57 protein-coding genes (1 of these 57 cut by a window edge) are annotated in these 55,309 nt (G+C 69.6%); 13 read left to right on the top strand and 44 right to left on the bottom strand.

The features are described 5' to 3' along the window. From ABVF28_RS12880 to ABVF28_RS12865, 4 genes are all read right to left on the bottom strand, one after another. Positions 1 to 841 carry the 5' portion of an ABC transporter substrate-binding protein gene (locus tag ABVF28_RS12880; protein ID WP_104311599.1) on the bottom strand. The gene continues 50 nt to the left of window position 1, outside the view, so only the first 841 of its 891 coding nucleotides appear in the window; it begins with the start codon at positions 839 to 841; its stop codon lies off the left edge, out of view. A gap of 171 nt (positions 842 to 1,012) precedes the next feature. Then, on the bottom strand, positions 1,013 to 1,606 hold the full coding sequence (locus ABVF28_RS12875) for a helix-turn-helix transcriptional regulator (protein ID WP_104252584.1): 594 nt from the start codon (positions 1,604 to 1,606) through the stop codon (positions 1,013 to 1,015). Further along, complete coding sequence (locus tag ABVF28_RS12870; RefSeq protein ID WP_371030762.1) at positions 1,603 to 3,279, bottom strand: thiamine pyrophosphate-binding protein; 1,677 nt, start codon at positions 3,277 to 3,279, stop codon at positions 1,603 to 1,605. The genes ABVF28_RS12875 and ABVF28_RS12870 overlap by 4 nt, the downstream gene beginning before the upstream one ends. A gap of 3 nt (positions 3,280 to 3,282) precedes the next feature. Further along, positions 3,283 to 4,296 carry a dimethylarginine dimethylaminohydrolase family protein gene (locus ABVF28_RS12865; RefSeq protein WP_371030761.1) on the bottom strand — a complete coding sequence of 338 codons (1,014 nt, stop codon included), beginning with the start codon at positions 4,294 to 4,296 and terminating at the stop codon, positions 3,283 to 3,285. 172 nt (positions 4,297 to 4,468) lie between these two features. Here ABVF28_RS12865 and ABVF28_RS12860 point away from each other — a divergent pair, with 172 nt between their 5' ends. Beyond that, positions 4,469 to 4,924: an SRPBCC family protein gene (locus ABVF28_RS12860; protein WP_371030760.1), complete on the top strand. Its 456-nt coding sequence runs from the start codon at positions 4,469 to 4,471 to the stop codon at positions 4,922 to 4,924. Between the two features lie 9 nt (positions 4,925 to 4,933). Here the strand turns inward: ABVF28_RS12860 and ABVF28_RS12855 are convergent, their stop codons facing one another. The 8 genes from ABVF28_RS12855 to fdhD all read right to left on the bottom strand — a co-directional run bounded on the left by ABVF28_RS12855 (position 4,934) and on the right by fdhD (position 11,865). Next, positions 4,934 to 5,401 (bottom strand): SRPBCC domain-containing protein, encoded by a 468-nt coding sequence (locus ABVF28_RS12855; RefSeq protein ID WP_104311595.1) that lies wholly within the window; start codon positions 5,399 to 5,401, stop codon positions 4,934 to 4,936. Between the two features lie 158 nt (positions 5,402 to 5,559). After that, a complete protein-coding gene (locus ABVF28_RS12850; protein WP_211890701.1) occupies positions 5,560 to 7,074 on the bottom strand; it encodes an MDR family MFS transporter in 1,515 nt (504 codons plus the stop codon). A gap of 95 nt (positions 7,075 to 7,169) precedes the next feature. Next, positions 7,170 to 8,327, bottom strand: a complete 1,158-nt coding sequence (locus tag ABVF28_RS12845; RefSeq protein ID WP_371030759.1) for an ABC transporter ATP-binding protein — start codon at positions 8,325 to 8,327, stop codon at positions 7,170 to 7,172. Next, on the bottom strand, positions 8,324 to 9,184 hold the full coding sequence (locus ABVF28_RS12840; protein WP_211890703.1) for an ABC transporter permease: 861 nt from the start codon (positions 9,182 to 9,184) through the stop codon (positions 8,324 to 8,326). Before ABVF28_RS12840 ends, ABVF28_RS12845 begins: the two co-directional genes overlap by 4 nt. Positions 9,185 to 9,189: 5 nt before the next feature. Next, positions 9,190 to 10,026 carry a molybdate ABC transporter substrate-binding protein gene (gene modA, locus ABVF28_RS12835; protein WP_371030758.1) on the bottom strand — a complete coding sequence of 279 codons (837 nt, stop codon included), beginning with the start codon at positions 10,024 to 10,026 and terminating at the stop codon, positions 9,190 to 9,192. Continuing rightward, complete coding sequence (locus tag ABVF28_RS12830) at positions 10,019 to 10,432, bottom strand: molybdopterin-binding protein (RefSeq protein ID WP_104311590.1); 414 nt, start codon at positions 10,430 to 10,432, stop codon at positions 10,019 to 10,021. The genes modA and ABVF28_RS12830 overlap by 8 nt, the downstream gene beginning before the upstream one ends. Before the next feature lie 99 nt (positions 10,433 to 10,531). Beyond that, entirely contained in the window at positions 10,532 to 11,014 is a 483-nt protein-coding gene (locus tag ABVF28_RS12825) for a hypothetical protein (protein WP_104311589.1), read from the bottom strand. Continuing rightward, the gene (gene fdhD, locus ABVF28_RS12820; RefSeq protein WP_371030757.1) at positions 11,011 to 11,865 is read right to left on the bottom strand and encodes a formate dehydrogenase accessory sulfurtransferase FdhD; all 855 of its coding nucleotides are present in this window, start codon (positions 11,863 to 11,865) and stop codon (positions 11,011 to 11,013) included. Before fdhD ends, ABVF28_RS12825 begins: the two co-directional genes overlap by 4 nt. Before the next feature lie 96 nt (positions 11,866 to 11,961). Between fdhD and ABVF28_RS12815 the strand changes: the two genes are divergently transcribed. Genes ABVF28_RS12815 through ABVF28_RS12795 form a run of 5 tightly spaced genes read left to right on the top strand, consistent with a single transcriptional unit; the run spans position 11,962 to position 16,127 of the window. Continuing rightward, positions 11,962 to 13,176 carry a ThiF family adenylyltransferase gene (locus ABVF28_RS12815; protein WP_371030756.1) on the top strand — a complete coding sequence of 405 codons (1,215 nt, stop codon included), beginning with the start codon at positions 11,962 to 11,964 and terminating at the stop codon, positions 13,174 to 13,176. After that, positions 13,173 to 14,432: a gephyrin-like molybdotransferase Glp gene (gene glp / locus ABVF28_RS12810; RefSeq protein ID WP_371030755.1), complete on the top strand. Its 1,260-nt coding sequence runs from the start codon at positions 13,173 to 13,175 to the stop codon at positions 14,430 to 14,432. The genes ABVF28_RS12815 and glp overlap by 4 nt, the downstream gene beginning before the upstream one ends. 2 nt (positions 14,433 to 14,434) lie before the next feature. Next, on the top strand, positions 14,435 to 14,908 hold the full coding sequence (gene moaC / locus ABVF28_RS12805; RefSeq protein WP_179557008.1) for a cyclic pyranopterin monophosphate synthase MoaC: 474 nt from the start codon (positions 14,435 to 14,437) through the stop codon (positions 14,906 to 14,908). After that, a complete protein-coding gene (locus ABVF28_RS12800; protein ID WP_371030754.1) occupies positions 14,890 to 15,882 on the top strand; it encodes an NTP transferase domain-containing protein in 993 nt (330 codons plus the stop codon). Before moaC ends, ABVF28_RS12800 begins: the two co-directional genes overlap by 19 nt. After that, positions 15,879 to 16,127 (top strand): MoaD/ThiS family protein, encoded by a 249-nt coding sequence (locus tag ABVF28_RS12795; RefSeq protein ID WP_371030753.1) that lies wholly within the window; start codon positions 15,879 to 15,881, stop codon positions 16,125 to 16,127. Before ABVF28_RS12800 ends, ABVF28_RS12795 begins: the two co-directional genes overlap by 4 nt. 50 nt (positions 16,128 to 16,177) lie before the next feature. Here the strand turns inward: ABVF28_RS12795 and moaA are convergent, their stop codons facing one another. Genes moaA through ABVF28_RS12775 form a run of 4 tightly spaced genes read right to left on the bottom strand, consistent with a single transcriptional unit; the run spans position 16,178 to position 18,707 of the window. After that, positions 16,178 to 17,305, bottom strand: coding sequence for a GTP 3',8-cyclase MoaA (gene moaA, locus ABVF28_RS12790; RefSeq protein ID WP_371030752.1), 1,128 nt, complete (start codon positions 17,303 to 17,305; stop codon positions 16,178 to 16,180). Then, on the bottom strand, positions 17,302 to 17,724 hold the full coding sequence (locus ABVF28_RS12785) for a molybdenum cofactor biosynthesis protein MoaE (protein ID WP_179557010.1): 423 nt from the start codon (positions 17,722 to 17,724) through the stop codon (positions 17,302 to 17,304). Before ABVF28_RS12785 ends, moaA begins: the two co-directional genes overlap by 4 nt. Next, positions 17,721 to 18,263, bottom strand: a complete 543-nt coding sequence (locus tag ABVF28_RS12780; protein ID WP_211890708.1) for a molybdenum cofactor biosynthesis protein B — start codon at positions 18,261 to 18,263, stop codon at positions 17,721 to 17,723. The genes ABVF28_RS12785 and ABVF28_RS12780 overlap by 4 nt, the downstream gene beginning before the upstream one ends. A 39-nt stretch (positions 18,264 to 18,302) precedes the next feature. Further along, positions 18,303 to 18,707, bottom strand: a complete 405-nt coding sequence (locus ABVF28_RS12775) for a DUF1304 domain-containing protein (protein ID WP_371030751.1) — start codon at positions 18,705 to 18,707, stop codon at positions 18,303 to 18,305. Between the two features lie 55 nt (positions 18,708 to 18,762). Here ABVF28_RS12775 and ABVF28_RS12770 point away from each other — a divergent pair, with 55 nt between their 5' ends. The 3 genes from ABVF28_RS12770 (at position 18,763) to ABVF28_RS12760 (ending at position 20,280) form a co-directional block, all read left to right on the top strand. Further along, a complete protein-coding gene (locus ABVF28_RS12770; RefSeq protein WP_371030750.1) occupies positions 18,763 to 19,323 on the top strand; it encodes a TetR/AcrR family transcriptional regulator in 561 nt (186 codons plus the stop codon). A gap of 106 nt (positions 19,324 to 19,429) precedes the next feature. Further along, entirely contained in the window at positions 19,430 to 19,798 is a 369-nt protein-coding gene (locus ABVF28_RS12765; RefSeq protein ID WP_371030749.1) for an ArsR/SmtB family transcription factor, read from the top strand. After that, positions 19,795 to 20,280, top strand: a complete 486-nt coding sequence (locus ABVF28_RS12760) for an SRPBCC family protein (RefSeq protein ID WP_371030748.1) — start codon at positions 19,795 to 19,797, stop codon at positions 20,278 to 20,280. Before ABVF28_RS12765 ends, ABVF28_RS12760 begins: the two co-directional genes overlap by 4 nt. A gap of 182 nt (positions 20,281 to 20,462) precedes the next feature. On the opposite strand, the gene ABVF28_RS12755 is transcribed toward ABVF28_RS12760, so the two are convergent. From ABVF28_RS12755 to ABVF28_RS12740, 4 genes are all read right to left on the bottom strand, one after another. Further along, positions 20,463 to 21,752 (bottom strand): glycosyltransferase, encoded by a 1,290-nt coding sequence (locus ABVF28_RS12755; protein ID WP_371030747.1) that lies wholly within the window; start codon positions 21,750 to 21,752, stop codon positions 20,463 to 20,465. Continuing rightward, positions 21,749 to 24,031, bottom strand: coding sequence for a glycoside hydrolase domain-containing protein (locus ABVF28_RS12750; protein WP_371030746.1), 2,283 nt, complete (start codon positions 24,029 to 24,031; stop codon positions 21,749 to 21,751). The genes ABVF28_RS12755 and ABVF28_RS12750 overlap by 4 nt, the downstream gene beginning before the upstream one ends. A 113-nt stretch (positions 24,032 to 24,144) precedes the next feature. After that, the gene (locus ABVF28_RS12745; protein WP_371030745.1) at positions 24,145 to 25,044 is read right to left on the bottom strand and encodes an oxygenase MpaB family protein; all 900 of its coding nucleotides are present in this window, start codon (positions 25,042 to 25,044) and stop codon (positions 24,145 to 24,147) included. Beyond that, the gene (locus ABVF28_RS12740; protein ID WP_104252558.1) at positions 25,028 to 25,435 is read right to left on the bottom strand and encodes a MarR family winged helix-turn-helix transcriptional regulator; all 408 of its coding nucleotides are present in this window, start codon (positions 25,433 to 25,435) and stop codon (positions 25,028 to 25,030) included. The genes ABVF28_RS12745 and ABVF28_RS12740 overlap by 17 nt, the downstream gene beginning before the upstream one ends. An 89-nt stretch (positions 25,436 to 25,524) precedes the next feature. Here ABVF28_RS12740 and ABVF28_RS12735 point away from each other — a divergent pair, with 89 nt between their 5' ends. Continuing rightward, entirely contained in the window at positions 25,525 to 26,451 is a 927-nt protein-coding gene (locus ABVF28_RS12735) for an SDR family NAD(P)-dependent oxidoreductase (protein ID WP_371030744.1), read from the top strand. A 12-nt stretch (positions 26,452 to 26,463) separates the two neighbouring features. On the opposite strand, the gene ABVF28_RS12730 is transcribed toward ABVF28_RS12735, so the two are convergent. Then, on the bottom strand, positions 26,464 to 27,177 hold the full coding sequence (locus ABVF28_RS12730; protein ID WP_371030743.1) for an RraA family protein: 714 nt from the start codon (positions 27,175 to 27,177) through the stop codon (positions 26,464 to 26,466). Between the two features lie 107 nt (positions 27,178 to 27,284). On the opposite strand from ABVF28_RS12730, the gene ABVF28_RS12725 reads away from it, so the two are divergent. Further along, a complete protein-coding gene (locus tag ABVF28_RS12725) occupies positions 27,285 to 28,751 on the top strand; it encodes an alanine--tRNA ligase-related protein (protein WP_371030742.1) in 1,467 nt (488 codons plus the stop codon). Beyond that, on the top strand, positions 28,748 to 29,419 hold the full coding sequence (locus tag ABVF28_RS12720; RefSeq protein ID WP_371030741.1) for a hypothetical protein: 672 nt from the start codon (positions 28,748 to 28,750) through the stop codon (positions 29,417 to 29,419). The genes ABVF28_RS12725 and ABVF28_RS12720 overlap by 4 nt, the downstream gene beginning before the upstream one ends. Before the next feature lie 57 nt (positions 29,420 to 29,476). On the opposite strand, the gene ABVF28_RS12715 is transcribed toward ABVF28_RS12720, so the two are convergent. The 6 genes from ABVF28_RS12715 to ABVF28_RS12690 form a co-directional block, all read right to left on the bottom strand. Next, a complete protein-coding gene (locus tag ABVF28_RS12715; RefSeq protein ID WP_371030740.1) occupies positions 29,477 to 30,139 on the bottom strand; it encodes a PadR family transcriptional regulator in 663 nt (220 codons plus the stop codon). Positions 30,140 to 30,257: 118 nt separating this feature from the next. Then, a complete protein-coding gene (locus tag ABVF28_RS12710; protein ID WP_104312635.1) occupies positions 30,258 to 30,683 on the bottom strand; it encodes an NUDIX domain-containing protein in 426 nt (141 codons plus the stop codon). Positions 30,684 to 30,753: 70 nt separating this feature from the next. Beyond that, on the bottom strand, positions 30,754 to 32,244 hold the full coding sequence (locus ABVF28_RS12705) for a S1C family serine protease (RefSeq protein ID WP_371030739.1): 1,491 nt from the start codon (positions 32,242 to 32,244) through the stop codon (positions 30,754 to 30,756). A gap of 69 nt (positions 32,245 to 32,313) precedes the next feature. Beyond that, positions 32,314 to 32,610 carry a hypothetical protein gene (locus ABVF28_RS12700; protein WP_371030738.1) on the bottom strand — a complete coding sequence of 99 codons (297 nt, stop codon included), beginning with the start codon at positions 32,608 to 32,610 and terminating at the stop codon, positions 32,314 to 32,316. Beyond that, on the bottom strand, positions 32,607 to 33,182 hold the full coding sequence (locus ABVF28_RS12695) for a hypothetical protein (RefSeq protein WP_371030737.1): 576 nt from the start codon (positions 33,180 to 33,182) through the stop codon (positions 32,607 to 32,609). Before ABVF28_RS12695 ends, ABVF28_RS12700 begins: the two co-directional genes overlap by 4 nt. Continuing rightward, a complete protein-coding gene (locus ABVF28_RS12690) occupies positions 33,179 to 33,727 on the bottom strand; it encodes an RNA polymerase sigma factor (RefSeq protein ID WP_371030736.1) in 549 nt (182 codons plus the stop codon). Before ABVF28_RS12690 ends, ABVF28_RS12695 begins: the two co-directional genes overlap by 4 nt. 230 nt (positions 33,728 to 33,957) lie before the next feature. Here ABVF28_RS12690 and ABVF28_RS12685 point away from each other — a divergent pair, with 230 nt between their 5' ends. Further along, the gene (locus tag ABVF28_RS12685) at positions 33,958 to 35,457 is read left to right on the top strand and encodes an APC family permease (protein ID WP_104312638.1); all 1,500 of its coding nucleotides are present in this window, start codon (positions 33,958 to 33,960) and stop codon (positions 35,455 to 35,457) included. A gap of 96 nt (positions 35,458 to 35,553) precedes the next feature. Here the strand turns inward: ABVF28_RS12685 and ABVF28_RS12680 are convergent, their stop codons facing one another. The 17 genes from ABVF28_RS12680 to ABVF28_RS12600 form a co-directional block, all read right to left on the bottom strand. Next, a complete protein-coding gene (locus tag ABVF28_RS12680) occupies positions 35,554 to 37,005 on the bottom strand; it encodes a glyceraldehyde-3-phosphate dehydrogenase (RefSeq protein WP_371030735.1) in 1,452 nt (483 codons plus the stop codon). Positions 37,006 to 37,236: 231 nt separating this feature from the next. Then, a complete protein-coding gene (gene der / locus ABVF28_RS12675) occupies positions 37,237 to 38,784 on the bottom strand; it encodes a ribosome biogenesis GTPase Der (protein WP_104252546.1) in 1,548 nt (515 codons plus the stop codon). Continuing rightward, positions 38,781 to 39,572, bottom strand: coding sequence for a d(CMP) kinase (locus tag ABVF28_RS12670; RefSeq protein ID WP_371030734.1), 792 nt, complete (start codon positions 39,570 to 39,572; stop codon positions 38,781 to 38,783). Before ABVF28_RS12670 ends, der begins: the two co-directional genes overlap by 4 nt. Then, a complete protein-coding gene (locus ABVF28_RS12665) occupies positions 39,569 to 40,663 on the bottom strand; it encodes a prephenate dehydrogenase (RefSeq protein ID WP_179557022.1) in 1,095 nt (364 codons plus the stop codon). Before ABVF28_RS12665 ends, ABVF28_RS12670 begins: the two co-directional genes overlap by 4 nt. Beyond that, on the bottom strand, positions 40,660 to 41,565 hold the full coding sequence (locus ABVF28_RS12660) for a pseudouridine synthase (protein WP_179557190.1): 906 nt from the start codon (positions 41,563 to 41,565) through the stop codon (positions 40,660 to 40,662). Before ABVF28_RS12660 ends, ABVF28_RS12665 begins: the two co-directional genes overlap by 4 nt. A gap of 103 nt (positions 41,566 to 41,668) precedes the next feature. Continuing rightward, complete coding sequence (gene scpB / locus ABVF28_RS12655) at positions 41,669 to 42,265, bottom strand: SMC-Scp complex subunit ScpB (protein WP_179557023.1); 597 nt, start codon at positions 42,263 to 42,265, stop codon at positions 41,669 to 41,671. Next, positions 42,258 to 43,127, bottom strand: a complete 870-nt coding sequence (locus tag ABVF28_RS12650; RefSeq protein WP_371030733.1) for a ScpA family protein — start codon at positions 43,125 to 43,127, stop codon at positions 42,258 to 42,260. The genes scpB and ABVF28_RS12650 overlap by 8 nt, the downstream gene beginning before the upstream one ends. Beyond that, positions 43,111 to 43,983, bottom strand: coding sequence for a ParA family protein (locus ABVF28_RS12645; RefSeq protein ID WP_371030732.1), 873 nt, complete (start codon positions 43,981 to 43,983; stop codon positions 43,111 to 43,113). The genes ABVF28_RS12650 and ABVF28_RS12645 overlap by 17 nt, the downstream gene beginning before the upstream one ends. 23 nt (positions 43,984 to 44,006) lie before the next feature. Then, on the bottom strand, positions 44,007 to 44,942 hold the full coding sequence (gene xerD / locus ABVF28_RS12640; RefSeq protein ID WP_371030731.1) for a site-specific tyrosine recombinase XerD: 936 nt from the start codon (positions 44,940 to 44,942) through the stop codon (positions 44,007 to 44,009). Between the two features lie 10 nt (positions 44,943 to 44,952). After that, on the bottom strand, positions 44,953 to 45,597 hold the full coding sequence (locus tag ABVF28_RS12635; protein ID WP_104312645.1) for an NUDIX hydrolase: 645 nt from the start codon (positions 45,595 to 45,597) through the stop codon (positions 44,953 to 44,955). After that, positions 45,594 to 47,315, bottom strand: a complete 1,722-nt coding sequence (locus ABVF28_RS12630; RefSeq protein ID WP_244295986.1) for a CTP synthase — start codon at positions 47,313 to 47,315, stop codon at positions 45,594 to 45,596. The genes ABVF28_RS12635 and ABVF28_RS12630 overlap by 4 nt, the downstream gene beginning before the upstream one ends. A gap of 11 nt (positions 47,316 to 47,326) precedes the next feature. Continuing rightward, the gene (gene recN, locus ABVF28_RS12625; RefSeq protein ID WP_371030730.1) at positions 47,327 to 49,096 is read right to left on the bottom strand and encodes a DNA repair protein RecN; all 1,770 of its coding nucleotides are present in this window, start codon (positions 49,094 to 49,096) and stop codon (positions 47,327 to 47,329) included. Continuing rightward, entirely contained in the window at positions 49,093 to 50,016 is a 924-nt protein-coding gene (locus ABVF28_RS12620) for an NAD kinase (protein WP_104312646.1), read from the bottom strand. Before ABVF28_RS12620 ends, recN begins: the two co-directional genes overlap by 4 nt. Beyond that, positions 50,013 to 50,894 (bottom strand): TlyA family RNA methyltransferase, encoded by an 882-nt coding sequence (locus ABVF28_RS12615; RefSeq protein ID WP_104312647.1) that lies wholly within the window; start codon positions 50,892 to 50,894, stop codon positions 50,013 to 50,015. Before ABVF28_RS12615 ends, ABVF28_RS12620 begins: the two co-directional genes overlap by 4 nt. Further along, positions 50,891 to 51,106, bottom strand: coding sequence for a hypothetical protein (locus ABVF28_RS12610; RefSeq protein WP_371030729.1), 216 nt, complete (start codon positions 51,104 to 51,106; stop codon positions 50,891 to 50,893). The genes ABVF28_RS12615 and ABVF28_RS12610 overlap by 4 nt, the downstream gene beginning before the upstream one ends. After that, on the bottom strand, positions 51,103 to 52,140 hold the full coding sequence (locus ABVF28_RS12605) for an HAD-IIA family hydrolase (protein WP_104312649.1): 1,038 nt from the start codon (positions 52,138 to 52,140) through the stop codon (positions 51,103 to 51,105). The genes ABVF28_RS12610 and ABVF28_RS12605 overlap by 4 nt, the downstream gene beginning before the upstream one ends. A gap of 171 nt (positions 52,141 to 52,311) precedes the next feature. Beyond that, positions 52,312 to 54,999, bottom strand: coding sequence for a primosomal protein (locus tag ABVF28_RS12600; RefSeq protein WP_371030728.1), 2,688 nt, complete (start codon positions 54,997 to 54,999; stop codon positions 52,312 to 52,314). Between the last annotated feature and the right edge of the window lie 310 nt (positions 55,000 to 55,309).

Raw genomic sequence — 55,309 nt, 5'->3', positions numbered from 1 at the left:
CGTGGGCGGCGAGGATGTCGGTGTACGTGCCGTCGGCGACCAGGGACTGCAGTGCGGCCTGGATGGCTGCGCTCAGCTCGTTGTCCTTCGCGACTGCCATGCCGAGGGGCTCAGGCTGGAAGGGCTCCTCGTTGGCGAGCTCGAAGCCGCCGGCCTGCTCGACGTTGTAGCTCGCGACCGGGTACTGGCTGACCGACGCTGCCGCGCGGCCGGACTGCACCTGGATGAGGGCGTCGTTGTCGGTGGCCTGCGCCGAGATCTCGATGGGGCTGGAGGCGCAGATGTCGCTGTTGAAGGCTTCGAGGATGCCCTGCTGCGCGGAGTCGCGGAGCACGGAGACCGCCTTGCCGCAGAGGTCTGCCTCTGCGGTGATGCCCTCGGGGTTGCCTTCTGCGACGACGATGCCCTGGCCCGCGTTGAAGTAGTCGACGAAGTCGTAGTTCTCCTGGCGCTCCGGGGTGTCGGTCATGGCTGCCACGACGACGTCGTAGCGGGCCGTGTCGAGCGATGGGAGGAGCGTGTCGAAGGCGACGTTCTCGATCTGCACCTCGAGGCCGAGCTTCTGGCCGACTGCCTTGATGAGGTCCATGTCGAGGCCGATGACGGTCGCGCCGTCAGCGTCGAGGTACTCGTAGGGCGGGTAGTACGCCTCGGTGCCGACCGTGAGGGTGCCGGCGTCGGCGATCTCCTGCGGGAGGAGCGCGACTGCGGCCTCGTCCACGGCGACCTCGGAGACGTCCGCCTCCGGTGCATCGCCTGACGAGCATCCTGCGAGCAGTGCGGTGAGGGCGACGAACGAAGCGCCAGCCAGGCCCGCCTTCATGAGCTTCTTGGATGCCATGTGAATTTCTCCTTCTCTCGATCACCAGCGGTGATCATCTGTAGGCAACATGCGTAATCTAGGAGGCAACTTGCCGCTGGATGGGCCAAGTCACGCAGGGTTTACAAGGGCGTTACGTGCCGAGCGAACGCTCGGTCCGCCAGGGAACCGACAGTACTGCGTGGATGGAGCTCAGGTGGTGCCTCCCCACGCTGCGGGAGCGAGCACCCAGAGGAGCTCGACCCCCTCAGTCGAGTCGCGTGTGTGCCACGTGTGCGGTTCGCGCCCGTCGAGGGTGATCGAGTCTCCGGACTCGAGCTCCCACGTCTCGGAGGCGAGGACCACGGTGATCGATCCGCGCAGGACGTGCAGGAAGTCGACCTCGCAGTTCACGGAGTAGAGCTCCGCTCCCCCGGTGCCCGACATGCCGGCGTCGACTCGCGAGCGCACCACCTGGAAGCGCGGATCGTTGCGGGGGCTGAGGAGCCGCTCGTACACGTTCGTGCCGCCGAGGTTGATCTGCGGCGCGTCCTCGAAGCGCACGAGCTGCGCATCAGGCGCGCTGAACAGCTCGCCGACCTCGATGTTGAGCACGTCGCAGAGCAGCACGAGCGTCGACACGCTCGGCGACGTCTGGTCGCGTTCGACGCGGCTCAGGAAGCTCTTGCTGAGCCCCGTCGCGCTGGCGAGCTGCTCGATCGTCATCTGCCGCAGCTGGCGCACCGATCGGAGCCTGCCGCCGATGGCGGCCGGCTCGTTTCGAGGCACGACGGGCAGCGCTCTCATCGGTGCACCGCGGGCCGATGCGTGTGGGTCGCCTCGAACAGCTCGAGGGTGGCGGGCAGCACGAGCACTCGTGGGCCGGGGGTGCGGATGCTGTCGGCGAGCTCCTCGGCGAGCGTCTCCATCTCCACGGCCCGCGACTCGACGCCGAAGGCTCGGGCGACGGCGAGGTAGTCCGGCCCGGTGAGCTCGGTGGCCGTCGCTCGCCCGTACGCCTCGTTCATGTAGCCGCGCAGCACGCCGTAGCCGCCGTCGTCGACGACGAGCCAGGTGACGCTGAGCTGCGACTGCGCGAGCGTCGACAGCTCGGCGACGCCGTACAGGCCTCCGCCGTCTCCAGAGATCGCGACGACGGGCGCCCCGTTGGGGTTCTCGCGCGAGCGCGAGGCGAAGGACGCGCCGATGGCACCAGGCAGGCCGAAGCCGAGGCCGCCGCACTGCCCGTTCTCGTACACGCCGCCGCGAGCATCCCACGCCGACCATGCCCAGTAGGCGCTGATCGTCATGTCCCAGAAGGTCGCGACGTCGTCCGGGATGGCCGAGCGGAGCGTATCCAGCAGCTCGCGCTCCGTGGCGAGCGGCTGCGCATCCAGCCGCGTGCGGACGGTGGCGAGCAGCTCCTCGATGGCGGGGCGCGCATCCGCTCGCTCGCCGACACCCATCGTGCGGAGGCGGTCGAGGATGCCCTGCAGCGCCAAGCCTGCATCCGAGCGCAGCGTGATCGTGCCGTCGTGGTTGGCGCCGAGCACCCGCGCGTCGGCGTCGATGTGGATGACGGTGCCCTTGGGCGCCAGGCGGAAGTAGTTCGAGGAGAGCTCGCTGAGGCCCGTGCCGATCACCAGCAGCACATCGGCAGCCTCGAGGAACTCGGTGGTCGCGATGTCCTCGATCCAGCCCTCGGCCGACAGCGGGTGCACCCACGGGAACGCGCTGCGCCCGCCGTACGTGGTGACGACCGGTGCCTGCAGCTGCTCCGCGAGCTGCTCGAGCAGCTCCCCCGCGCCGGAGCGGACGACGCCGCCGCCCGCGTAGACGCGGGGTGAGCTCGACGCGGCCAGCAGCTTCGCGACGGAAGCGAGCTGCGTGTCCGATGCCTCCGGCGCGAGCGCGTAGGCCTCGGCCGCGATGCCGCCGAGCTGCCCGTCGACGAGCTCGATGCTCGCCTGCTGCACGTCATGCGGCACCTCCACGTAGACGGGACCGGCCGGCGCGCTCTGCGCGGTGCGCCACGCGTCGACGAGCATCGGCACGATCTGGTCGACCGAGCGGATGCTCCAGGTGGCTTTCGCGATGCCGCGGAAGTGCGCCTCCTGGTCGCGCAGCTCGTGCAGGTAGCCGTGCGCCTGGCCGCCGATCCCCGGGGTCGGGACCTGCGCGGAGATGAGGAGCACGGGCGAGCTCGCCGTTGCCGCTTCCTGCATGCCAGGCAGCGCGGTGAGCGCACCCGGCCCGGCGGAGAGGAGCAGCGGGGTCACGGTCCCGGACACGCGGGCGTGCCCGTCGGCCATGAACGCGGCGTTGTTCTCGACGCGCGCGCCGAGGTAGTCGAGCGAGCTGTCGCCGAGCGCGTCGAACATGGGCAGCGCGTGCTGCCCCGGGAGCCCGACGACCCGTTCGGCGCCGAGCGCCTCGAGCGTTCGGATGACGAGTTCTCCGCCGGTGACGTTCTCTGACATCGCTTACCAGTCCCTCTGCAGTTCCATCGTCGAGCAGTGCAGCCCGCCGCCGTTCTTGTTGATCTCCCGGTACGTGACGGGGATGATCTCGACCCCGTACTTCGAGTTGAGGAGCTCGGCCGTGCGCGGCAGGTGCGACGGGAAGAGCAGCTTGCGGCGGTCGAGGGTGAGCAGGTTGCACGCCCAGTCCTCCTGCGGCGCGACATCCACCGTCTCGATGCCCAGCTTCCAGAGCGCGTCGAGGAAGTCGTACGGCGCGATGCGCGAGTTCACGAGCGCGAGGTCGTCGTCGAGCATGGCGCAGCACAGGTCGAGGTGGATCTGGTAGCCGGGCATCTGCGAGTGGATGAGCTGGATGCCCTGCTCTTCGAGGATGTTGCGCAGCTGGCGGTAGCCTTCGACGTTGCAGCGCACCGACGTGCCGAAGAACGCGAGGTCGGGGCGCACCTTGATGAAGCTGCCGCCCTCGACGAGGCCGGTGCCGGTGATGGTGCCGAGGATCGGCATGCCCTGGGCCGCGACCGTCTGCGTGATGGACTGCTCCTCGCCGCGGCGCATGCGCGGGGCGAGTCGTCCGATGATCGCGCCGCCCGGGATGGTGACGAGGGGGTCGCGCGTGAACACCGACTTGGTGAAGCTGGACGCGAGGTCGGGGGCCATGACGACCTCGACGTCGTTGTCCTCGAGCACCGTGACGAAGCTGTCGAACTCGGAGTGCAGCTTCTCGAGGTCGGGGAACTCGCGACCGGACCAGTACCAGCGGCGGTCCGGGTCGACGTAGGCGCCGATCTCCGGCATCCAGGTCGACTCTCCGGCCTTCTCGACGGCTTCGAGGCCCGCGCTCGGGCGGCGCATCATGATCGTGCGGAGCCGTCCGACCTCATCCTGCGCGCCCCATTTGCGACCCCAGTATGCGGGCAGCTCTGAGTCGGCGAGGAAGCCCGGCTCTGCTTCTGGGCCGAGGAGGCGGTGGAAGGCGCCGTCTGACATCTCGAGGGTGGGGTCGACGTCGGTCATGTGAAAACCTTTCGTGGTCGCGTCGTTGCGACTCCAAGAGTTTCGCTCACGACATCATGCGTTGTCTAGTGCGAAACTACGACCGCTGTTTTCCGAGCGCGTCACGCCCATGTTTCCGGCCCGTAACTTCTGCTGAGTCCACGCATAGCCACGTTTCTGCAACTATGCACGCATGACCACGTACGAAGTGCAGCGCGAGGCCGTGGTCCCCGCGGACATCGAGCGTGTGCACGCGCTCATCGACTCCTTCCACAACTGGAGCGCATGGTCGCCCTGGGAGGACGTCGACCCGACGATGCGACGCGAGCACTCCGGACCGCAGGCTGGGCCCAGCGCCCACTACGCGTGGGAGGGCAACCGCAAAGCCGGCAAGGGCTCGATGACGATCGTCGCCTCCGCGCCGCAGCGGATCGACCTCGTCATCGACTTCGACAAGCCCTTCAAGGCGCACAACCCGACGTCGTTCATCCTCGAGCCCGTCGACGGCGGCACGCATGTTCGATGGCTCATGACGGGCGAGCACAGTGGCCTCGCGGCCATCGTCTTCCGGTTCATGTCGATGGACAAGCTCATCGGCCCCGACTTCGAGCGCGGCCTCACGCGACTCGAGGCGGCGGCCACTGCCTGACGCGTCCGCCTAGGGCAGCGGCAGGTCCTCCGCTGGCGCCTCGCCGAGTGCCTCGCGCAGCAGCGGCAGCGCCGCGGTCCACGCCATCGTCTCGATCTCCGCCGACGTCGAGTCGGCGGCAAGACCCTCGAGACCCTCGAAGCCCGAGTGGCGCACCGTCAGCGCGGAGCCGCCGTCGGCCGGTTCGATCGTGAACTCCACGACCGTGCTGTTCTGCGGCTGCGGGTCCTCCTCCGGCACGGCCGCGAGCCGGTAGCCGAAGCGGCGCGGCGACTCCACGAGCATCACCTCGCCGCGGAACGTCCCGTGCTCGGGCCAGTGGACCGCGAGCACGCCGCCAGGCTCGGCCTCGATCGTGGCGCCGCCGAACGCGTACCAGCTGGCGAACGACTCCTGCTCCGTGAGCATGCTCCAGAGCCGCTCCGGCGCGGCCTCGAAGGTGACGGACTTCTCGACGATCTCTGGGGCTTCAGCCATGGTCGCTCCTCAGCGCGGTGGATGCTCGACGCCCCATCTTCGCAAACCTCGCCGGGAGGCGCGCCCGAGCGGGCACGCAGAAGGGCCCGGCACCAGATGCGATCTGATGTCGGGCCCTTCTGCTGCGACGCGCTGAGCTCAGCGATCGCCGGATGCGCCTAGTGCATGGCCGGCGCTTCGGCGCCTTCACGCTTCGGTGTCGCCTTCACGAAGAACGCGCCGACGATGGTGACGATCGAGATGCATGCGCCAACGAGGAACGCGGCGTGGATGCCCTGCGCCTCCGCCGCGATCGGACCGAAGCCCTCACCTGCGGCAGCGACCGTCGAGTTCGCCATGACCACGACGAACATCGCCGTTCCTGCGGCTCCCGCGAGCTGCTGGGCCGTCGAGACGACCGCCGAGCCGTGGGAGTACCGCGAGCGGGGCAGGTCGCCGAGCGCGCTTGTCATGAGCGGCGTGAACATGAGCGCCAGGCCCACCGAGAGCGTGACGTGTGCGGCGATGACCATCCACTGCTCGGAGTTCTCGGTGAGCATCGTCATACCCCAGATGGCGGCGCTGACGATGATGGAACCGGGGATGATGAGCGGCTTCGTGCCGAGCTTATCGAAGAGACGGCCGACGAACGGCGCGAGCAGCCCCATCGTGAGACCACCAGGCAGCAGGGTCAGGCCGGCGCGGAGCGTGTCGTAGCCGAGCACCTCCTGCATGTAGATGGGCAGCAGGATGATCGTGCCGAAGAGCGACATGAAGCTCACGGCGAGCAGGACGAGCGACACTGTGAACTGGCGGCTCGTGAAGACGCGGAGGTCGAGCAGAGCCGAGTCGGTCTTCTGGCGGGAGATCTGACGCCAGATGAACGCGGCGAGCGCGAGCACGCCGACGAGGATCGGCACGAAGGCCGGCATGACGGCGGTTGCCGAGCTCTCGCCGAGGCCCGAGAACCCGTAGACGAGGCCACCGAACGCGAACGCGGAGAGGATGACGGAGAGCACGTCGATCTTCGCCTGGCGCGGCTCGGTGACGTTCTTGATGAACAGCGCGCCGAGCACAAGCGCGACGAGGGCGATGGGCAGGACGAAGCCGAACATCCAGCGCCATTCGAAGACCTGCAGGATGAGGCCGGAGACGGTCGGCCCGATGGCCGGGGCGACGGAGATGACGATGGAGATGTTGCCCATCGTGCGCCCGCGGCGCTCCGGCGGCACCATGTTGAGCACCGTCGTCATGAGCAGCGGCATCATGATGGCCGTGCCGGAGGCCTGCACGATGCGGCCGAGCAGCAGGATCTCGAAGCCCGGGGCCAGGAAGCAGAGCAGCGTTCCGAGCGAGAAGAGGATCATCGCGGCCATGAACACCTGGCGCACGTGGAAGCGCTGCAGCAGGAAGCCCGTGATCGGGATGACGACGGCCATGACGAGCATGAACGCCGTCGTGAGCCACTGACCAGTCGCCAGCGGGATGCCGAGGTCCTGGTTCAGGGCGGGCAGCGCCACACCCATGATCGTCTCGTTCAGGATGACGACGAACGCCGAGACGAGGAGGAGCGGGATGACGAAGCGAGTGCGCGGGTCGGTGCCCTGCTCGCTCGCGGATACGGCTGAGCCCGCGGATGCGGACTCGGCTGGGGTCGGTTCGGCGTCGCGTGTCGCGGTGCGCGAGTCGGTCACAGTACTCCTTGGGAGGTTCAGATCTTGGCGTGCGGGCACGCCCGCACGTTCGCTCTTAACGCTGAAAGCGCGCGCGGCATTCCCCGGCGCGTCGCTCAGCGGGTCGCGGCGAAGGCGACGTGAGCGGGTGGAAGGTGGACGATCACCGACTGGCGTTCTCGCAGTCCCCCTGGAATGCGCGAGCCGGTGTCGAGCGGAAGCCGCGCCGTGAGGCGGGGCGTCGTCTGCTCTTCGCCAAGAAGGAGTGTAGCCGTCACGGAGCCGAGGTCGCGCTCGAGGCGCAGGACTTCAGCGTGCCAGGTGTTCGGGGCGAGCGGCCGGGCCTGGGCGACAGGCCCCAGAGCATCGTCCGCACCGGGGAGGACGAGCTCAAGACGGTCAGTGCGGATGCTCGCGAACAGCGGCTCGCCCGGTCCGGCCCGCCCGTCAGACTCCCCTGGCGCGCCCGCCTGGCCGACGAGGTGGCCACGGATCTCACCGAGATCGCTGTGCGTCGCGAGCCCCGGCTCCCGCAACTCCACCTCGAACCCGGTTCGCCCGACAAGCGCCGCGACGTATGCGGTCGCCGGCCCCGCGGCGATGGCTTCCGGTGTGCTGAGCTGCGTGATCGCGCCTCCTTCGACGATCGCGATCCTGTCGGCCAGCGCAGCAGCATCCGCCGGGTCGTGCGTGACGACGAGGGCCGCACCCTCGAAATCCGCGAGCACGCGGCGCAGCTCGGCACGAACTTCCGAACGAGACTCCACGTCGAGGGCGGAGAGGGGCTCGTCGAGCAGCAGGACACGAGGCGAGGTCGCCAGCGCCCGGGCGAGCGCAACCTTCTGCGCCTGCCCTCCCGAGAGCTGGGCAGGGCGACGGGACGCGAGGTCGTGGATGCCGAGGCGCTCCAGCCATTCGGCGGCGACTCGGCGCGCCTCCCCGCGGCCGATTCCCCGAGCGCGCAGCCCGAAGGCGACGTTGTCGAGCGCGCTGAGGTGGCCGAAGAGGACGTAATCCTGGAAGACGACGCCGAGCTGTCGCTCCCTCGCGCCGAGCCGGACGCCTCCCGGCGCCTCCTCCGCGAGACGGCCCCCAAGCTCCAATGTTCCCCGTTCGAGTGCCGCGAGGCCGGCGATCGCGCGCAGGAGCGTCGACTTGCCTGCCCCGTTCGGGCCGAGCACGGCGAGCACCTCGCCCGGCCGCACCTCGAGCTCGTAGCTCGCGCGGAAGCCGCCGACGGCGACGCTCGCGCGGATGGCCAGCCCCGCGCTCATCCGCGCCGCCCCGAGCCCCTCGCGCGCACCGACCCCGAGGCGCCGAGCACCGCTGGAGTCCCTGCGACGCCGGACACCCAGCGACCCCGCAACGCGAAGAGCACGACGACCGAGACGAGCAGCAGCAGGAGCGCGAGGGCGATCGCCGCATCCGGATCCGACTGCATGGCGAGGTAGGTGGAGATCGGCATCGTCCGAGTGACCCCGGGGAGGCTGCCCGCGAGGGTGATGGTCGCGCCGAACTCGCCGAGGGCGCGGGCGAAGGCGAGCACCGCACCGGCCCCGATCGCAGGCCCGACCATCGGCAGCGTGACCCGCGAGAAGGTGAACCAGCGGGTCGCGCCGAGCGTCGCCGCCGCGTCCTCGACCCGGCGGTCCGCCCCGAGCAGCGCCCCCTCGACAGCGATGACGAGGAACGGCAAGGCCACGAACGTCTGGGCGACGACAACCGCGGCGCTCGTGAACGGAAGGCTGAACCCGGTGAGCTGGGCGATCGGGGCGCCGAGCAGGCCGGAGCGGCCGAAGAGGAGCAGCAGTGCGAGGCCACCGACGACCGGCGGGAGCACAAGCGGCACAAGCACCAGTACCCGGACCACGCGATAGAGGCGCTGACCTGGCAGCTCCGCGAGCGAGACGAGCCACCACGCGAGCGGCACCCCGATGACCAGGCAGACGGCCGTCGCCACGACGGCGCAGGAGAGCGAGAGCCACAGGGCCTGGCCGACGACCGGCTGGGCGACGATCTCCGGGAACTCAGCCCACGGCACGCGGAGGACGAGGGCCAGGATGGGCAGCGCGAGCAGCGCCAGAGCCACGAGCGCGAAGGGCGTCAGCGCCGCAGGCGGGCGGCGGCTCATCCCGGTCATGTCAGGCTGAGGAAGCCGGCTTCCTCGAAGACCTCGACGCCGCGGGCCGTCAGGATGAACTCGGTGAACGCGGCCGCCGCCTCAGGGTTCGGCGCCGCCTTGAGCGGGACGATGCCGTAGTTGTTGACAGCGTCGAGCGCTTCAGGGAACTCGATCGGGTCGACCTCGAGAGCCGCCGACTTCGCGTCGGTCGCGTAGACGAGGCCGGCGTCGACCTCCCCGAGACTCACCTTCGTGAGCACTGTCTTGACGTCGCTCTCGAGGGTGTCCGGCTTCGGCACGATGTCGGTCTGCTCGAAGATCTTCGCCGCGGCGGCGCCGCATGGCACCTCTTCGTCGCAGAGCGCGATCTTGAGCTTGGGGTCGGCGAAATCCTTCAGCCCCGTGATGCCAGCCGGGTTTCCTTCCGGGGTCACGATGACCAGCGCGTTGCGGGTGAACGTCGCCGGTGTCCACTCGACAAGCCCCGCATCCACGACCGTCCTCATCGTCGTGTCGTTCGCGGATGCGAAGACGTCGACGGGCGCCCCGCCCGTCACGATCTGCTCGGCCAGCGTCGAGCTGCCACCGAAGTTGAGCGTCACCGTGACGCCGGGGTGGTCGGCCTCGAACTCCTCCGCCAGCTGCGTGAACGTCTCGGTGAGCGAGGCGGCCGCGTAGACGGTGACGGTGCCGGTCGGGCCTGTCTCGGTGGGCGATGGCATGGGGTCGGCGCTGCCGGAAGGTGTCGCCGGACCGCCTGCGGGCGCGCAGCCCGCCAGGGCAGCCAGCAGAAGCACGCCAGCGGAGGCGGCGAGCGCGCGCACCATCCCGAGTCTCCGCGTCTTACGCACTGTGCACTCCTTCGATTCCCACGTTGGTGGCCTTCACGCTCGCCACGACAAGGCTTCCGACCACGAGGCCGAGCTCGTCGACGGCCTCGCGCGAGACCAGTGAGACGATTCTGAACGGCCCCGCCTGGACGTCGACCTGGGCCATGACGGTGTCGAGCGTCAGCTTCGTGACGATGCCGCGCATCCGGTTGCGAGCGGATGCGGGTGGCAGCTCCACGAGGTCACCGCGCGCGTCGCTCTCCGCGAGCTCCTTCGCGAGGGAGGCGAGCTGCACGCCGGAGACCGTCTTCGCGCCAGCCTCGCCCTCGAGGTCGAGGCGGCCGCTCGCGCCCCAGCGTCGCAGGGTGTCATCGCTGACTCCGAGGAGCGAGGCTGCCTCGCTGACGCGGTATCGCTGTTCTGGCACGGGGGCATCTTCTCACGGTGAACCGCAGATGCGTCCGTCGAGTCCGCTTTCGACCCGCAGGTGCGCTCAGGATCGTCGGCTGAGCGCGAGCTCGCGGCGCTACCGGAGGATCTCGACGAGCAGCACCCACGCGTTGAGGGTCGCCCCGGCGAAGGTGAGGAGGAACCCCGCGGCCACCCAGGAGAGCGCCTCCCACGTGCCGAACGCGAGGACTCCGCCGATGAGCATCGGCAGGAGCTGCAGGACGGTGAACGCCACACGGAGGATGTGCTCGCGCAGGTGCCCGTTCGGATTCCTGAACCCGATGACGCTCGTGCGCCAGTACAGCGCCGCCACGACCAGCGTGACGGCGAGTGTCACACCGCCGAACGCCATGTTGCTGATGCCGGGGATGAGGCCGGCCGCTCCGACGATGACGATGAGCAGCAGGGACGCGATGGTCGCGCCTGCCCTCGACGGCATGCTCTTGATCTTGATGATCATCGCGACGTTCACCGACATCGCCACGATGATGAGCCCGGCCAGAGCTGCGCCAGCGCCGACCGTGGCGACGAAGAAGCTCTCCCAGGCGTCGACGCTCATGCCTTGACCTCTTCCGTGGGCAGGATGCGGTCGGGGCGCGAGTAGATGGCCATCGACTCCCCGCGGAGGAAGCCGATCAGCGTCATGCCGCTGGCTTCGGCGAGCTCGGCGGCGAGCGATGACGGCGCGGAGACGGCGGCGAGGATGGGGATGCCCGCCATCTTGGCCTTCTGCACGAGCTCGAAGCTCGATCGCCCTGAGACCTGCAGCACCGTTCCAGTGAGGGGCAGCCGGTCGTTCTGCACGGCCCAGCCGACGACCTTGTCGACGGCGTTGTGGCGGCCGACGTCCTCGCGCAGCACGAGCAGCCTGCCGGTGGCGGCGTCGAAGAGCGCGGCGGCGTGCAGGCCGCCCGTCTTCTCGAACACCGCCTGCTGCTCGCGGAGCTTGTCGGGGAACGTCACGAGCAGCCCCGCATCAAGCGTCACCGGGTCGCTCGCCACCTCGTAGCTGGAGGTCAGCTCGACGGCGTCGATGCTCGCCTTGCCGCAGAGCCCACACGAGCTGGTCGTGTAGAAGTTGCGCGCGAGGTCGGGGTCAGGCTGCGGGGTGTCCGCCGACAGGAGCACGTCGAGCACGTTGTAGGTGTTGAGCCCGTCGGCAGTGCCATCGGCGCCCGCGCAGTACATCGCCGACCGGAACTGATCGCCTCGGGCGATGACCCCCTCCGAGACGAGGAAACCCGCCGCGAGCTCGAAGTCGTTGCCAGGCGTGCGCATGGTGATCGCGAGCTGCTGGCCTCCGACGCGGATCTCGAGGGGCTCTTCGGCCGCGAGGAAGTCGGCCTTCCGGCTCGGGGGCTTCCCGAGACTCAGCCGCGTGACGCTTCGCCGCACCGTGATCCGACCCACGCGCCCATGCTAGCCGCCCCCGCGCATCCGCACGCGGACCTGCACCGGAACGACGCCGGTCCCGGGCGGCTCGGGATGCGGCGGTAGGGTGACGCCATGCGTCTCGCCCCGCTTGTCGACCCCTCCCCTGAACTCGGTGGTGACGAGCTCGCCCGCACGGCACGCCAGCGCCGCCTGCCGGAGCTCGGCGAGATCGGCCAGCGTCGCCTCGCGGCGAGCAGGGTCGCCGTGCTCGGCGCCGGCGGCCTCGGAGCCCCCGCCCTGCAGTACCTGGCGGCCGCCGGGGTCGGCACGATCGGCATCATCGACGCGGATGCGGTCGAGCCGAGCAACCTGCACCGGCAGGTCATCCACGGCATCGGCGACGTCGGCGCTCGCAAGACCGCGAGCGCTGCCCGCAGCCTCCGCGAGCTCGCGCCGGACGTCACCGTCATCGAACATGACGAGCGGCTCGACGAGTCCAACGCGACGCGTATCCTCGGCGGCTACGACCTGGTGCTCGACGGGGCAGACAACTTCGGGACCCGCTACGCCGTCGCCGACGCCTGCGAGCATCTCGGCCTCCCCCTCGTTTGGGGGTCCGTGCTTCGCTTCGACGCGCAGCTCAGCGTGTTCTGGTCGGCGCCGCCTGCCCCCGCCGTCGGCGTCACGCTGCGGGACGTCTTCCCGGAGCCGCCGCCAGCCGGGTCCGTGCCGTCCTGCGCCGAGGCCGGCGTGCTCGGCGCTCTCTGCGGCATCGTCGGCTCGATGATGGCGGTCGAGGCGATCAAGCTCGTTACAGGCATCGGCGAGGTGCTGCTCGGCAGGCTCGTCGTGGTCGAGGCGCTCACGATGCGCGTCTCCGAGCTGCCGCTGCGCGCGGTCCCCCAGCAGCTCCCCGCACAGCCCTCGGCGCGGACCGCTGCCCGGGATCAGCCGGCGGCGTCCCCACCAGGACAGCCGAGCCCGCTCGATTTCGACCCGACCCGGGACGCGCGCGGCCACTTCGTCGACGTGCGAGAGCCGGACGAGTACGCGGTCGACGCGATCCCCGGTGCCCATTCCCTCCCGCTCAGCGAGCTGATCCACCTCGAGCGAGAGCCAGAGGCTCTGACCGCTCGCCTGCGCCACCTCCTGCGTGAAGATGAGGCCGAGGTCCCCACACCGCTCAACCTCTACTGCGTCTCCGCGACGCGGGCACGACGTGCCGCGCTGCTGCTCGCCCCGCACGGCTACGAGGTGCGCGTCGTCCAGCCGTCGGCCCTCAGCCTGCTCCGGGCCCCAACCGGACTGCCGGACGCCGACGCAGCTCAGGCCGGGACGCTCGCATGATCGAGGTCGAGACCCAGCTGGCTCGCGTGCTCGCGGAGACACGGCCCCTGTCGAGCGAGACCGTTGCGCTCGCGGCAGCCCACGGGCGCGTCATCGCCGAGACCGTCGCCTCGAGGTACGCGCTGCCGCCGTGGACGAACTCCGCAATGGACGGCTACGCGGTGCGCTCCGCCGACGTGGCCACCGCGAGCGCGGACACCCCCGTCACCCTCGAGGTCGTCGCTGATCTGCCCGCCGGCGCGTCGGCGGACCCAGCCCTCTCGCCGGGGCAGGCCGCACGCATCATGACCGGTGCACCCGTCCCGGCGGACGCCGATGCGATCGTACCCGTCGAGGCGACGGACGGAGGCGAGCGGCGAGTGAGCGTCACCGCCCCCGCCGCCCCCGGCGTGCACATCCGCTCGGCTGGGGAGGACCGCCAGCCGGGTGATGCGCTCGTCTCGGCCGGGTCACGCGCCGGAGCCGAGGTGCTCTCCGCGCTGGCATCCGCCGGCTACGGCAGCATCGCCGTGGCTCGACGCCCTCGAGTCGCCGTCATCGCCACGGGCAGCGAGCTCGTCGCCCCTGGCGAGCCGCTCGACCGCGGCCAGATCCCTGATTCCAACTCGCTGCTCATCTCCTCGCTCGCCATCGAGCACGGGGCGGAGCTCGTCGAGGTCGTCAGGGTCTCCGACGACATCGCCGACCTCGACACGGCGCTTCGGCGGCTCGCCGGCCGGTGCGACGTCATCGTGCTCACGGGTGGTGTGAGCATGGGCGCCTACGACCCCGTCAAGGAGCTCCTCTCTCCCGGCGGCCAGGTGAGCTTCGAGAAGGTCGCCATGCAGCCGGGCAAGCCGCAGGGCTTCGGCCGCCTCGGTGACCCCTGGGTCGGAGCGGGCGAGCCCGGCCCCCTCGTGTTCGGCCTCCCCGGCAACCCCGTGAGCGCCTGGGTCTCATTTCTCGTGTTCGTGCGGCCGTGTCTGCGCGCGCTGCAAGGCGCATCCCTCGTCGAGGATCCGCGGCTGAGCGCGCGAGCCGAGACCGGATGGCGCACCCCGCCGGGGCGCCGCCAGTACCTGCCCGCACGCATTCGCCTTACCGATGCGGGAGTCCTGGTCTCCCCGGCAGCCGCCCGGGGGTCCGGCTCACACCTCGTGGGCAGCCTCGCCGATGCGAACGGCTACGCCATCGTCGATGCGAGCGTCGAGCGGGTGCAGGAGGGTGATCTGGTGCACGTCGTTCGGCTGATGTCGGACGTCGGTGCAAGACTCTGAGCATGACGAACTTCACGCACCTCGACGCAGCCGGCCACGCACGCATGGTCGACGTCACCGAGAAGCAGCCGACCGTGCGCGCCGCGACGGCGTCCGGCATGGTCTTCTGCGGCGAGCAGGTGCTGGAGGCGCTCACGAGCGACGCCGTGCCGAAGGGTGACGCGTTCGCGGTGGCGCGCATCGCCGGCATCCAGGGTGCGAAGAAGTGCGCCGAGCTCCTCCCGCTCGCCCACATCATCGGCGTCCACGGCGCGGCGGTCGACCTCGAGCTGCGCGACGACGGCGTGCTCATCACGGCGACCGTGCGCACGGCCGATCGCACGGGCGTCGAGATGGAGGCCTTCACCGCCGTCTCGGTTGCGGCGCTCGCGCTGGTCGACATGGTGAAGGGCATCGACAAGTCGGTGACGATCGGCGACATCAAGCTCATCGCGAAGACCGGCGGGAAGTCCGGGCCGTGGAAGCGCGAGCAGTAGGGCAGTCGCCCGGCGCGCCCACGGCGTCTGTCGGGTTCGACGCCGTCATCCTGGCCGGTGGCCGCGGCTCGCGCCTGGGAGGTGTGAGCAAGGGCGAGCTCGAGATCGGCGGTCGTCGCCTCGTCGACATCGCCGTTGTCGCCGCGAGGGATGCCGGGGCGAGACGGATCGTCGTCGTCGGTCCGGTTGCCGTGGCTTCACCTGCCGTGGTCGTGCGCGAGGAGCACCCGTTCGGCGGGCCGGCGGCTGGGCTGGCGGCGGCTCTCCCGAGCGTCGAGTCGCCGCGTGTCCTGCTGCTCGCCTGCGACATCCCGCGCGCCGCCGAGCTCGTCGCGCTGCTGGTCGGGCGCCTCGAGTCGCAGCCGGCCGAGCTGTGCGAGGCGGACAACGCCTCCGGCCCGGACGGCGCTGTGATCGTCGACTCGGATGGGCGCGTGCAGTGGCTCGCTGGGCTCTACCGCGCCGAGGCGGTGAAGCAGGCGCTCGCGAACTCTCCGGGATCGGGCGCGCACGGTCTCCCTCTCCGCCGGGTCCTCGAGCACCTCGAGCTCGCGCGAGTGCTCGACGAGACCGGCGCCGCCGCAGACATCGATACCCCCGAGCAGCTGGAGGCGGCACGCGCGCTGGCCGCCGCCTCCGCATCCCAAGGCCTGCCGACAGACCAGCCGACAACGAGGAAGGAACCGTCAGCGATGACCGAGAAACCCAAGCATCTGCCCCCTGAGGCGCTCGACGCGTGGCTTGCCGAAGCCAAACGCGTGCTCGAGCTCGACGACGACATCGGCGTCGCCGTCGTGCTCGATGTCGCCAGGGACGTCGCCCACAACGTCGCTCGGCCCGCGGCGCCACTCACGACGTTCGCGCTCGGGCTCGCGCTAGGGCGGCAGAGCTCTGCCGCAGACTCCCCCGAGGTGTTCGCGCGCCTCGCCGAGCTCGTCACCGAACGGGCTCTCGCCTGGGAGCATCAGGCATGAGCGCGGCGTCGCGAGTGCGCGTCTTCGCCGGCGCCGCCGAGGCCGTGGGCGGCAGCGAGTTCGCGGTCGAGATCGACTCGATCGGCGCGCTGTTGACGGCGCTCAACCCGTCGGCTGACGCTCACATCGCCGAAGTCCTCGCGCGCTGCTCCTTCCTCGTGGACGGGGTGCGAACCTCCGACGCCGGCGCGACCATCGCGCCCGGAGCATCCGTCGACGTGCTCCCGCCCTTCGCTGGCGGCTGATCGCTGCCGACCGCCAGGCGCGGCGCGAACGGCCGACTGCGCGTCGCCCGCTAGCCGCCGATCGCGTTCATGCCGCGGGCAGGCTGCAGGAAGCTGGGGTCGTTGATGGCGTGCCCGGGCAGCTTGTTGTGGATGCACGAACGCAGCATCGCGTCGACCGCCAGTTCCGAGTCGGTCCAGTTCCCAGCCGCGTGGCGTGCTCGCGCGGCATCGTCGGCGTCGAGCGCGAAGCTCGGGTCCGCGCGGAGGATCGGCATGAGGTCGTACTCGCTCGTCGAGAACAGGCAGTTGCGGAGCTGCCCGTCAGCCGTGAGCCGCAGGCGGTCGCAGTTCCCGCAGAACGGCGCGGTGACGGAGGCGATGACACCGACCGTGTGCGGCCCGCCGTCGATGGTCCACCGTTCGGCCGGCGCACCGCCGCGTCCGGGGACCGGGGTGAGCTCGAATCTCGCGCCGAGGGCCTCGAGGATCTCCTCCCGGGTCACCATCTGCATGCGATCCCAGGTGTGGCCGGCGTCGAGCGGCATCTGCTCGATGAAGCGCATCTGCGCGTCGTGCTCCATGGCGAACTCCACGAGCTCCACGATCTCGTCATCGTTCACGCCGCGCATGGCGACGGCGTTGAGCTTGAGCGGGCGCAGCGACGACGCCTGCGCGGCGCGGATGCCGGCGAGCACCTCGTCGAGCTTGTCGCGCCGGGTGAGGGACGTGAAGCGGTCGCGTCGCAGGGTGTCGATGGACACGTTGAGACGGTCGAGACCCGCGTCGATGAGCTGCGGCAGCATCCGCGGCAGGAGGATGCCGTTGGTGGTCATCGCCACTTGCACGCGTCCGTTCGGCCCCTCGATCGCGGAGATGCGCCGCACGATGTCGGCGGCGTCGCGGCGAAGGAGCGGCTCCCCGCCGGTCAGTCGAAACGTCGTGATTCCGGATGCGGCGGCGAGCTGCGCGATGCGCACGATCTGGTCGGTCGTGAGGATGCTGTCCTTCTCGAGGAACTCGTTGCCTTCCGCCGGCATGCAGTACGTGCAGCGCAGGGAGCACTTGTCGGTCAGCGAGATGCGGAGGTCGCGGTGCACGCGCCCGTGCGTGTCGACAAGCGGGGCCCCGGGCGCAGCTGCGAGCTGCGGCTCCACGAGCCGTGGCCTGCGCGAGATCGTGACGGGCACTGCGCTCATGGCAGGCCGACCCAGGATGCGGCGCCGTCAGCCTCGTGCTGGTGCTTCCAGATCGGCACCTCGGACTTCACGTCTTCGACGAGGGCGCGGCTCACGTCGTAGGCCTCGCCGCGGTGGGCGCTCGAGACGCAGGCGATGAGTGCGATGTCGCCGACCTTCAGGTGCCCGATCCGGTGACTCACGGCGATTCGGACGCCGTCTTGAGCATGGGCCGTGACGAGCCCCTCGAGCACGCGCTCGGCGTCTGGGTGCGCGGTGTAGTCGAGCGAGACGACGCGGCCGGCGGCCTCCGGGTCGTGGTCTCGGATCTGCCCGACGAAGGTCACGACGGCGCCCGCTCGGGGGTCGTCGACGGCGGCGAGATGCTCGGCGAGCAGGAGCTCGTCGGTGGTCACGCGGGCGAGGGGGGTGCCGGTCACGAAGGGTGGTCTCCGCCACGCAGCTGGTCGAGGATGTGCGGGATGAGGGGCGCCAGCAGCGCCACGCCGTCGCGGGCCGCGCCAGGTGAGCCCGCGAGGTTCACGACGAGGCTCGGCGCTCCGCGGCCAGGCCGGTCGATGATGCCGGCGAGGCCCCGCGAGAGGACCGCGGTCGGCACCCGGTCGCGGGCTGTGGCCCTGAGCGCTTCAGCGATGCCGGGAAGCTCACGTGTGATCAGCGGCCAGGTGGCCTCCGGCGTCTCGTCGCGCGGCGAGAGCCCGGTGCCCCCGAGCGTGACGATGAGCTGCGCGCCAGCATCCGCTGCGTGCGCGATGGCATCGCGCACGACGGTCGCACCGTCCGGGACGACCGAGAGTGCGACGGAGGTGTAGCCGTGCCTCGCGAGTGCGTCGACCGCCGCAGGACCGGAGAGGTCCTCGCGCTCGCCCCGAGCCGAGCGATCGGAGACCGTGATGACGGCGATCGTCGCCTGCTGCTCTTCGTTCGATGCTTGCCGCTCGAGGGACGCTTCCTGCATGGGTCGAGCGTACCTGCTCGGCTCTCGGGGAAGCCCTGCTCAGGCCGCGAGCGCGCCGGTCGCTGCGGCGATGCCGAGGAGCACCACGGCGAGGAGGGGGAAGCTCCCCTGGATGCTGCCCGCGCGCAGCTTCGTGCGGTCGCTCGTGACGAGCACCAGGGCGGCGAGCAGCATGGACCCTGCGCCGGCGAAGATCAGCGTTGGCCCGATCGCTGGGTGACCTGCGACCGTGAGCACGACCCCCAGGCCGGCCATGATCGCGAGGAACAGGTTGTAGAAGCCCTGGTTGAAGGCCAGCGACTTCGTGGTCTCGGCGACCTCGAGCGACGGGATGCCGAACGTTCTCCGAGTCGATTCGGCCGTCCATCGGAGGGATTCGAGGATGAAGATGTAGACGTGCACGAGGGCCGCGAGAGCGGCGAGGACGAGGGCGGCGACAAGCACGAGATGCTCCTAGATCGGTGTATTCTGAAACGAACGTTACAGTATCGGGGGCCAGATGGCACGCACGAAGAACTTCGAGCAGGATGACGCGGTTCGAGGGGCGCGCACGCTCTTCTGGCGCCAAGGCTACGACTCTGCATCCACGAGCGACATCGAGGCCGCGACGGGCTTGAGTCGGTCGAGCATCTACAACACCTTCGGCAGCAAGCGAGGACTCTTCGACGCCGCCGTGCAGAGCTACCTCGACGACGTCGTGCATCCCTTGCTCGCACCGCTGCTCGCCGAGCCCGTCTCCGCGTCCGCCCTCGATGACTACCTTGCGAGACTCTCGGCAGCCGTCGCCGCACAGGGTCGACGAGACGACGTGCGCGGCTGCCTCCTCCTCGCCACCGCCGCGAGCTCACTTGCACGTGACCCAGCGGTTCGCGACACCATCACCGACTATCGCGCGACACTCGAGCGGGCGATCCTCCGCGGCACCGCCGCACTCGGCCACCCCCGCGAGACCGGCGCCCTGGTGACGTCAGCGGTCGTCGGGGCGCTGACCATCGCGCGCGTCGACACTCGCGCGGCGACGGATGCACTCGAGGCCGCCCGCGCCGCCGTCCGCACCTGATCCAGTGACCTCTCTGAGATTCATCAACTCAGTGGTTGACATGCGTTCAACTCGGTCGCAGACTTGGGCCATCAACCATCTGGTTGACAAAACACCCCGAGGAGCCATGGACCACGACGCGCTCTCCCCCGTCTTCGCCGCACTCGCCGACCCGACTCGACGAGACCTCATCGCCAGGCTCGCCGATGGCGACGCGACGGTCGGCGAGCTCGCCGCCCCCTACGACGTCTCCGTGCAGGCCATCTCGAAGCATCTCCGCGTTCTCGAGGATTCCGGACTGGTCTCCCGCACGAGCGACGCGGTCCGCGCTCCCCGCCACCTCGAAGCCGAGGTCCTCAGCCTGATGACCACATGGATAGAGCGCTACCAGGCGACCGCCGAGGCCAGATTCCGCCGACTCGACGCGCTCCTCGGGTCCCAGACCGACCAGACCCCACCCACAGCAGCAGCACCCGAGAAAGGAACACCATCATGAGCACCACCTCAGCCAAGGACACCGTCGTCACCGTCGGCGAGGACCTCCCGAACATCACCGTCGTCCGCGAGTTCGACGCCACACCCGAGCGCGTCTTCTTCGCGTTCATCGACCCCGACCTCTTCACCAAATGGGTGGGGCCGCACGACGTCTCCACCAACATCGACCACTGGAACGCCGTCACGGGAGGCGCCTACCGCTGGGTGAACCTGCAGGGCGGCGAGGAGATCGCGAGGTTCTTCGGCTCGTTCCACGAGGTCCGCGAGAACGAGCGCATCGTGCAGACGCAGACCTTCGAGATGATCCCGGACGGCGTCCTGCTCGAGACCATCACCTTCGAGGCACTCGAGGGCGGCCGCACGAGGGTCACGAGCACGAGCCTGCTCGAGTCCTTCCAGATGCGCGACGGCCTGGTCGCGAGCGGCATGGAGCACGGCGTGCGGGACGGCTACGAGAAGCTCGACGCGCTCCTCGCCGCGTAGCGCGACGCGCACATCCCGCCGCGCCGCGCCCCAGCACAAGGCAGGCACCCACGAGCCTGTCCAACTTCAGTGCGATATCCGCTCCGATCGCCCCCAAGAGCGCCGGGATGACCGAAATCGCACTGAAGTTGGACAGCTCACGTCGGCGGACAAGCGGACGAGCGCGCCCCGGCCCTGTCGCCTCAGGCCGCGAGCGCCGCCCGGGGCAGCCGATCGAAGAGCTTGTCGAAGACGGCCAGCCGGTCGAACTGCAGTGCGTAGTCCCTCGCCTGGACGGCGAGCAGTCGGCGTTCGGCGGCGCTCGTCTCGAGCACGGCCGTGTTCAGCGCCTCGGCGATCGACGACGGACTGTTGACGGGCACGATGAGGGCGTGGTCGCCGACAGCCTCCCCCACCCCTCCCGTGACGGTCGTGATGACGGGGCCTCCACCTGCGAGCATCTTCTCCGCGAGCGCGATCCCGAAGGTCTCGATGAACTCCGGGCGCGGCTTCGTCGGCAGCACGAACGCGGCGCAGCCCGCCATGAGGAAGGGCTTCTCCGCGTCGCCGACGTCTTCGAGGAAGTGGATGCGGTGGGCGAGCGGCGACGCGGCCCCGATGGCCTTGAGCTCCTCGGCTTGCGGCCCGCGCCCGGCGATGACGAGCTGGATGTCGGGGTCGTCGGCGACGCGGGACTGCTCGAAGCCCGCGATGAGGTCCTCGACGCCCTTCGCCTCGGTGAGGCGCGACAGGAACATGACGTAGCCGTCGCGCTTCAGCCCGCGCGCCTCGACGGCGGCGGTGATGTCGGTGTCCGCGAGGCCGACGTAGGCGCTCGAGTCGATGGCCGGGTAGGAGATCTCGATGCGGTCTTCGCACTGGGGCGCGTAGCGGGTGCCGTGCTGCGCGTCCACCTTCGCCGCCTCCCCCACGATGAGGTCGCGCGTGTACTCGGAGACGGCGACGCAGACGTCCTGCGACAGGTAGGCGGAGAGGATGTGGGCGGCGGCCCCGAGGCGGCCTTCCTCGACGGCGTGCTTGACGACGTTGGTGACGTCGGATCCGACCGCCTCGGCGATCGTCGTCACGTTGACGGGGAGGCCCGTCGAGCGTGCGACGGTGAGCGCCTCGGCCACGGCGAGCGTGTGCGGGCTGAGGTACAGCGACATGCACACGGTCGGGACTCCGTCGGTGAAGAGCTCGACTAGGCGCCCGATGAGGCCGGCGAGGTAGCGACCGTCGGGCACCTTGTAGTCGCCGACGGGTGCTGGTCGGTCGACGAAGATGCCGTCGCTGTATGGCATGACGGTCTCGAGCGGCTTGAGCGGCAGCCCTGCCGCCTGGAGGCGCTCGATGGGCCAGGTGACGATGCGGACTTCGTCGAAGCCGCGCAGGCGTGCGGCTTCCGCGAGGTTGCGGGCTTCCACGGAGTGCCCGCAGATGACCGGATCGGCGCGGACGACGATCACGAGGCGGTTCTGGATCTTGTTCATGAGGGCCCTCCCGGGGTTGGTGTCGACGGCAGGCCGTCGGCGGTGGGTGGTGGTGGGGGTGAGGTGATGGGGGCGGATGCTGGGGCTGGGAACGAGGTGGGGAGGTCCTGCTCACGGGTTCCCCAGTCGCTCGGCTCGGGTCCGAGCTCGAGGTGGAGCTCCTGCGCGGCCATGAGCTCGCTCGGCGAGAGCCAGCTGCGAGCGAGTGGGCGCCCGTCGAGGTGGGCGCTCTGCACGTACTGCACTGGTCCGCCGTGGGTGGGCTCGCGGAAGCCTGTTGTGGTGATGCGGAAGCGCTCGCCGTAGACCGCGAGCGAGGACTCCGCGAAGGCTGGGGCGTTGACGAGGAAGCTCGCCTGGCCTGCGACGGGGAACAGCCCGAGCGAGGCCCAGACGTACCAGGAGCTGAGGCCGCCGGAGTCGTCGTTGCCGGGCAGGCCGCCCCGTCCCGTCGCATACTGCTGGGTGATGACGGCGTGCACGATCTCGGCGGTGCGGTCCGGTCGCCCCGCGTAGTGGTAGGCCCAGGGGGCCTCCATGTCCGGCTCGTTGTTGAGGCCCTCGAAGCGGCCGAGTGCGTAGCCGGCGGCGAGCTCCTCGATGCCAGGCGAGCGGCCCGGCTGCTTCACGGGCGGCGCGCCGTAGCCGAAGAACTCGTCGAGCTGGGCCACGAAGCCCTCCGGCCCGCCGCTCAGCTGCATCCGCCCCGCCATGTCGTGGAGGATGCGGAACGAGTAGTTGTGCTTGGAGCCCTCGTAGAAGTTCGAGTCGACGAGCAGGCCCGTCTCGGGGTCGAACGCCCCCTTCCACTGCCCTGCGCGCTTCTCGAGCTGCTGCACGAGCTGCAGGTCGCCGACGCGGGCGGCGACGCGGGCCGTGCACCAGTAGCCGAACGCGAGGTCGAGCGTGTGGGTGATGGGGTGGGCGACGCCGCGCAGCAGGAACTCCTCGCCGTAGGTGCGCCGCAGGTCGTCGGCCATGTGCACGAGCGCCCAGTCCCAGTCTATGCCGGGCAGTCCGAGCTGGCAGAGGTCGGCGAGGAAGGTGTGCGCGAGCGCGCTGCCCTGCCTTGAGAAGCGGTCGCTGCCCTTGGCCATGCGGTAGCCGATGGGGAAGTTGCCTTCCTCCTCGCAGATGGTGAGGAGCGCGTTAGCGAGTTCGACGGCCTTGTCGGGGCGCAGCGCGGTGAGCAGGGGCAGCTGGGTGCGGTAGATGTCCCACATCGTCGAGAGGTCGAAGACGAAGGGCCCGTCGCTCGGCCAGAAGGGGCTCTCGTTGAGCGCGAACGATGGTTTCACGAACGAGTGGTAGAGGGCGGTCGAGAAGACCGTCTCGCGCTCGGTGGAGCCAGTGTCGACGTCGATCTCGTCGAGCAGGCTCTGCCAGTCGCGCTCGGTCGCGGCGAGGCGGTCGGCGAACCTGGCCTCCCCGTCGCCGCAGTCGTCTCTGAGGTTCTGCTCGGCCTGCTCGACGCCGCGGAGCGAGAAGCCGATGCGCACCTCGATGACCTGTCCTTCCTCGCTGGGACCCGCCCACATGAGGCCGAAGGGGCGCAGCGTGGTGGGGCGGATGTGGTCGAAGTCGAGGCGAGTGCCGCCCGGCATGAGGCGACGGTCGTGCCAGAGCAGCTGCCGCCACTGAGGCGTGTCGCACTCGATGTGCACGGCCAGCGGAGCGCCTTCGGCCACGATCTCGCCCGTCGCGACGCCCGGCCTGACCGTCTCGAGGTGGGCCCGCAGCGGCACCGTGGCTCCGTAGGGAATGGCGAGGCCGCCCAGGGAGAAGTCGATCACGACTCGCGCGCTCGCGTGCTTGGGGAACGTGTACCGGTGCACCGCGCTCTTGGGGCCGACGGTGATCTCGGCGCGGATCCCGTTGCCGAGCGTCGCCGCGTAGTAGCCGGGCGAGGCGTCCTCGTCGTCGAGCGACCAGGTGCGGCCGAGCACGTCGAGCGGCTCGGTCATCGGCGTCACGCGGAAGTAGTTGTAGTACTTGCGGATCGCGCCCGTGCCCGACTGCTGGAAGTGGGTGAAGCCAGAGGCGAGCGACCGGTCGTAGATCGTCTCCGGCACGCCCTCGAGGCTCAGGTCGTAGCGGCCGTAGCCCGTCGGGTACGCGCCCGAGTAGGCGCAGGCCGACACCATGCCGAGCGGATAGGTGGCACCGGGATGCGTGTTGCCGATCTGCGGCTTTGGCCACCACCAGGTCGCGGCGAGGCCCGTCTGCGGCGGCAGCGCGGTGGGCTCTGTGCCGATGAACGGGTCTACTCGGGTGGTCATGCTGTGAGCCTGAAGGGGCCCTGCTACGGGCGTGTGGACGCCAGGTTACGTTCGCGCGTCGGGAGACTGTGCACGCCCTGGGCCGAGGCGACGCCTGACGGTTCCGAGACTGGTCAGACGAGCGGCCGGCCGCGTCGGATGCGCCGGCGCACGTCAGCGAGGAGGAGCCGGTAGACGAGGCTGGACGCGGCGAGCGGCAGCGCTCGCTCGATGCGCACGAGCCGCGCCCGCTGGCGCACGAACCACGCCTCGTCCGCGGCAGTCCACCGCACCCGCAGCGCGCGGCGGAACTCGGGCGGCAGGAAGCCGATGGTGAGCCGCTGATGCCAGGCCCGCATCCGCTCGGGCAGCACCCCAGCCGCGAACCCGAGCCGTGCGACGTCGAGCAGGTAGGTGCGCACCTCGTCGTCGACGCGGAGCTTCGCGACCTCCGCGTTCCAGTACGCGTCGAACGCGACCAGGTTGCCGGGCCAGGCACTCGGCGGCATCTGCAGGGTCGTGCCGAACACCCGCCCCTCGAGGAGGAAGCGCTCCGCGGTCGCGGTCGGCTGCGGCCCCTCGACGAGGTCGAGCACGTCGCGCGAGCCGACGAACAGGCACGCGGCCACCCACTTCTGCAGGTCGACCCAGAGCGCCGAGTACTCCTCGGTCGCGCGAGGGTCGCGGTCGGAGCGGACCTGCGCGTGCTGGCGCGTGACCGCCCTGCGGTACGCGCGGCGTTCATCCGGCGTGCCGAGCACGGCCACCGCGAGGTAGCTCAGCGTTGTCCTGGTGCGCTTGATCGGATGCACGTCGAGCCGACCGCTGCGCACCCGGCTGTGCGCGACGCCCTGCCCCACGGCAGGGTTGGAGAGCTGCATGATGACGTTCGCGGCCCCCATGGTCAGGGCCAGCAGTCGCGAACTGCGCGGGAGCTCGATGCAGACGAGGTCGTCGACGGACGCCGCCGTCCACCGCTCAGATGGGGCCGCACCCTCCGCTGCTCGAGCCCCGGTGTCAGAGGCCGTGCGCACTCAAGCTCTTCGCGATCGCCTTCAGTTCGGTGCTCGAGCAGCCAGCGAGTGGCGAGGCGCGCTTGAGGGCCGCGATCGCGAGCTTGCGAACGCGCTTGCCCTCGGCCGTCAGCGTGACCACCCGTGAGCGCCGGTCGTGCTCGCTCTCACGCCGCTCGACCAGGCCGCGGTCGACGAGCCGATCCGAGACGAAGGTCAGGTTCGACGCGTTGCAGTGCAGCTTCGTCGCGAGCTCTTTCATGGCGGGCGGCTCACGGTCGGGGTCGATCGCCCAGAGCGCCTGCGCGGTCGCGAAGGTCAATCCGAGCGCTTCGAGCTCCCGCTCAGCAGCCACATTGGTGCTCTGCGCGGTTTCGTAGACGGCACGCATCGCCCGTTCCAGCGAATCCATATTCAGTACCTTACGCCACGGAAATATTTCAGCAATCGAAGCGTTGTACTCTGAGTCTCGAAACGTTCGAGGCTTGAAGGAGTGTGACGATGAAGACCTTCGCCATCACCGGTGCCACGCAGGGCGTGGGCTACTTCGCCGCGGAAGAGCTCGCCCGCCGCGGCCACCACGTCGTCCTGCTGGGGCGCAGTGTCGAGAAGCTGAACAGAGCCCTCATCTCCATCACCGAGCAGGTGCCGGATGCGAGCACGAGCCGCATCCTCCTCGACCTGACCTCCAGCGAGTCCATCGCCAGCGCGGCCGCGTCCCTGAGCGCCCGCGAGCGCCTCGACGGCGTGCTGCTGAACGCCGCGCACGTCTCCCCCGGCGCGCACCGCGAGCAGGACTCCGAGGGTCGTGAGCTCACGATGTCGACGAACCACCTCGGGCACTTCGAACTGACCGCGCAGCTCATGGACGCGCTCGTGGCCACGAAGCCCGCCCTCGACGGGGAGACGCCGGCGAAGAGCCGCGTCGTCGCGGTCGGCAGCCTCGCGACGCGCATCTACCCCTTCGACCTCGAAGACTGGCAGAGCACCCACCTGTACGAGCCGAAGCGCGCCTACGCCGCGTCGAAGCACGCCCTCGAGATGTTCACGTTCGAACTCGACCGACGGCTGCAGGCCGCCGGGGCACCCGCGGAAGCGCTCGTCGTCGACCCGGGCATCCCCGTCAACGGCGCGACGCCGCCACGCACAGGCGTCAGCGAGCCAACCGCGTGGCAGCGCTTCGCATCCCGCCTCGCCGGCCCGTTCGCCCATGGCAAGCACCGTGCGGCGGCCATTGCCGTGCACGCGCTCACGAGCGACGCCGTCGCCGGCGGCGACTACCTCGGCCCGGCACGCACCCTGCGCGGCACCCCCGTGAAGCTCGACAAGCCGGCGACGCAGCGCGACCGGGAGCGAGCGGCGCGCCTCTGGCACCTCAGCGAGGCATCGACCTCCGCGACGTTTCGCCTGAGCGAGACGGTCAGCTGAGGCGCGGCCGCGTCACACCTCGACCGCGCCCCCGACCCGGCTCAGGTGCTCGCGCAGCGTGAGCGCGGGCTCGGCGCGGCGGGCCTGCACGTAGGCGGAGAAGCGCACCTGGTCCCGGAGGCTCGTGCCGAGGCGGATGCGCGATGCCTGCGCGCGCTCGACGTCGCGGATCTGCAGGGCGTGCATGAGCACCTCGTTGGCACGATCCTCCGGCACGAAGAGCAGACCGTCCTCGTCGCCGAAGACGGTGTCGCGCGTGCGGATGGTGTGCTCTCCGAACTCGGCCGACGCGAACGTGTTGCGTCGCCGCTCGTCCAGCCGTCGGGGCCCAGCAGGCAGCGCGCCGAGACTGAAGACCGGGAGACGGATGCCGCGGATGTCGCGGGTGTCCCGGTGGAGCCCCCAGATGGCGATGCCGGCGAGACCAGCCGCCTTGGCCTCGAGGACGACAAGATCGCCCACGCAGCTCTCGTCAGAGCGTCCCTGGTTGTCGACGATGAGCACGTCCCCGGGATGCGCCCGCTCGATGACCTCGAGGAACACGTCGACGCTGCCGAAATGACGCACGGGCAGGCACCGACCAGCCACTCTCGTCGCCCGACCGGAAACGGCCGTCAGCCCCGCCGGGCCGCAACGCACCTCAACCCCGGCTCGGACGCATCCGTCGGCGATGTGCGCCGTCGAAAGCCCCGTCGCATCGGTCCACAATTGCGCGATCTCCTGCACAGACGACTCCCCTGAACCTCACTCGAGCACTCGTCTCCGAGTGCCTGAACGCCCCCACGTTCGGCGAGGTCACGATACGGCATGCGCAGGTGTGAAACACTCTGCACATGGACGCGCACGAGATTCGCAATGCCTACCTCGACTACCAGGAGCGACTCGGGCACGTCAGGATCGACCGAGCCCCGCTCATCCCCCGCGGAGACGGCTCGACGCTCTTCACGGGAAGCGGCATGCAGGCCCTCCTCCCCTACCTCCTCGGCGAGGACCACCCGGACGGCACACGCCTCACGGACAGCCAGCCCTGCGTCCGCGCGCAGGACATCGACGACGTGGGCGACAACCGCCACACGACCTTCTTCGAGATGCTCGGCAACTGGAGTCTCGGCGATTACTTCAAGGCAGAGCAGATCCCTGCTTTCCTCTCGTTCCTCGTCGACACGGTGGGCCTCGACCCGAACCGCCTGTACGTGACGGCCTTCATCGGCGACGAGGCTGCCGGCATCCCGCGCGACGACGAGGCGGCCAGCATCTGGCAGAAGGCCTTCGCGGAGCGCGGCATCGAAGCTGGCATCGTCGAGATGGGCAGCCAGGCCGACGGCGACGCACGCGGCGTGCAGCCCGGCGAGCGCATCTTCTTCTACGACGGCAGCGAGAACTGGTGGTCGCGCGGCGGATCGCTGCAGGCGACGCCCATCGGAGACCCCTGCGGACCAGACAGCGAGGTGTTCTACGACTTCGGACCCGAGCACCACGACCCGTCCTACGGTGCGGCGCACCCCGCGAGCGACAGCGGCCAGTTCATGGAGATCGGCAACCAGGTCTTCATGCAGTACCGGCGACAGGAGGACGGATCGTTCGTCGAGCTGGAGCGACGCAACGTCGACTTCGGCGGCGGCCTCGAGCGCATCGCGGCGGCGGCCATCCACTCCCCGGACGTGTTCCGCATCTCGCTCCTGCACCCCATCGTCGAGCAGATCGAGCAGCTGAGCGGCGGGAGCTACGAAGCGCACACGCTGTCGATGCGCATCATCGCCGACCATCTCCGCGGCGCCACCTTCCTCGCCGTCGACGGTGTCGTGCCCTCGAACAAGGAGCAGGGCTACGTCATGCGGCGCCTCGTGCGCCGCGCGATCCGCGAGGCGCTCATCCTGGGCATCTCGGAGAACTTCTTCGCCGAGCTCGTACCGACGATCGCCGACCTCTATGTCGACGACTACCCGGAGGTGCGCGAGCGCCGCGACCAGGTCGTCGCGGTGCTCGTCAAGGAGGAGCGCTCGTTCCGCCGCACCCTCAAGGGTGGCCTCAAGGCGCTCGCCGCCTACAAGGGCTCGACCCTCACCGGTGCTGATGTGTTCCTGCTCTCCGACACCCACGGATTCCCCCGCGAGCTGAGCGTCGAGGAGGCGAAGCGCCAGGGCATCGAGGTCGACCCCGCTTGGGAGGCGGAGTTCCTCGCAGCGCTGGAGGAGCAGCGTGCTCGCTCGCGTGGCGCGACGAAGCTGGGCACCGCTGGCCTTCCGCACCAGGAGGCACAGGCTCAGCAGGAGTCGCAGGCCCCCAAGGGCCAGGGATGATGTTCCGCTGGCGCCGGAAGTCTCGAACCTCCTCGACAAGTCAGCAGACGAAGCCGAAGAAGAAGGCCGGGCTGCCGCCCGTCATCTTCCCGGAGCTCTCCGAGGCGATCGACGACGGGCTGCTGCTCGCGCTGCGCATCGTCAGGCTCGACGTGAAGAACGCCATCATCAAGCGCACGGTCGGCGAGAAGGTGCCGTTCGCCGCAGCCGACTATCGCGAGGCCGCGAACGCGTCCCTCGACCGGGTTCTCAAGGAGCTCCGGTACTCGGCGGAGCGCGTGGCCGGTGTGCGAGACCGCGCGAGGCCTGGTCGCTCGCTGAGCGCGCACGACTACCGCCACGCCGACATCGAGACGCTGAGCTTCCGTGAGCGGGCGTCTCAGGCGGTGAGCGAGCGGATCGAGTCGGAACGCGAGGACGAGGCGTACGTGGACGGCCTCATCGAGCAGGCGCGAGCCGACGCGTGGGCCGAGATCTCCGCGCACATCGAGCATGAACTGCTCGACCCGTGGTCGAAGGGCAGTCCGCGGATGCAGCTGCCGACCTCGCCGGAGGACGACCCGGAGCGCGGTGAGCGCTTCGACGACCTCGAGAAGGAGCTGCGGAAGCTCGCTGGTGAGGCGAAGATCCAGGAGCGTCGCGACGCGAAGCAGCGCGAACGCTCCTGAGCCTCGTGCTCTGGCCCCGCGGGAGTGTCACCCCCGCGGTCGTGACCCGCACCCCGCCTACTTGGCGAGGATCGAGTAGAGGGCCTTGCGAGCGTCGTCGAGCACCTTGGTGGCTTCCTGCTGCTGCTCCTCGGTCGCGCCGAGGCGGAACTGCTGCATGACGCCCATGAACTGCATCGCGGACTCTCGCAGGCCGGTCGCCGTCTCCGACATACCGGCGACGCCGCGCCAGCCCTGCTCGAGCTCCTCGGCGTGCTCGGACACGTACGTGCGGCCAGCTTCGCTGAGCTCGAAGACCGGCTTCTTCTCGGTGCCGCCCTGCTCGATGAGCTCCTCGTCGACCAGCTGCTGCAGCGTCGGGTAGACAGAGCCGGGGCTCGGGCGCCAGACGCCGTCGGTCTTCTCGGCGATGCCCTTGATCAGGCCGTAGCCGTTCGAGGGCCCCTCGGCGAGGAGGGAGAGGATGGCGGCGCGGACGTCGCCCTTGCCAGCGCGGCGGTGGCCGCGTGGACCGAACTTGGGCCCGAAGCCGGGGCCGTGACCCGCGCCCGGCCCGAACCCGGGGCCGAAGCCTCGTCCGGGACCGAAGCCGTGCGAGAACCGTCGGACGCGCTCGTCCTGCTGGTGCTCCTGGCCGTAACCGTGACCGCGACCACCCTCGTGGGAGTGTCCCCGTTCGGTTTCGAACAGGTGGTGATTGTGAGTGAAGTGCTTGCGCATTGGATGAACCTTTCTGCCGGAGCTGCACGCTGCAACTCCGATAGCTCGACGATATATCGGTGAATGATCGGTGTCAAGCGATATATCGGAGAATGTTCGAGAGCTTCGGGCTGAGGCCTCAGCCCCGCGCGTCCCGGCGCCTCCGAAGCTCGGGCATGACGCACTCACTCAGCAGGGGCGCAAGGTCCCGCAGGTCAGCATCCGGCCCCGGGTACGCATCCACCCAGCGCAGCTCCTCGATCTCGGCCCGCGCGTTCGGCTCACCGGTGAGCGCAGCGAGGTAGACGGTGCCGACCAGGTCGGTCGCCGCCTCGTTGGCAGCCGCGGTCGTCCACTCGCCGAGGAAGGCGACCTCGGCATCGTCGAGCACGATGCCGACCTCCTCCTCGATCTCCCGGATCGCGGCGGCCTTGGGCGACTCCCCCGGCTCGAGCTTGCCGCCGGGAAGCATGAACTTCGTCGTCCCTCGCTTGCGAACCGTGAGCACCCGCCCCTCGGAGTCTTCGAAGCAGATGGCGGCGACGGTAAGCACAGGAGCGGGCACGCACCAAGGATAGGTGCGTGCCCGCCGTCGTCGAGAGGATCTGCCGCGAGTCTGGTCCTGGAGCTGAGTCCTACTGCCCGAGCTCCCCCACCGTCACCTGGACGGTCTGCTCCTGGCCACCGCGCACGAGCACGGCCTCGACCTGCGTGCCGGGCTCGAGGGCGCGGATCTGCGCCGTCAGGTCCGTCGAGTTCGAGACTCGATGGCCACCGAAGGAGGTGATGACGTCACCGGCCTGGATGCCGGCCTGCGCCGCAGGTCCTCCCGCTGTGAGCTGGGCGACGTAGGCGCCCGCCACGCTCGAGTCGGCCGCCGTCGGGTCGCTCACGCTGGCACCAAGGAACCCGTGCGACACCGCACCGTCGGCGATGAGCTGCTCGGTCACCCGCTTGACGAGGTTCGACGGCAGCGAGAAGCCGACCCCGATGTTCCCGGCAGTCTCGCCGCCGCTGCTCGCGCCGGCGATCGCGACGTTGATGCCGATGAGGGCACCGTCCTGGTCGACGAGTGCGCCACCCGAGTTGCCCGGGTTGATGGCGGCGTCGGTCTGGATCACGGGCAGGGCGACCGAGGACGAGCCTTGCGTCGTGCTCTGCCCCTCTGGTGAGTTGGGGTCGCCGCGCCAGAAGTTGTACGGGCTGTCCTCCTGTGTGCCGTCGGACTCGACTTCCTCGGGCACCGCGGAGGAGCTGACCAGGATGCCGCGGTCGAGCGCGCTCACGACGCCCTCGGTCACGGAGTCGGAGAGTCCGAGGGGCGCGCCGATGGCGACAGCGACGTCCCCGACATTGAGCTTGTCGGAGTCGCCGAAGGTGATCGGCGTCAGGGACGTGTCCTCGACCTTGATGATCGCGAGGTCGAGCACGGGGTCTCCGGCGACGAAGGTCGCAGGCAGCAGGCGACCGTCGCTGGTCTGGACGGAGAGCTCAGCGTTGCCGGTGGCGCCGTCGATCGTCGCGACGTGGTTGTTGGTCACGATGTAGCCGGCACCGTCGATGACGACGCCCGAGCCGCTCGCGGCCGTCTGGCCGGAGGAGGCCGAGATCGTGACGACGCTCGGCGAGGCCACAGCCGCGATGCTCGTGACGAGCGTTGCATCCTGCGGGTTGTTGACCGTGATCGACTGCGAGCTCGACTGGCCCGCGGCGACCTGCGACGAGCCGAAGCCCCCGACGACCGCACCTCCGACGCCACCGCCGACGACGCCGCCGACGAGGAGACCCGCGGTGAGGAGCGCGACCGTGCCGAAACGGCGCTTTCGCGGCTGGAGGTCAGGGCCCACTGCAGGGCTGGCTGCAGGGCCGAAGCCGCTCGACGCGAAGTCTGCAGTCGGGTACTGGTGGCTCCGCGAGTCAGACGAGGCGTAGCCACCCGCAACAGACCCACCCGGAACGTACTGGCCCGGCTGATACTGGCCGGACCCCGACGAGTACTGGGGAGAGAACGAGTGCGCCTGCTGGCCGGCTGGCGCCTGAGGGGCGAAGGGCTGCTGGGGGAAGGACTCGGGGTACGACGTTGCGCCGTCCTGCGGGGAGTTCTCCGGGGTGAAGGGGGTGGACATGTGTGGTTCCTTTCGACACCACTGAGCATCCAACCCGGGGCTATGGCATTGCTATGCCGCAGCTGTGGCTCAGCTTCGACCCGCGATGGCGTGCACCCGCACACGCACCCGCACGGTCGATCCGACCGGGAGCACCGTCAGAGCAGCCGCCTTGATCCGCGTCGCGAGCCCTTCCACGATGCGCCCCTGCGGGCCCGACGAGTCGACGCGCACACGCACCATGATCGAGACGACACCGTCTGCAGTGCCGACATCCACGTGCAGTGATCCCAGGTGGATGCCGATGATGGGCAGCAGCTCCACAACGCCAGGGGTTCCGAGGGCCGCACCCTCGACCACCTCGGCCACGCGCTCACGGTCGATCATTCGACGCTCCTCACATCTGCGATGACGATATCGATGCCCGTGACCCGCAGCGTCGTGTCGAGTGCAAGCGCCTCCGCGATCGCATCCCGCACCTCGTCGGCGAGCGGATGCAGCGGGCGCAGCCCGAGCACCGTCACCGAGACGGTGACGTGCACCGGCGCTCCCGGCGTGGTCACGTCGCCGTCCAGCACGCACCGTCCGATCAGCACGCCGTCGATGGCGTCGCCAGTCCGGCGGATGAGCTCGCGGATGACACCCTCGCTCTGCGAGAACTCGAACTCGGGTTCCGGCGAGGCGAGCGGGATCTCGCGGCCCGCGCGTGCATCCATCGCGATGCCGCGCAGCATGGACTGCAGCCAGGCGCTGCTCGGTGCGGGCGTGGCCGCGGACTCCGCCTCGATGAGGTCATGGGACGCCCTCGTCACGCGCTCGAGTGCCGCGAGCGCCCGCTCGCACTCAGGGTCTCCCTCGATGTCGGCGTTGTACGGCAGACGACCGGCGTCCAGGTACTCCGAGAGCTGCGTCAGGGTGTACCCCGCGGCGCCGATGGTCGGCTCGACTTCTTCGCTCATGCCCATTCCTCCATGCCCCGCAGCAGCGCGATCCGGGCCCGAGAGAGGGCCCCACGCACCGTCGATGTGTTCGTGTCGAGCTGTTCGGCGATCTCCGCGTAGGTGAACCCGGCGGTCTCCTTGAGGATCCAGCATTGGCGCTGCAGCTCGGGGAGGCCCGCGAGCACCCGGGACGCCGAATCGAGCTTCGCGTTCAGCTCGAGCTGCGCGAGCGGACCGAGCTCCGGGGCCTCCGGGGCGTCCACGTCGTCGATGTCCTGCTCGAACTTCGGCCTCCTGAGGCGATCGGTCGCCTTGCGTGCCGCGATCTGCACGAGCCACGCGCGCACGGCATCCGGGTCGCGGAGGAGGTCGAGGCTCTTCCAGGCGACGATGCAGGCGTCCTGCACCGCGTCCTCGGCGTCAGCGCGCGACGACAGCAGCCTGATGGCGGTCGCGATCATGAGTCCCCAATGCCGGCGGATGAGCACCTCGAACGCACGCTCGTCACCGTCTCTAGCGCGGGCGACGAGCAGCGCATCCGGCGCATCTGCGAGGTCAGGCACGCTTCCTCCTTCGCGACATTCGGAACTGGCTGGTCCTGCCGGGCAACCCTAGGGCATGCAGACCCGGCGCTCCCTGCCAATGAGCGGGGGCACCACCACGTGGGGATCGACGCAACTCCTCCCCCGGCAATCGCCATCGTGTTTCCGGCAGGTAAACTCCACACGCGCGCGGGTGCCCGCGCGCGGAGAGAACACACTGGGGGAACACCTTGAGCTTTTTCCAAAGCCTGATGCGAACGAAGAGCATCGAGGCCTCACTCGCGGACTCGCACTCCGAGGAGCGATCGCTCAAGCGGTCCCTCGGCGTGTGGGACCTCGCCATCATGGGCGTCGCCGTCGCCGTCGGCGCCGGCATCTTCTCCGTCGGAGCGAAGGCGGCCGCCAACAACGCCGGCCCGTCCATCACCCTCGGATTCCTGCTCGCCGCCGTGACCTGCGGCCTCGCGATCATGGCCTACGCGGAGTTCGCCTCGTCCGTGCCCGTGGCCGGTTCCGCCTACACCTTCACCTACGCGACGCTCGGCGAGCTCCTGGCCTGGATCATCGGCTGGGACCTCATCCTCGAGATGCTGTCAGCCTCCGCCGTCATCGCGAGCTACTGGGGCGTCTACCTGCAGGAGGTCGTCAACATCTGGGGCTGGGACATCCCGCCCAAGCTCAGCATCTTCGGCCTGTTCGAGCTGAACTGGGCCGCCTTCTTCATCGTGGCCGTCCTCACGACGCTGCTCGTGCTCGGCACGAAGCTCTCATCACGCGTCAGCGCGGTCCTGACGATCCTCAAGGTCCTGACCGTGCTGTTCGTCATCGTCGTCGGCGCGTTCTTCGTGAAGGCCAGCAACTACACGCCGTTCATCCCGCCGTCGCAGCCTGCGGCCGAGTCGGGCACGGATGCCTGGCACCAGTCGCTCTTCTCGTTCATGTCCGGCGCTGAGCCGAGCATGTACGGCGTCTTCGGGCTCCTCGCCGGCGCATCCATCGTCTTCTTCGCGTTCATCGGCTTCGACGTCGTCGCGACGAGCGCGGAGGAAGTCAAGAACCCGAAGAAGAACCTGCCCCGCGGCATCTTCCTCGGCCTCGGCATCGTGACGGTGCTCTACCTCTCGGTGAGCCTCGTCATCACCGGCATGGTCTCCTACAAGGACCTCGCCGCCGCCGAGACCCCGTCGCTGGCGACCGCGTTTGTCCTCGTCGGCGCCGACTGGGCGGCGCAGATCATCTCCATCAGCATCCTGCTCGGCTTCACGACCGTGATCCTCGTGCTGCTCATGGGCCTCGCCCGCGTGCTGTTCTCCATGAGCCGCGACGGCCTGCTGCCGCGTTCGTGGAGCATCACGAGCGAGAAGCGCAAGACCCCCATCCGTCTGCAGATCGGCGTCGGCATCGCCGTCGCGCTTCTCGCCGGCCTCACGAACGTCGACTGGCTTGAGGAGATGATCAACATCGGCACGCTCTCCGCGTTCGTGCTGGTGAGCCTGTCCATCCTCGTGCTCCGCAAGAAGTACCCGAACCGCGAGCTGGCCTACCGCATGCCGTGGTCGCCGTTCCTGCCGATCCTGTCGGCCGTGCTCTGCTTCTGGCTCATGCTCAACCTGTCGACGCTCACCTGGCTCCGCTTCGCGATCTGGCTGGCCATCGGCCTCGCCATCTACTTCCTCTACAGCCGCCGCAACTCGCGGCTTGGCAAGGAGCGCGCCTCCTACACCGAGATCCTCGGCGCCGAACTCAAGTAGTCCAGCGACGAGATACCCCGAGGGGTCGTCATCCGCACAGGATGGCGACCCTTCGGGGTATCTGGCGCACCACGCGACGGCGCGGCGGCGCCGGGCCTAGAGCTGTGAGACTTCCCTGCGGTGCGGCACGATGGGCGGCTGGACGCCACCGAGCTGCTCGATGATGCGCACCACCTGGGTCGAGTAGCCGAACTCGTTGTCGTACCAGACGTAGAGCACGAGGTTCTTGCCCTCGGCGATCGTCGCGAGGCCATCCACGATGCCGGCGCGCGTCGTGCCGACGAAGTCGGTGGAGACGACCTCGCTCGACTCGATGTAGTCGATCTGCTGGCGGAGCACCGAGCTAAGCGACACCTGGCGCAGGAAGTCGTTGACCTCGCCGCGGGTCGTCGGGCGCTCGAGCGTGAGGTTGAGCACGGCCATCGAGACGTCGGGCGTGGGAACGCGGATGGCGTTGCCCGTGAGCTTGCCCTCGAAGTGCGGCAGCGCCTTCGCGACGGCCTTCGCCGCACCGGTCTCGGTGATCACCATGTTGAGTCCGGCGGCCCGACCACGACGGTCGCCCTTGTGGAAGTTGTCGATGAGGTTCTGGTCGTTGGTGAACGAGTGCACCGTCTCGACGTGACCGTGCACGACCCCGTAGCGCTCGTCGATCACCTTGAGCACCGGCGTAATGGCGTTGGTCGTGCACGACGCGGCCGACAGGATGCGGTCGTCGTCGGTGATGCCGGCGTTGTTGATGCCGTAGACGATGTTCTTCAGCTGCCCCTTGCCGGGCGCCGTGAGCAGCACTCGACGTACTCCGGGGCTCTGCAGGTGCTGCGCGAGACCGTCGGCGTCGCGCCACCGGCCCGTGTTGTCGACCACGATCGCGTCGCGGATGCCGTACGACTCGTAGTCGACGGTCGCGGGGTCGTTCGAGTAGATGACCTGGATGACCGTGCCGTTGGCCTGGATCGTCGAAGCGGTCTGGTCGACCGAGATGGAGCCGGCGAACGCGCCGTGCACCGAGTCGCGGCGCAGCAGGCTCGCACGCTTCTCGAGGTCGTTGTCGCTCCCCTTGCGGACGACGATGGCGCGCAGGCGCAGCCCCCGTCCCGTGCCGGCGTGCGAGATGATGATGCGCGCCAGCAGGCGGCCGATGCGACCGAAGCCGTAGAGCACGACGTCGGCGCCCGAGTCCGGAGAGCCGGTGCCGATGACTTCGAGGAGCTGGTTGGCGAGGAACGTGTCGAGGTCCTGGCCCTGTGCCGCGAAGCGCGTCGCCAGCTCGCCGAGGTCGATGGAGGCGGTGCCGAGGTCGAACTCCTGCAGCCGCTCGAGGATCGGCAGCGTCGCGTCCAGCGACAGCTCGACGTCGTTGATGCGGCGGGCGAAGCGGTGCGCCTTGATGATGTCGATCGCGGAGAGGTTGATGAGGCGGTGACCGTAGATGGAGGTCACGACGTTCCGCGTGCGGTACAGGTTCCCGATGAGCGGGATCATCCGCTCGGCGATGCCGACTTTCTCCAGCCACTCGTGCTGCGTCTGCTCGGACTTTTCCATCATCGAATGGGACCCCTCAACGTCGAAAGTTCTCGCCTGAACGCCAGGCACAGACAAAATCCTACGGTTCTGCGTCCTGCACCAGGCCCGAATCGGCGGCATGGAGCGCGGAAGTATTCACGATGAGCGAAATTCGGGCGTTTTTGACAGGCAGAACCTGCCACACGAAAGGGGCCAGCCCCGCCGACCCGACCGGGTCGAACTGGACTGGCCCCATCGAGCTCGAGGGCCCGATCAGCTGCGCTTGGCCCGCTTCTCGCGAACACGCATGTTCGTGATGATGGGCGACCCCTCGAAGCCGTACACCTCGCGCAGGCGACGCTGGATGAAGCGACGGTAACCCGGGTCGAGGAAGCCGGTCGTGAAGAGCACGAATGTCGGCGGGCGCGTCTGCGCCTGCGTGCCGAACAGGATGCGCGGCTGCTTTCCGCCTCGGAGCGGGTGCGGGAACTCCGCCGTGAGCTCGGCCAGGAACGCGTTGAACTTGCCGGTCGGGATGCGCGTGTCCCACGAGTCGAGGGCGAGCTCGAGGGCTGGCACGAGCTTCTCGAGGTGGCGCCCCGTCTTCGCGGAGATGTTGACGCGCGGCGCCCAGGCGACGTGGGCGAGGTCCCGCTCGACCTCACGTTCGAGCTGCCAGCGGCGTTCGTCGTCGAGCATGTCCCACTTGTTGAACGCGAGCACCAGCGCGCGGCCGGACTCGAGGACGAGGTCGATGATGCGCAGATCCTGCACGTTGACGGCCTCGGTCACGTCGAGGACCACGACGGCGACCTCGGCCTTCTCAAGAGCTGCCGTCGTTCGCAGCGAGGCGTAGAAGTCGGCGCCCTGCTGCAGGTGCACGCGGCGGCGGATGCCGGCCGTGTCGACGAAGCGCCAGATCTTGCCACCCAGCTCGACCTGCTCGTCGACGGGGTCGCGCGTCGTGCCAGCGAGCGAGTTGACGACGACGCGCTCCTCGCCCGCGGCCTTGTTGAGGAGGCTTGACTTGCCGACGTTCGGGCGTCCCAGGATGGCGACGCGGCGGGGTCCGCCGATCTCCTCCTTCGCGACCTTCGAGACCTCGGGGAGGATCTCGATGACCTTGTCGAGGAGGTCCGCGACACCGCGGCCGTGCACGGCGGAGACCGGCCACGGCTCACCGAGGCCGAGGCTCCACAGCTGCGCTGCGTTCGGCTCCTGCACGGCGTCGTCGACCTTGTTCGCGACCAGGATGACGGGCCGGTCGGTGCGGCGGAGCAGCTTCACGACGTGCTCATCGGTCGCGGTCGGGCCGACGTTCGCGTCGACGACGAACAGGACCGCGTCAGCGAGCTCGACGGCGATCTCGGCCTGCTGAGCGACGGAGAGGTCGATGCCCTTGGCGTCCGGCTCCCACCCGCCGGTGTCGACGATCGTGTACCAGCGGTTGTTCCACTCGGCCTTGTACGAGACGCGGTCGCGCGTGACACCGGGGGTGTCCTCGACGACTGCCTCGCGGCGGCCGATGATGCGGTTGACCAGTGCGCTCTTGCCCACATTCGGGCGTCCCACGACTGCGAGCACGGGGAGCGCGGGCAGGTAGGTGATGGCGTCGCCGTCCTCGGAGGCGCCGAGCAGCACCTCGAGGTCGTCTTCCTCGAGCTCGTAGTCGTCGAGGCTCTGGCGCAGCGCCTGGGTGCGCTTCTCCACGACCGTGTCGTCGAGCTCCTCGAGGCGCGCGACGAGCTCTTCGCCGCCTGCTGGGTCGAACTCCTCGGAGGCGTCGGTCGCCTCGTCGTTCCGTCCTTGGTCGTCAGTCATCGTGACTCCTTCGTGTTGTCGTGTCTGACAGCGCTTGGGGCGGCTGCCAGCGACGGTGCTGTCGTCTGGTGCGGACCTGGTGCCGCCGAGGCGACGATCCGCAGGAATTCCTCGACAGACTGCTCGAAGTCGAGCCTTGTCGTGTCGAGCACCGTGACGCCGTCGGCGGCTTCGGTGAAGTTGGTGACCTCGGCGTCGCGGGCGTCGCGCGCTGACACGGACTCCGCAACGGCGGCGACGGTCTCGCCGACCTTCTCGCCCGCCCTGCGCGCGATGCGCACGGCCTCGTCGGCGGTCATGAGGATGCGCGCAGGGGCATCCGCGGCCACGACCGTCGTGATGTCCCGACCCTCGGCGATGATGCCTGGGCTCGTGGTGCCGGCCATGGTGCTCCGGAAGAGCGCCGTGAGGGCCTCGCGGGCAGCAGGCACGCGGGAGACCCGCCAGACCTCGCCGGAGATGGCGGTGTCACGGATGAGCTCCGTGACGTCGCTCTCGCCGACGCGAACCCAGCGTTCGTCCGGGCTCTCCGAGATGCGGTACCGGTCGATGAAGCTCGGGAGCAGTGCCGCGACGGCGTCGACGTCGTCGAGGTCGCATCCGCTGTCGATCGCGAACCAGGTGAGCGCGCGGTACGCGGCACCTGTGTCGAGGTAGCCGAAGCCGAGGCGTCGCGCGCTCTCACGGCAGACACTCGACTTGCCGGAGCCTGCCGGCCCGTCGACGGCGACGACGACGGGCGTGCCAGCGGCGAGGGCGTCGTGGCTGATCGGGGTGGTCTCGGTCATGCGGCGATCCTCCATCCGCGCTGTTCGAGCTCGTCGACGAGCTTCGCGGTTGCCGAGGGGACGACGGAGATGACGACGAGGCCGACGTTGGAGGCCTGCGCGTGCTCCATGCGGAAGTCCTCGACGTTGACCTGGGCGTCGCCCACGTCGCCCATGAGCTTCGCGAGCTGGCCTGGCTTGTCGTCGATCATGACCGTGACGGAGTCGAACTCACGCCTCGAGGAGCCGTGCTTGCCTGGCAGCCGCGCGACGCCGGCGTTGCCGGTCGCGAGCTGCTCGGCGATGATGCGGCCCGAGCCGCGCTCGTGGCTGTGCTCGAGTGCGCTGGCGACCTTGTCGAGGTCTGCCTGCAGCTTGCGGAGCACAGCAGCGGTCGGGGCGGCGTTCGCGGTGAGGATCTGCGTCCACAGCACGGGGTCGCTGGATGCGATGCGCGTGAGGTCCCGCAGGCCCTGGCCCGCGAGCGCCGTGGCCCCGTCCTCGTCGTCGACGAGACGCGAGGCGAGCAGCGTGGAGACGAGCTGGGGAACGTGCGAGACGAGCGCGACGGCCCGGTCGTGATCATCCGCGGTCATGGCGACGGGAGTGGCGCCGACGTCGAGGGCGAGCCCCTCGATCTCCTGCAGCGCGAAGACGCTGGTCTGCTCGTGGTGCGCGATGACCCAGGGGCGGCCGACGAAGAGGTCTGCACGGCCCGAGAGCGGCCCGCCCGTCTCGCGCCCGGCCATGGGATGCGACCCGAGATAGCGGCTGATGTCGGCGCCTCGGGCGACGAGCTCTGCGAGCGGCGCAGACTTCACGCTCGCGACGTCGGTCACGATGGCGTCGGGCCAGCGTTCGAGTTCCGCGGCCACGACCTGGCCGGTCACGTCAGGGGGCACGCAGACGACGACGATCCGCGGCGCTTCTCCCCCGGCGGCGTCAGCGGCCAGGGTCCCCGCCCCGTAGTCGACGGCGAGCTGGAGCACCGAAGGTGAGATGTCGTCGAGCTGGACGTCGACGCCGAGCCTGCGCAGGGCGTGCCCGACGCTGGTGCCGAGCAGCCCGGCACCGACCACCCGTACCGGGGAGTTGGTTCGAGTTGGCGTCATCGACGACCTTTCGATCTGGTGGGCGGCGCCTGCCGCGGGCCGCGGCCCTGCTTGGGCTCGCGAGCCGGCTCTGCCGCCTGGGTGAGGGAGCCGCCGTCGCGCTGCTCCCCGGCTCGCCGGGCGAGCTTCAGGATGCGGCCGAGTTCCAGTGTAGTGAACTCGCGCATCTCGCCTTCGCGGAGGGTGCCGAGGTTCAGGGGGCCGAAGCTACGGCGGACGAGCGCGGTGACGGGGTGGCCGACCTCCTCGAGCATGCGACGCACGATCCGGTTGCGGCCGGAATGCAGCACGATCTCGACAAGCGAGGCGGTGCGGCTGGGCTGGTCGGCGAGGAGCCTCGCGCTGTCGGCCTTGATGAAGCCGTCCTCGAGCTCGAAGCCCTGGCGGAGGCGCTGCAGGGCCTTCGCGGAGACCCGCCCGTCGACGCGTGCGATGTACGTCTTCTCGACACCGAAGGACGGGTGCGCGAGCACGTGCGCGAGCTCACCGTCGTTGGTGAGGATGAGCAGGCCGCTCGTGTCGACGTCGAGCCTGCCGACGTTGTAGACCCGCTCGCTGAACTCCCTCGTGAACTCGCGGAGGTCGGGGCGTCCCTGCTCATCACGCATCGTGGAGACGACGCCGGTCGGCTTGTTGAGCACGACGTAGCGCTTGCTCGGGTCCAGCTGGATGGGCGTGCCGTCGACGGCGACCTCGTCGCGGTCCGGGAAGATGCGGCTGCCGAGCTCGGTCACGACGACGCCGTTGACCTCGATACGACCCTGCGTGATGTACTGCTCGCACACGCGACGCGAGGCGACGCCGGCCGCGGCGAGGGCCTTCTGCAGGCGCACGCCGTCGCTCCGCTCCGGCGCCGGTTCGGCTTCACGCCCCGCGAGCGGGATGTCGTCGAAGTCGTCCATCGAGTAGCCGCCTTCGGGGCGAGCCTGCGCCGCCTGGCGGAGTGCCGCTGCCTCGTCGGCGGTGCGGTCGGTGTCGCCGCGGCGCGATCCGCGCCCTCGCTGGTCACTCATGGAATCCGTCCTGTCCTTCGTCGAGCAGAGGTGAGATCTTGGGCAGCTCGTCGAGCGAGTTGAGTCCCAGATGCACCAGAAGCGTCTGAGTCGTGACGTAGCGAATGGCCCCGGTCACGTCGTCGTGGCCGTCTTCTGCGATGAGGCCACGTGCTACCAGAGTACGCACCACCGAGTCGACGTTCACGGCGCGCACCTGCGCCACCTGCGAACGCGTGATCGGCTGGCGGTACGCGATGACGGCCAGCGTCTCGAGCGCGGCCTGCGAGAGCTTGGACGGCTGACGCGTGAGCACGAAGTCGGCGACGATGTCGTCGAGGTTCTCGCGCACGTAGAGCCGCCATCCTCCACCCACTTCGCGCAGCTCGAAGCCGCGCTCGGGACCAGCGAGGTCACCGTTGTAGTCGGCGACCAGACGGCCGATGGAGGCGCGCACATCGGGGACGGGGCGACTGACGGCCCCGGCGATGGCCACGAGCGACAGCGGCTCGTCGGCGACGAAGAGGATAGCCTCGACGGCTCGGTCGAGGTCGATGCTCGGCTGGTGAGCTTCTTCGGCCGCGCGGTCGAGCTGCCGCGGATCAGTCATCGTCGTCTCCGAGGCTCGAGAGCTGCGCGGCGTCCCAGTTGTCGGCATCCCAGGTCACCGTCAGCTCGCCGAGGGGCGTCTCCTGCTCGAAGCTGAGCGCTGCCCGCCGGTAGAGCTCGAGGAGGGCGAGGAAGCGAGCGATGACGACACCCCGGGCGTCGGCGTCGGCGACGAGCTCGCGGAACGTCCGCGGCTCACCATCCTGCAGCAGGGCGACGAGGATCCGGGCCTGCTCGCGGATGCTCACCTTGGGCGCGTGCAGGTGGGTGAGGCCGACGGTCGGGATCTCGCGCGGTGCGAGCGCGAGGGTCGCGAGCGCCGCGAAGTCGGCGGCCGAGAGCGTCCAGACGAGATCCGGGATGCGCTCCCTGAACTTCGGCTCGAGCGGCACGGCGCGGGTCGTGCGCTGCCCCTCGACGCCGAGCGCGGCCGCGAACCAGGTGGAGACCTCTTTGAAGGCCTTGTACTGCAGGAGACGGGCGAAGAGCAGGTCCCTCGCCTCCAGGATCGCCACGTCCTCCGCATCCACATACTCGCCCTGCGGCAGCAGGCTGACGATCTTCATGTCGAGGAGGGTTGCGGCGACGACGATGAACTCGCTCGCGCGGTCGAGCTCTTCCGGCGTCGACAGATCGTTGAGGTACCCGATGAACTCACTCGTGACGCGGCTCAGCGACACTTCGGTGATGTCCATCTCGTGCTTCGAGATGAGGGTGAGGAGCAGATCGAACGGGCCCTCGAAGTTGCTCAGCGACACCCGGAAGTCTGGGTCGGACGCGCCTTCGAGGTCAGGCGCGGCGGAGGCGCCGACCCGCGGTGCTGAGGTTCCCCGGGTGGTCAGGGCGCTAGGCGACGGCGCCACGTTCGATCAACTCGCGCGCGAGCTGGTGGTACGCCTTCGACGCGGTGTGCTCTGGAGCGAATCGGACGATGGGCACTCCGGCGACGGATGCGTCGGGGAACTTCACCGTGCGGCCGATGACCGTGTCGAAGACCCGGTCGCCGAACGCCTCGTACACGCGGTCGAGCACCTCGCGCGAGTGCAGCGTGCGGCCGTCGTACATCGTGGGGAGGATGCCGTCGAGCTCGAGCGACGGGTTCAGCCGGTCGCGGACCTTGTCGACGGTCTCGACGAGCAGCGCTACGCCGCGGAGCGCGAAGTACTCGCATTCGAGCGGGATGACGACGCCGTGGCTCGCCGTGAGCGCGTTGACGGTGAGGAGGCCCAGTGACGGCTGGCAGTCGACGATGATGACGTCGTACTCGCTCGACACCTTGCGGAGCACGCTCGCGAGGATCTGCTCGCGAGCGACCTCGGTGACGAGGTGCACCTCCGCGGCGGAGAGGTCGATGTTGGCGGGCATCACGTCGAGGCCAGGGAACGCGGTGGCCTGGATGACGTCGTGCGGGTCCTTGACCGTGCCGATCAGCAGATCGTAGACGGTCGGCACGTCGTACGTGCGGATTCCGAGGCCGGCGCTCAGCGCACCCTGGGGGTCGAAGTCGACGGCCAGCACCCGGCGACCGTAGAGGGCGAGGGATGCGCCGAGATTGATGCTCGTCGTGGTCTTCCCGACGCCACCCTTCTGGTTGCACATCGAGATGATGCGCGCGGGGCCGTGGCTCTCCAGCTCGTCCGGCACCTCGAAGTGGTTGTAGAGTCGCGTCGACACCGCGCTTGCGCTGCGGGGCGTGGATTCGATCGTCTCTTCGCTCATGACCTCTGCATCCTATCCCCGCCTCAGCCTCCGCCGAGGGTGGCGCGCGGATGGCTCGTCGCGTACACGTCGCGCAGGGTGTCGGCGGTCACGAGCGTGTAGATCTGCGTCGTCGACACCGAGGCGTGGCCAAGCAGCTCCTGGACGACTCGCACGTCAGCACCGCCCTCGAGCAGGTGGGTCGCGAAGGAGTGTCGCAGGGTGTGCGGGGAGACTCGACCCGCGAGGTCGGCTCGCGTCGCGATGGCGTCCAGCAGGTTGAACGCGCTCTGCCGAGACAGCCGCGCTCCTCGTGTGCCGAGGAACAGCGCGGGAGTCGCATTCCCCCGCGTCGAGAGCTCACGCCGCGCCCGCACGAGGTAGCGGTCGAGCGCCCGCTGGGCGAAGCTGCCGACCGGCACGATGCGCTGCTTGTTGCCCTTGCCTCGCACCCGCAGGATGCCGGGCTCGATCAGATCGTCGACGTTGAGGTCGACGAGTTCGGAGATGCGGGCGCCGCTCGCGTAGAGGAGTTCGACGAGTGCCGTATCGCGCATCGCCTCGAGCGTCTCGCCGTCAGCCGCCTGCAGCAGCCGTTCGACCTCGGCGACCGTGAGCGCCTTCGGGAGCCGTGACGGGAGCTTCGGGGCGCGCGTGCGCGTCGTGGCGTCCACATCCAGCACGCCTTCGTCGAGCAGGAACCGGTGGAAGCCGCGGACCGACGACAGGGCCCTCGAGACGGAGGACGCAGCCAGGCCCTCGCCTTCGCGGAGGTGCGCGAGGAACGCGGACACGTCGTCGGCGGTCACCGCACCGATCGGCCCACGGTTGGTGCCCTCGAGCCATTCGAGGTACTTGACGAGGTCGCGCCGGCAGGCACCGAGGCTGTTGCTCGACAGACCCCGCTCGATGGTCAGGTGCCGAAGGTAGGTGTCGAGCAGTGCCGTGTCCGTCTTCGCATCGCCCGGATGTGCAGCCACGGCGCGTCGACTACTCTGGGCGGCCCGGCGACCGGGTCGGCCACTCCGCGCCGGCAGGGCGCAGCGTCGACCAGCCGCGCTCCTTCGCGAGGTGGAGCGCCATGATGCCGGAGATGACGAACGGGTTCTGCACCGAGCCTGCGAGGACGGCGTCGAGCGCCTCCGGCAGCGCCACCCAGCGCTGCTCCAGCTCCGCTTCCTCGCCGGTGCGGGCGAAGGCCTCTGGCGTCGAGGAAACCGCGCGCGCGAGGTACACGCGCACGTTCTCACTGCTCCCGCCTGGCGAGGTGTACTGGTCGAGGAGCACGTCCCAGCGGTCGGCGACGAGGTCCACCTCTTCAGCGAGTTCGCGCTTCGCCGCGTCGAGCGGGTCCTCGCCTGGCGCGTCGAGAAGCCCTGCGGGAAGCTCCCAGTCGCGCCGCCCGACGGGGTGACGGTACTGGCGGATGAAGAGGATGCGGTCGGCGTCGTCGAGCACGAGCACCGCGACGGCGCCCGTGTGGGCCATGAACTCCCGGGTCAGCTCCTCGTCACCGAAGCGGAACCGCTCCCGGACGATATCCCAGACGGCGCCGCGGAACACGACGCTCGATTCGAGCACCGTGTCCTCGGCGACCTGGTCGGCGAACGGCCCCGCTCCGGCGGCGTCGGTCACTGCTGGACCTGGTCCACGTCCTGCACGTTCTCCTCGACGTCGACGAGGCGTCCCGAGCGCTGACGCTCGAGGCCGGCGGCGACGAGGCCGGAGAAGAGCGGGTGCGCGCTGTTCGGGCGCGACTTCAGCTCGGGGTGCGCCTGCGTCGCCACGTAGAACGGGTGCACCTCGCGCGGCAGCTCCACGTACTCGACGAGCGTGCCGTCCGGGGAGAGCCCAGAGAAGTGGAGCCCCGCATCCGCGATCTGCTCGCGGTACGCGTTGTTCACCTCGTAGCGGTGGCGGTGGCGCTCCTCGACGAGCGTCGAGCCGTAGAGCTCCGCGATGATGGACCCCTCGTCGAGGGCCGCCGGGTAGGACCCGAGGCGCATGGTCCCGCCCATGTCGCCGGTCTCGATGATGTCGACCTGCTCGGCCATCGTCGCGATGACGGGGTTGGGCGTCTCCGGGTCGAACTCGGAGGAGCTCGCGTCGGTGATGCCGACGACGTTGCGTGCGTACTCGATGACCATGCACTGCATGCCGAGGCACAGGCCGAGCGTGGGGATTGCGTTGTCACGCGCGAAGCGCAGCGCGCCGAGCTTGCCCTCGATGCCGCGGATGCCGAAGCCGCCTGGCACGCAGATCGCGTCGACGTCGCTGAGCTGTGCTGCCGCGCCGTCGTGCGTCTCGCACTCGTCGGACGGGATCCAGCGCAGCTTCACGCGGGTCTGGTTCGCGAAGCCGCCGGCTCGCAGCGCCTCGGTGACCGACAGGTAGGCGTCTGGCAGATCGATGTACTTGCCGACGAGCCCGACCGTGATCTGGTGCTTCGGCTGGTGCACGACCTCGAGCAGGCGCTCCCAGGCGCTCCACTCGATGGGCTCGGCCGGGAGCTTGAGCTGCTCGATGATGTACTCGTCGAGGCCCTGCTCGCGCAGCACGCGCGGGATGTCGTAGATCGAGGGCAGGTCGATGGTGTTGACGACCGCACGCTCGGGCACGTCGCACATGAGCGCGATCTTGCGCTTGTTGCTCTCCGTCACCGGGCGGTCGCTGCGGAGCACGAGGGCGTCCGGCTGGATGCCGGCGGAGCGCAGCGCGGCGACCGAGTGCTGGGTGGGCTTCGTCTTCTGCTCCCCGGATGCGCCCATGAACGGCACGAGCGAGACATGTACGAAGAAGACGTTGTCGCGGCCGAGCTCGTGGCGCAGCTGGCGCGCCGACTCGATGAACGGCTGCGACTCGATGTCGCCGATGGTGCCGCCGACCTCGGTGATGATGACGTCGGGGCGAGGCTCCTCGCTGGCCTGCAGGCGCATGCGGCGCTTGATCTCGTCGGTGATGTGCGGGATGACCTGCACGGTGTCGCCGAGGTACTCGCCGCGTCGCTCCTTGGCGATGACGCTCGAGTAGATCTGTCCCGTCGTGACGTTCGCCGACTGGGCGAGGTCGACGTCGAGGAAGCGCTCGTAGTGCCCGATGTCGAGGTCGGTCTCAGCGCCGTCGTTGGTGACGAACACCTCACCGTGCTGGAACGGGTTCATCGTTCCCGGGTCGACGTTCAGGTACGGGTCGAGCTTCTGCATGACGACTCGCAGGCCTCGGGCCCTGAGCAGATTGCCCAGGCTGGCGGCGGTCAAGCCCTTGCCGAGCGAGGAGACGACGCCCCCGGTCACATAGATCTGCTTGACAACGGCCTGGTCGTTTCCCGCAACTGGGATATCTGCGCTAGTCACGGAATTCCATCTTAGACGACGGACCGCGATCCGTCTGCGCCTGCGTCGTGTCCGACGCTCCCCGGCGCTGCTCGATTCGCCGCCGCGAGCTCCAGCAGCTCCTCGGCGTGGGCGTTTCCCGTCTCGCTGTCGGAGAGTCCGGACAGGAGCCGGGCGATCTCCTGCGTGCGGTCCGCCCCGCTGATCCGGCGGATGCTCGACGTGGTGAACTGCCCGTCGCTCGACTTCTCGATGCTGATGTGGTTGTCCGAGAACGCCGCGACCTGTGCCAGGTGGGTGACGACGATGACCTGCGCGTTCGCGGAGAGCCGCTGCAGGCGGCGCCCGATCTCGATGGCGGCGGAGCCTCCGACGCCGGCGTCGACCTCGTCGAAGACGAGCGTCGGCACCGAGCTCACATCGGCGAGCACCACTTCCAGGGCCAGCATGACTCGGGAGAGCTCGCCGCCAGATGCCCCCTTGCCCAGGGGTGTGGGCTCCGTTCCCGGGTGCGGGCGGAGCATGAACGCGACACGGTCGCCTCCGTGCGCGGCGATCTCGTCGAGCGACGAGATCTCGACCGTCAGCTGCGCCGCAGGCATCGCGAGCGCGTGCAGCTCCTTCGTGACCCGTCCTTCGAGCACCGAGGCGGTCGCCGTCCGGAGTTCGGTGAGCCGCGAGGCCGCCGCTGCGAGTCTCTCCTCGGCCTCGGCGATCTGCGTCTCCAGCTCCTGGATGCGCGTGGAGTCGTTCTCGAGCTCGAGCAGCTGCATGCCGGCCTGCGAGCCGAGCTCGATGACGTCGTCGAGGGTCGGCCCGTACGTGCGCGTCAGGCTCGTGAGCAGCGTCAGGCGGTCGTTGAGCTGAGCCAGCTCGCCGCTCCCCTCCGCCTCGAGCCCGTCGAGGTAGCCCGCGAGGCGGAGCCCGAGCTCGTCGATCGCGAACGAGATGTCTGCCGCGGCCTGTCCCAGCTCACCCAGCGCGGGGTCGCTCGACGTCGCGCTGTCGATCAGGGATCGCACCTGGGAGACGAGCTCGGTCGAACTCCCGCCACCCTCGCCGCCGAACCCTGCGGAGCTGTCCCCCGCCAGCAGCTCGTGCGCCTGACCGACGTCGCGGCGCAGGGCTTCCAGGTTCGAGAGACGCTCGATGCGCGCCAGAAGCGTCACGTCCTCCCCCGGCTGGGGCTCGGCTGGCTCGATGTCGGCCAGGGCGCGGCGCAGGCGGGCAGCTTCGAGCTCACGCTCGGCCTCGGCGTCGCTCAGCGTCTGCAGCTCCGAGCGGAGCTCGCCGCGGCGGATGTGCGCGTCGCGGACCGCGGAACGCGCGGTGCGCAGCTCAGCGCCGCCGAACGCATCCAGCGCCGCTCGCTGCGCGCCCTCGCTGCGCAGCCGCCACTGGTCGCTCTGCCCGTGCACGACCACGAGCCGCTCGCCGAGGTCGGCGAGGATCGACGCGGGGACACCGCGCCCGCCGAGCCAGGCCCGGCTCCGGCCTTCAGCGCTCACCTGGCGGGCCACGAGGAGCTCGTCGTTCTCGTCGAGCTCGGCGCCCGCGTCTGCGGCGAGCCTCGCCGCGGGGCTGTCGGAGTCCAGCTGCCAGCGCCCCTCGACGACGGCCTTGCTGGCTCCGGAGCGGACGGCGTCGGCAGACGCGCGTCCTCCGCGCAGCAGACCGAGTGCGGTCACGATCATGGTCTTGCCCGCGCCGGTCTCACCCGTGATCGCGGTGAAACCGGGCCCCAGGGGAAGCTCGGCTCGCTCGATGACGCCGAGGCCGGAGATATCGATGTCAAGAATCATGCGCGTGCGGGTCCTCGCCATCCTGAGGTCGGGAGTTGGAACTTCTCGACAAGTCGCTTGCTGAACGGCGCGCTGTGCAGGCGCGCGAGACGGATCGGGGCGCCGCCCCTCGTCGCCGTCACGCGGGAGCCCGCCGTGAGGTCGTACGTGCGTCGCCCGTCGCACCACAGCACGCCGGGCGTGCCGGTTCTGGGCACGATCTCCACGGCGAGGGTGGAGCTCGGCCCCACCACGATCGGTCTCGCGAAGAGCGCGTGCGCGCTGATGGGCACGAGCAGAAGGGCCTCGACGGTCGGCCAGACGATAGGCCCGCCAGCCGAGAACGAGTAGGCGGTGGAGCCGGTCGGCGTGGAGAAGATGGCACCGTCGGCGCCGAAGCTCAGCAGCGGCTGACCGTCGACCTCCAGGACGAGCTCGAGCATCCGCTCCCTGCTGGCCTTCTCGATCGTCGCCTCATTGAGGGCCCACGTCTCGTAGACGGTCTCGCCGCCGAGCGTGACGCGGACGTCGAGGGTCATGCGCTCCTCGACCTGGTAGTCGCGGTCGAGGGCGCGGCCTACCGCATCCGCCAGCGAGTCTCGCTCGCTCTCCGCGAGGAACCCGACGTGGCCGAGGTTCACGCCGAGGATGGGCACTCCTGCCTCGCGCACGATCTCAGCGGCGCGGAGGATCGTGCCGTCGCCTCCGAGGACGATCGCGATCTCCACCTCGTGCGCCGCGAGCTCCTCCCCGAGCGAGATCGTCGTCCGGGGCACCCGGTTGCGATCGAGGCGCACCAGCTCACGGTAGGTCGCAGGCTCCAGCACGGGCGTGACTCCCGCATCGTCGAGCAGCTGCAGCACGGTCATGGCCGCCTCGATGGCGTCCTCCCGGGCAACGTGGCTGACGACGAGGATGCGCCGCTTCGGGAACTCCGTCATCGATCTCCCTCCAGGTCCTCCGCTTCGACGATGGCTCGTCGCAGAGTGACGAGTCTGTCAGCATCGGCTGGACTCGCGCCTGTCGACGTGCGGAGAACCGCAACGAATTCTGCGTTGCCGTGGGTGCCGACGATCGGCGACGGGCGCAGCGAGACGAGTTCGAGCCCGCAACTCGCCGCCTCGACGAGCACCCGCTCGAGTGCGGGCGCGACCAGTTTCCGGTCGTGGACGATGCCGCCCTTCACGCCGGTTCGGCCAACCTCGAACTGCGGCTTGATGAGCAGCACCGCGTCCGTGAGACCGGGCGCCATCGCCAGGATGGGGGCGATCACCTTCGTCAGCGAGATGAACGAGAGATCGCCGACGACCAAGTCGAGGTCGCCAGAGCGCACGGGAGCATCAGCGGCCTCGAGCAGCTCGTCGAGCTGCTCAGCATCGGTGAAGCGCGCGTTGACGCCCTCGAGGTTCGTCACACGGGGATCTTCGCGCAGGGCGGGCGCGAGCTGGTCGTGACCGACATCCAGGGCCACCACGTGCCTGGCACCGCGCGCGAGCAGCACCTGCGTGAATCCGCCGGTCGAGGCTCCCACGTCGAGCGCAGCCCGCCCAGCCGGATCGAGGGTCGGGACGGCGTCGAGTCCGGCGACGAGCTTGTGCGCGGCGCGGGAGACGAAGTCGTCTCCCCCGGCGACGGCCAGCGCATCGCCAGGCGCGACTCGCACCCCGGTCTTGGTCGAGATGACGCCGTTGACCGACACGAGGCCGGACTCGATGAGTCGCGCCGCCGCCGTCCGACTGCGCGCGAGACCGCGGCGCGTCAGCTCGGTGTCGAGCCGCTGGAGGGCTTCGCTTTCGGCGCTCTGAGATCGCGAGTTCATGACTGGTCTCCATCGAAGAGCTGGACCGGGGTGCTCTCGAGGAGCTGACCGAGCTGCTGATGCACTCGCGAGAACTCGGCTGCCCGCTCAGAGACTGGCAGGGCGCCGATCCGCTCGAGCTCCAGCGTCAGTTCGTTTTCGGGCTCGACGACGTGGTCGCCGCCCGTGCGACCTGCTCCCTCGTGGCCCTCACCCGCGTGTTCGATGCTCACGAGGCGAGCTCCGAGTACAGCACCTCCGGCACGCGGAGCGCGTAGATCAGCTTCTCCGAGGCTGCGATCGCCGCGCAGCCCGCGCGCAGCAGGTTGATGGGCGAGGATCCGGCGCGGTCGACGATGACGTCGATGCCGCGCACCGTGACCTGCGCGTCGCCGACCCTCGCGACGGCGTGCTCGGCCTGTGGACGCTCGGCGATGACCTTCGGGTACGGCTGCGAGAGCTCCCGCAGGTCGCTCAGGATGAAGTCGGGGCGCTGGCCGGGAGGTGCCGCGATGAGCTGCTTCGGGCGGTCAACGCCCGTGAGCACGAACGCCGAGGTCATGCCGGCGTTGTCCGCGCCCTTGATGTCGGTGTCGAGGCGGTCACCGATGAACAGCGCCTTCTTCGCGTCGAAGCGACGCACCGCCTCGTCGAAGATCGCCTTCTCGGGCTTGCCCGCCACGAGGGGCAGCTTCTGCACCGCTGTGTGCACTGCGGAGACCAGCGTGCCGTTCCCAGGCGCGATCCCGCGGGCGACGGGGATCGTCCAGTCCTGGTTCGTCGCGACCCACGGGATGTCGCGGGCGAGCGCAAACGAGGCCTCGGCGAGGTGCTCCCAGCCGACGTGGGGCGCGAAGCCCTGGATCACGGCGTCCGGTCCGTCGTCGGCGGACCGCGTCACGCGGAAGCCGCCCTTCCCGAGCTCGTCGACGAGCCCATCGCCGCCGACCACGAGGATCAGCGCGCCAGGGGCGACCTTCGTGGAGAGCAGCCGGACCGCAGCCTGCGGGCTCGTGACGACATCCTCAGCGGTGAGCGACAGCCCGAGGTCGCGCAGGTGCTGAGCAACCTGCTCGTCAGTGCGTGACGCGTTGTTCGTGATGTAGCCGGAGCGGATGCCGGCGGGCGCGAGCGCGTTCAGGCTCTCGACCGCGTGCGGCACCGGATTCGGGCCGCGGTAGACGACACCATCGAGATCGGCCAGCACAACGTCCACGCCGTCGAGGGGAGCTGGTCCGGTTCCGGTGCTCTTCTTGAACAATGCCATCGGGATCTCTCGTCTCTCTGAGCGTGCCACCGTGCGGTGCCGGGCCGGCGCTCGTACTCGTCATGGGTTGTGCTCGTGGCGCGTTGATCGCTGAGTGCGTGGTGGCGTGACGCAGTCGCGCCGGGGACGCAGGAGCGGGACGGCAGAGTGCATCCGCCGCCCCGCATCCGGTCACAGGTCGAAGAGCGGCTCGGGCTCGTCGCCCTTGCGCTTTCCTTCGTTGTCGTCGTTCTCGTCGTCAGCCTCGGCGTCGGAAGCTGCCTCAGGCTCGGAGGCCGCAGCCGCGGCCTCCGGCTGCGTCGGCTCTACGCCGGTTTCCTCGGCTGCTTCCTCTTCGAGGGCAGCGGGAACGACGTCGAGCTGGACTTCGAGAACGGCAGGTGCGTCCGCCTCGTCTTCCAGCTCGTCGAGCTCCTCAGCGGCGGCTACGATCTCGTCGGCCTCCTCCTGGACCTCGGCGACCTCGTCGGCGGCTTCCGCCTCGGCCACGATGTCCTCCGCCTCGGCCTCCACGTCATCGGCGGCCTCGGCTTCAGCGACGATCTCGTCTGCCTCCGCCTCGACCTCGGCGACCAGTGCGTCGTCGAGCACCGCGGCGGCTCCGTCCACGGGTTCAGCGTCGCTCGTCGAGCTGGCCTCGGTGGACGGCTCGTCGCCGGCGGCGAGCAGCTCGTCGACTTCAGCTTCGAGATCGTCGTCGTCGCTTGAGTAGGGCGCGTCGGTGGCCTCGGCCGCGGTGGCCTCGGCCGCGGTGGCCTCAGCCGCGTCTTCGCCGTCGATGCTGTCCGCGGCGTCGGTCGATTCGGTGTCCGAGTCAGCGTCTTCGGTGAGGGCAGCCTCGCCGTCGATCTCGTCGTCCTCGTCCTCCTCGTCGTCCTCATCCTCGAGCGGTGGGAACTCGCCCTCGGTGATGACCTCGATCGTCTCGTGCTCGTCGTGCTTGACGGCGTCGAGCGCGTCCTGGGCACGGGTCGCGAGCGCAGTCCAACGCTCGGCCTCCGACTGGCGGCCGAGCTCTTCGAGCACGGTCGCGTAGGCGCCGAAGAGCGCCGGGCTGTACGAGTAGGCGCGCTTGGGGTCGAGCTGCGGGATCTCGAGCTCGGCGAGCGCAAGATCGGGTGAGCCCTGGTCGAGGCGTGCGCCCGACATGGCGATGGCAACCTGGACGAGTTCCGCTGGGCCGAGGCCCGTGCGGTCGGCGGCGCGGCCCAGCTCGAGGGCTCGGTCGGGGCGACCGAGCCCACGCTCGCTGTCGATCATGAGCGCCAGCTGGTCTTCCTTGCCGCTGATGCGTCGGTAGGTGCGCAGCTCTCGCAGCGCGAGGGCGTAGTCGCCGATCGTGTAGGCCGTGATCGCGAGCGTCTCGCGGACCATGGCGATTCGACCGCCGCGACGGGCCGCGGAGACGGCGTGCTGGTGCGCCAGCTCCGGGTCGGTGTCGATGAGCACGGAGGCCATGACGAGGTGCCTCGCCACGAACTCCTGGTTCGTCGCCTCGAGCGTCTTGAGCTCGTTGCGGGCGCCCTTCGGCAGGTCCGATTCGCTGACCTCATCGGGCACGATGGGGTCGATGTGCTCCGCGCGGACCGGGCGCAGCTCGCGTGCAAGCAGCTCCTCTTCCGTCAGCTCCGGGCGTTCCGGCGCGGGACCACCGCGTCCGCCGAAACCGCCTCGGCGGTCCTGCCCACGGTCGTCACGTCCGCCGCGGCTGTCGTTGCGGGGGCCGGATGAGCGGCGTTCCCCGTCGCGGGGCGGGTAGGACTTGCGCTCGCCGTCCCGGGGCGGGTACGACTTCCGCTCGCCATCGCGAGGCGGGTACGACTTGCGCTCACCGCGGTTGTCACCGCGGTCATCACGCGATCCGAACGAACGACGCTCGCCATCGCGGGGAGCGTACGACTTCCGCTCACCATCGCGGGGAGCGTACGACTTCCGCTCACCGTCGCGGGGCGGGTAGGACTTGCGCTCACCGCGGTTGTCACCGCGGTCATCACGCGATCCGAACGAACGACGCTCGCCATCGCGGGGAGCGTACGACTTCCGCTCACCATCGCGAGGCGGGTACGACTTACGCTCGCCACGGTTGTCACCGCGGTCATCACGCGAGTTGTACGGACGACGCTCACCGTCCCGGGGCGGGTACGACTTCCGCTCACCGTCCCGGGGCGGGTACGACTTCCGCTCACCGTCCCGGGGCGGGTACGACTTCCGCTCACCGTCCCGGGGAGCGTACGACTTCCGCTCACCGTCGCGGGGCGGGTAGGACTTGCGCTCACCGCGGTTGTCACCGCGGTCATCACGCGATCCGAAGGAACGACGCTCGCCATCGCGGGGAGCGTACGACTTCCGCTCACCATCGCGAGGCGGGTACGACTTACGCTCGCCACGGTTGTCACCGCGGTCATCACGCGAGTTATACGGACGACGCTCACCGTCCCGGGGAGCGTACGACTTCCGCTCGCCATCGCGAGGCGGGTAGGACTTGCGCTCACCGTCCCGGGGCGCGTACGACTTCCGCTCACCGTCCCGGGGAGCGTACGACTTCCGCTCGCCCTCGCGAGGCGGGTACGACTTGCGCTCACCGTCGCGAGGAGCGTACGACTTCCGCTCACCGTCGCGAGGAGCGTACGACTTCCGCTCACCGTCGCGAGGCGGGTAGGACTTGCGCTCGCCACGGTTGTCACCGCGGTCATCACGCGAGTTGTACGGACGACGCTCGCCATCGCGGGGCGGGTAGCTCTTGCGCTCGCCGCCTCGTCCGCTGGCATCCCGTCGGCCATCCTGGCCGCCGCGTTCGTTGCGGTTGCCCGCTCCACGATCGTTGTTTGAGCTTCGCCGCTCGTTGTCGTTTGCGTCCATGAATAGCTCCTCGGGATGCGCTGTCGAATTGTTGTTGTACTCGTTTGGATGCGCCTCACCTTGGACGCTTGCGTCGCCACCTAGCCTACGCCAACGCGGTTCCGAGCTTCAGGGTCCCTGACCCGTGCGTCTGCTGCCGTCCGAGTGGTCGTAAAGGCGGCGCGTAGTACTTGATGGCAAATGAAAAAAGCCGGGGTTGGTGGGTGAGGAGCATCTCTGCTCACTCACCAACCAACCCCGGCTCATGAAGAAGTCCGGCGGTGACCTACTCTCCCACAGGGTCCCCCCTGCAGTACCATCGGCGCTGAGA

The organism is Pseudoclavibacter sp. JSM 162008 (genome assembly GCF_041366455.1).
Classification (GTDB): domain Bacteria; phylum Actinomycetota; class Actinomycetes; order Actinomycetales; family Microbacteriaceae; genus Pseudoclavibacter.
The sequence above is the reverse complement of the archived record's forward strand: the minus strand, read 5'-3'. Positions and strand labels throughout refer to the sequence as shown.

Coding starts and splice junctions, on each gene's coding strand:
- ABVF28_RS12875 (WP_104252584.1), bottom strand. CDS start 1,606: ATGAGAGCGCTGCCCGTCGTGCCTCGAAACGAGCCGGCCGCCATCGGC.
- ABVF28_RS12870 (WP_371030762.1), bottom strand. CDS start 3,279: ATGTCAGAGAACGTCACCGGCGGAGAACTCGTCATCCGAACGCTCGAG.
- ABVF28_RS12865 (WP_371030761.1), bottom strand. CDS start 4,296: ATGACCGACGTCGACCCCACCCTCGAGATGTCAGACGGCGCCTTCCAC.
- ABVF28_RS12860 (WP_371030760.1), top strand. CDS start 4,469: ATGACCACGTACGAAGTGCAGCGCGAGGCCGTGGTCCCCGCGGACATC.
- ABVF28_RS12855 (WP_104311595.1), bottom strand. CDS start 5,401: ATGGCTGAAGCCCCAGAGATCGTCGAGAAGTCCGTCACCTTCGAGGCC.
- ABVF28_RS12845 (WP_371030759.1), bottom strand. CDS start 8,327: ATGAGCGCGGGGCTGGCCATCCGCGCGAGCGTCGCCGTCGGCGGCTTC.
- ABVF28_RS12840 (WP_211890703.1), bottom strand. CDS start 9,184: ATGAGCCGCCGCCCGCCTGCGGCGCTGACGCCCTTCGCGCTCGTGGCT.
- ABVF28_RS12825 (WP_104311589.1), bottom strand. CDS start 11,014: ATGAGCGTCGACGCCTGGGAGAGCTTCTTCGTCGCCACGGTCGGCGCT.
- ABVF28_RS12815 (WP_371030756.1), top strand. CDS start 11,962: ATGCGTCTCGCCCCGCTTGTCGACCCCTCCCCTGAACTCGGTGGTGAC.
- glp (WP_371030755.1), top strand. CDS start 13,173: ATGATCGAGGTCGAGACCCAGCTGGCTCGCGTGCTCGCGGAGACACGG.
- moaC (WP_179557008.1), top strand. CDS start 14,435: ATGACGAACTTCACGCACCTCGACGCAGCCGGCCACGCACGCATGGTC.
- ABVF28_RS12795 (WP_371030753.1), top strand. CDS start 15,879: ATGAGCGCGGCGTCGCGAGTGCGCGTCTTCGCCGGCGCCGCCGAGGCC.
- moaA (WP_371030752.1), bottom strand. CDS start 17,305: ATGAGCGCAGTGCCCGTCACGATCTCGCGCAGGCCACGGCTCGTGGAG.
- ABVF28_RS12780 (WP_211890708.1), bottom strand. CDS start 18,263: ATGCAGGAAGCGTCCCTCGAGCGGCAAGCATCGAACGAAGAGCAGCAG.
- ABVF28_RS12770 (WP_371030750.1), top strand. CDS start 18,763: ATGGCACGCACGAAGAACTTCGAGCAGGATGACGCGGTTCGAGGGGCG.
- ABVF28_RS12765 (WP_371030749.1), top strand. CDS start 19,430: ATGGACCACGACGCGCTCTCCCCCGTCTTCGCCGCACTCGCCGACCCG.
- ABVF28_RS12760 (WP_371030748.1), top strand. CDS start 19,795: ATGAGCACCACCTCAGCCAAGGACACCGTCGTCACCGTCGGCGAGGAC.
- ABVF28_RS12755 (WP_371030747.1), bottom strand. CDS start 21,752: ATGAACAAGATCCAGAACCGCCTCGTGATCGTCGTCCGCGCCGATCCG.
- ABVF28_RS12750 (WP_371030746.1), bottom strand. CDS start 24,031: ATGACCACCCGAGTAGACCCGTTCATCGGCACAGAGCCCACCGCGCTG.
- ABVF28_RS12740 (WP_104252558.1), bottom strand. CDS start 25,435: ATGGATTCGCTGGAACGGGCGATGCGTGCCGTCTACGAAACCGCGCAG.
- ABVF28_RS12735 (WP_371030744.1), top strand. CDS start 25,525: ATGAAGACCTTCGCCATCACCGGTGCCACGCAGGGCGTGGGCTACTTC.
- ABVF28_RS12725 (WP_371030742.1), top strand. CDS start 27,285: ATGGACGCGCACGAGATTCGCAATGCCTACCTCGACTACCAGGAGCGA.
- ABVF28_RS12720 (WP_371030741.1), top strand. CDS start 28,748: ATGATGTTCCGCTGGCGCCGGAAGTCTCGAACCTCCTCGACAAGTCAG.
- ABVF28_RS12715 (WP_371030740.1), bottom strand. CDS start 30,139: ATGCGCAAGCACTTCACTCACAATCACCACCTGTTCGAAACCGAACGG.
- ABVF28_RS12705 (WP_371030739.1), bottom strand. CDS start 32,244: ATGTCCACCCCCTTCACCCCGGAGAACTCCCCGCAGGACGGCGCAACG.
- ABVF28_RS12700 (WP_371030738.1), bottom strand. CDS start 32,610: ATGATCGACCGTGAGCGCGTGGCCGAGGTGGTCGAGGGTGCGGCCCTC.
- ABVF28_RS12695 (WP_371030737.1), bottom strand. CDS start 33,182: ATGAGCGAAGAAGTCGAGCCGACCATCGGCGCCGCGGGGTACACCCTG.
- ABVF28_RS12685 (WP_104312638.1), top strand. CDS start 33,958: ATGCGAACGAAGAGCATCGAGGCCTCACTCGCGGACTCGCACTCCGAG.
- ABVF28_RS12680 (WP_371030735.1), bottom strand. CDS start 37,005: ATGATGGAAAAGTCCGAGCAGACGCAGCACGAGTGGCTGGAGAAAGTC.
- der (WP_104252546.1), bottom strand. CDS start 38,784: ATGACTGACGACCAAGGACGGAACGACGAGGCGACCGACGCCTCCGAG.
- ABVF28_RS12670 (WP_371030734.1), bottom strand. CDS start 39,572: ATGACCGAGACCACCCCGATCAGCCACGACGCCCTCGCCGCTGGCACG.
- ABVF28_RS12665 (WP_179557022.1), bottom strand. CDS start 40,663: ATGACGCCAACTCGAACCAACTCCCCGGTACGGGTGGTCGGTGCCGGG.
- ABVF28_RS12660 (WP_179557190.1), bottom strand. CDS start 41,565: ATGGACGACTTCGACGACATCCCGCTCGCGGGGCGTGAAGCCGAACCG.
- scpB (WP_179557023.1), bottom strand. CDS start 42,265: ATGACTGATCCGCGGCAGCTCGACCGCGCGGCCGAAGAAGCTCACCAG.
- ABVF28_RS12645 (WP_371030732.1), bottom strand. CDS start 43,983: ATGAGCGAAGAGACGATCGAATCCACGCCCCGCAGCGCAAGCGCGGTG.
- recN (WP_371030730.1), bottom strand. CDS start 49,096: ATGATTCTTGACATCGATATCTCCGGCCTCGGCGTCATCGAGCGAGCC.
- ABVF28_RS12620 (WP_104312646.1), bottom strand. CDS start 50,016: ATGACGGAGTTCCCGAAGCGGCGCATCCTCGTCGTCAGCCACGTTGCC.
- ABVF28_RS12615 (WP_104312647.1), bottom strand. CDS start 50,894: ATGAACTCGCGATCTCAGAGCGCCGAAAGCGAAGCCCTCCAGCGGCTC.
- ABVF28_RS12605 (WP_104312649.1), bottom strand. CDS start 52,140: ATGGCATTGTTCAAGAAGAGCACCGGAACCGGACCAGCTCCCCTCGAC.
- ABVF28_RS12600 (WP_371030728.1), bottom strand. CDS start 54,999: ATGGACGCAAACGACAACGAGCGGCGAAGCTCAAACAACGATCGTGGA.